Below are 57671 nucleotides of genomic sequence, written 5' to 3' on the forward strand. Positions count from 1 at the left end.
TATGTTTCAAAATGTCCCCATATGACTGGGCAGAAATGCCATTAGATGTTTATACAAAAAGCAATTATGATTTAGTAGTAGATGATAATAGATTATCTGTTACTGGATTAACTCAGACAAAGTTACATCAGTTTAAATATTTAACTGTCCATAACTTCCAACAATTCCAGTACGATTATGAAAATGAATAGAGGTGATAAAATGTATGAAGTCATCAAAGATAATAAAAACTTATGTGTCCAATACGATTTGGATTACATAGTAGACCACCTATTATGTAATTATGAGGTATCTCTTGATACCCTACAACAATATGTTGATTATGGCAAAAAATGAAAGACTTTTTATAAACAAGTGATTACTGCACTCAACAAAAGTAATAGTCAAAAAGCGTATATTAATGAAAAGACAAAGGATTACTACATTAGATCACCTAAAGATGACTTGCTAGTATATTTGTTAAATACACCGTATGAGGTAACATATGCATAATTACTTATTTAAAACAAACTGATGTTGATTATTTCATTAAGTTAACAAAAGATTTTGAAGACACCTATAAACCAATAAAAGAATTAGACCCTGAAACACTCAATGATTTACTTATAGAGTGTGGACATGAAAACTCTGTCTTCTATCAAGTGGATGATAAATAAGAAAAAAAAATAAGGACTACTACAGAATACAACAGTGTATCTTGCAGTAGTCCTTTTGTTATCCTTTTATTTTTATTTCTTTTTGTAAAACATCTTAAATTTACCAGTTTCAAAATTGTATACTTCTACTACATCATCATGTCTATTGTTAAATATATATCCTAAGTCATGACCTTTGTTATTATTTAATAAGTTTACTACTATTGTTGTCTGTTTATCCTTTACTGTATAACTTTCAATTTCATATAAGTACCCTTTCATGTAACCATCATTTATTCTTATTGTCTCGTTCCCGTTTATTTCTTGCCAGTCTCCATATAAGTTTGATATTGGTATGGCGTTAGTTGCTCCAACTGTTCCCCAAAGCAAAGACACAAATAGACAAAGGATTAATTTTTTCATCTTGATAAACTCCCCTTTCAACACCTAATATTGTTACTCTAAATTATACTATATGACCTTTGTTAGTGTCGATAGTAATACACACTGGTACAACCTCTTGGATTGAGTAAGTTGCTGTTATAGTCAGCCGTGGGGATTCTAAAGGGGAACGGCTTGGAGTGTCCCCTTTAGAAACTAATACGGGCTACTGTTGGTTATCTCCACGGTCACTCCTCAAGAGGTACGGAACGCCCTACATGGGCTTGTGGAGTACCACTGGTAGAACGTTAAGAGTTAACCACTGGACATAATTAGTTCCACTGGTTAAACACTGGGAACAAATACTTGTAGTCTTAACCTTTAGTATGCTGTAGGGATACTGTAGGAATGCCTATGGAGTGCTACTTGGTAGTCTTTTAGGGTATTCCGTGGTATTGACAAGTATTTACTGGGTCTTTTTCCGTCCCGACCTACCCCATAAATACAATAATAAGATAGAGTTGGAAACGATATGAATTGAGATGAACGGTTCGAGGGAGACCCCACGGGGGTATTCAGAGAATTTCAACTGATGTATATCGGCTCACAAATTTTTACCAATTTTTACCTTTTAGTCGTTCCAGTGGTTGTCCTGTAGTTTGATACTAGCAGTGCTAATTTTAGGTCAAGCAGCATTAACTAGCACATATGTTTAGTGTAATGTTGACTGTTATGTCATATTCATGAGATAGTCTTCTTTCTACTAGTTCTAAGTATATACTTAATCTTACCATTTCTAGTGACAAATGAAAACTTTTTTCCATAAATTTCACAAATTTGCCTAATTATTTTTTCTTAATCACCTTTAAATAAAAGTATCCCTTACAAATAAAAAACCGTATAGTGTCGCGACACTATACGGCCTCTTTATTGATTAATTTTTCTGTTGTCTGCCAACTGACAGTTCTTAAAAGTGTTTTTACCGCCGTGCGAAAGCGCTATCTACACTATAACGGCCTGGTCCGGCAATAAATAACATAATCGAACCAAACATCATTTGAGATGGATAATCCCACTTAAAGAACCCACCCCCAAAGGCTGCATACGTCGCAATTAGCAAAGTAAAAGCAATAAGCAATGCACCTAAACGAGTTAAAAATCCTAAAATGATTAAAAAACCACCTAATAATTCAGCAGCCGCAGCACCCATACCTAATAACAAAAAGCCATCAGGCACACCAAACTGAGCCATAGTATAGCCAATGTTATATAAGGTTTGCTCACCGCCAGCAAATTTAAAATAACCATGTGCCATCATAGATAGGCCGAATACTACACGATAAAATAGTAAGCCTAAATCTTGATAGCGAAATAAATTATGAAACAAAAAATTCATATATGATCGCCAATCTCCTCAATTAATATGAAATTATATAGTGCCCATTATTTAACAACTTTGGCAAATCCTTTTACCAAAGGCCACAACATATCATCATCAGCACTATTTAAAGCAATAATGCGTGCTGAAGGACCAAAATACACATTATCATACAATACAATGTGCAAGGTTTCAGAGTAAATAACATCGCCTACTGGATTATCAAAACGCAATGTACCAGTGTATGTGCCATTTTTTTGTTCTGTTAATGGTTCTACTACACGATACGCTTGCACTGTATTCATAGTGCCTGCATTAATGGCAGCAGCTAACTCAGGCAATGAAGAAGAGTCCTGTTCTTTTTTCTTCTTCAAAGAAATCACAGGCATTTTACTTTCAATTCCTAAATTACGTAACCCCTGTTCACCAAACCGTACATCCGCTACTAATCCATAAGAAAATACATTGTCTACCTTATAACGCAACTGATATACATCAGCACTTAATAAGCCTTTATCCAATAAGAATTGTTTAAAATCCTGACTATCTGTAAACAAGGCTTTTTGTGAACCAGCTAATATTGTTACATTATTTGGCACTTTAATATCTTTAATCGCTACCGTCGTAGGCGTAGCTGCACTTGCTAAACTAGTAACACTAACGGACAAAGCTAACGCCAAAGTAGCACACCAAGTGGTTGCTTTCATGGACATCTCCTCTATAAAAACTTAGCCTTTTTTCTGTGCTTTTGCCCAGCTATCACGAAGGCCTACAATACGATTCATTACAATATGATCAGCGGTACTATCCGTATCTGTTACGAAATACCCTTGACGAAGGAATTGGAAATGGTCACCCACTTGCGTCGTTTTAAAAGCAGGTTCCCCTTTGCCCTGACAAACTGTCAAGGAATCTGGATTCAACTGTTCTAAAAAATCTTTATCCGCTGTTGTTTCATCATCAGCTTTTAATAGATACTCATATAAACGAATTTCCATATCCACAGCCGTTGATGCTTCTACCCAATGAAGCGTCCCTTTAACTTTACGTTGACAACCACTGCCACTGCGACTTTCAGGGTCATATGTACAATGAATTTCTTTGATAGAACCATCTTCATTCTTAATCACTTCATCACACATAACAATATAAGCACCTTTTAAACGTACTTCTTTACCTGGTGTCATACGGAAGAATTTTTTCACTGGTACTTCCATGAAATCATCTTGCTCAATATAAATTTCACGACCAAATGGCACTTCACGAGTTCCCATAGCTTCATTTTCAGGATTATTTTCGATAGTTACCATTTCAGTTTGCCCTTCTAGGTAATTTGTAATCACTACCTTCACAGGCTTGATAACCGCCATTTGACGAGGAGCTTTCATTTTTAAATCTTCACGAATACAGAATTCCAATAAAGCAATGTCTACCACACTATCCGCTTTAGCTACGCCGATACGCTGACAGAAGTCACGAATTGCTTCTGGCGTATAACCACGACGACGTAAGCCTGAAATAGTTGGCATACGAGGATCATCCCAACCACTTACCAAATTCTTTTCCACCAATTGGCGCAATTTACGTTTACTCATTACCATGTTAGTAACATTCAAACGAGCAAATTCAATCTGTTTTGGCTTTTCTGTATCAGGCCATTCTTCAAGCACCCAATTATATAGTGGACGATGCACTTCAAATTCAAGGGTACAAACGGAGTGAGTAATACGTTCAATAGCATCTTCTACAGGATGCGCATAGTCATACATTGGATAAATGCACCATTTGCTCCCCGTACGATGATGATCCGCATGCAAAATACGATACAATACAGGATCACGCATAACAATATTAGGTGATGCCATATCAATCTTAGCACGCAATACTTTTTCACCATCTTTGTATTTGCCATCTTTCATTTCTTCAAAAAGACGTAAATTTTCTTCCACCGAACGATCACGGTATGGACTATTGGTACCTGGTGTTGCAAAATCGCCTCGTGTATTTTTAATTTCTTCAGGCGTTTGATCATCTACATAAGCACGGCCTTTTTTAATCAACTCTTTGGCATATTCATACATTTGATCAAAATAATCAGACGCAAAATACTCACGATCAGCCCAATCAAAACCTAACCATTTTACATCGGCTTCAATGGACTTAACATACTCAACATCTTCTTTTACAGGATTTGTATCATCAAAACGAAGATTAGTAAGCCCCTTATAGCTTTCGCCTAAACCAAAGTTTAAGCAAATGGACTTAGCATGACCAATATGTAAATACCCATTTGGCTCTGGTGGAAAACGAGTATGTACGCGTTTTCCATATGTCCCTTCTTCGTTATCTTTATTAATAATTGCTTCAATAAAATTTACTGCTTCCGTATTTGGCGTTTCCAACAATAACCATCCTCTCTACGTTGAACCAACATTCTAAGGTTCTTATGATATCTTTTTATTGTATCACAAATCCCCTCGTCCTGCCACGAATAGCTTATACTTAGGCATACTTTATTCGCTATAATTCACATCTTTATTGACACAAGTTTTTAAAGCCTTCCCTTGTACCCCACGAATTAAATTATCTGCTGTAAGCATAGCCATATCACGCCGTGTACGATCTGTAAAAGAAGCAATATGTGGCACCACTAACACTTTACCAGTTTTCAGCAATGGATGATCTCCTGGTAGTGGTTCTGGATCTGTTACATCAAGAGCCGCATAATCAATTTCACCTTCATTAAGAGCCCATACTAAAGCATCAGTATCAACAATTTTACCACGCCCCACATTAACAAATAAGGCATCTTTTTTCATCTTTTTAAATGCTTCTTTATCAATCATATGGTATGTTTCAGGAGTCAATGGAGTCACTACTAAAACCACATCACTTTCAGCATATAAAGCATCGCGGTCACGATATTCTACCATATATAACTTTTCATCCGGACGAGGTTTGCGATTATTATAGATAACCGTCATCCCAAATGCACGGGCCCGCCTTGAAATGGAAACGCCAATATTACCCATGCCAATAATCCCTAATGTGGCGCGACTTAAATCTTTACCCTTAATATTCGAAGGGCGCTGTTCCCACTGACCACTTTTTACAAAATCAGCATTTTCCATAACGCGACGACTCGCGGCCGCAACCAAAGTAAACGCTAATTCTGCCACAGACTCCGTTAACACATCAGGCGTATTGCCATACGGAATATGGCGAGCTGACAAATCATCAATAACAACATTATCATAGCCCACTGAAGCCTGCGCAATTACCTTCAAATTAGGGGCATCCGCAATTAAATCAGCATCAACTTTTACATTATTAATACTCCAAAGACCATCTGCCTCTTTAAGCCACTCTTTTAACGTTTCCCGTGGCATAGGTGTCTTTTCAGTCCATTGTTTAATTGTTACATGTTCGCCTAAATAAGCTAATGCATCCTTACGCACTAAGCCTGGTACTACTACAACAGGTTTACTCATACTATCAACCTCCTAGTAATCAATCTATCCATTAAATAATTACTGTATACTATAAACTACAATTACAAACTATCTTCCTTCTTTTCATTATATACAATTTGAGCCATTAGATAAAATAAAAACATTGAAAATTTCTGATATTTTAAACTTTTATTATTGCGAATGATTTTTACAACTCATATTTACTCTAAATATATCGTTAACGCTCATGTTTTCACTCATATTTCCACTCACACCTTATTAAATTACTTTATCAATTCATCGATATATGATATAGTTAAACATATAAATGAATCCAATCAGTTAGGGCTTATTAAAGCTCAATTTTAGAAACCATACTGATTATTTGTATATTTAATTTTTTATATGTTTGTATATGTATTATTACGTTCAATCCTTTATATGTTTCGGATGTATCAATTTGTTGTTTTCTGTTTATTTGAAAAGAGGAATTTCCCATGGCGTATATTGACTCATTAACTGACACGGAAGTAACACTACGTGACTTTAAAACAGTATTAAATCGACTCATGACCAATTACGATCCAAATCACCCCGTTACTATTACAATTGATGAAGCTGGTAAATCACGCACATTTTCATTAGTGCCTAAACGTACACGCCGTCGTTCTAACGGAGAAGCTTTCACCATTAAGGAAATCCCTTTTGAAACACTGGAAGCACCTAAAGAGCCTGGCACCTATATTGCCGTCGACACCTTTAATATTGCCGAAAATACACCAATCCCATTCGTCTATGGTCTTTATGTAGACTTTGATGGGGTACGAGATTTACGCTTTTTTAACGATCGTGAAAGTTGTGAAAAATGGCTCAACAAAAAAATTAAACTGCTTGAAAAATAATCCATTCAGGAGGTCCTATGAAAATAGCTACATTTATATCCCCTAGCGGAGTTCGCCAGTGGGGCGTTATTGACGAAGAACATCAAACTATTTTAGGTAGCGCTGATTTAGAAGATGCCTACTTCTCCTATTTACCAGAAACCATTGAAGATTTAATCAATTTAGGGAGTGAGGGGGTTTTAATATTAGCCACGGCTTTAGAAAAACATCGTGAAACCCCTATTGCTGTGCCTTATAATCTATCTGAAGTTGTATTAGAAGCCCCTTTCAGACCTCACCGCAATATTTTCTGTGTTGGTAAAAATTATCGTGAACACATTGCAGAATTTGATAAAACTGGTGGCGAACCAGAGCATCCTATTTTCTTTACTAAACTACCGAATACAATAACACCACCAAATGGTGTCATTCCACTACATCCGCAAGCTACGTCTGAAGTCGATTACGAAGGCGAACTAGCTATTATTATAGGAAAGCGTGGCACCAATATAACCGAAGACGAAGTGAATGATTATATCTTCGGTTATACCATTATCAATGATGTAACAGCCCGCGATTTGCAACGCCGTCATTCCCAATGGTTCTTAGGTAAAAGCCTTGATGGATTCTGCCCTATGGGACCTGCTATTTTAATCAATGATAAACAACCTAAAGACTTTGAAATTCGCACCTATGTAAATAGCGAACTTCGCCAGTCTGGCACGACAGAAGATCTAATCTTCTCCATTCCAACCTTAATCAGTACTTTAAGTCGTGGCCTTACATTAGAACCGGGCGATATTATCGCTACTGGCACACCTTCTGGTGTGGGCGTTGGCTTTAATCCACCACGCTTCCTTCAAGAAGATGATGTAGTATCCATTACCATCCCTGGTATCGGCACTTTGACTAACACCGTACAACCAGAAGCACCAAAATTAGAATACGAAGAGTACGAAGAAGAATATTAAAATATAGACCGTTCCCTATTTTTGCTTCCTACGAGTCAAGCTCTGAAGGAGAAAGCGACATAAAACGATAGGCACTCTACTTCTGATTTCCACAAATTATACGTTAAGTAGACTAATTAAAAGCCCGTTCCTTATTCTTGCTCGCTACGAGTCAAGCTCTGAAGGTCGCTTCAAATAAGGAACGGGCTTTTTATATACCGCGAACAATAGAATAATAGACAATGCATTACCCTAATGCGCATATTGTATTTTATGTACTAAGATCGTTTTATGTACTAAAAAAGAATAATATAAAAATTACTATTTAATTTACAAGTCTTTCAATACAACCCATGTACCAGCCTTGGTAGAGCCGGCTCGTTCAATAACGCCTTTCGCTTTTAAATTGGCAATATTATAGCGTACACCGGCCGCGGTAATGCTCCCTAAGGTATCCGCAATTTGAACGGCTGTAATTTGAGGATTTGATTTCATTAAATGTAATATCTCATCAACCACTGAAGATGTCTTTTTACGAGACATCTCTTTTTTTATAGGAATTGCTAATTTTTCATTCACTGTAGGCGTATGGCGTTTCACCTTTTTATATGCATATGCAATCTCTTCTAAAAACTCTGACTGGATACGCATTATCACATTAGTATAATTATCAACATCATTGTCTGGTAAAAAAAGAAGTTCTGGTGAACCATTATTTAACAACGCATCCTTGGCCCGCCGAATACCTGAACCATAAGACTCAATTAAATTCAATGAATAAAACATATCTTTAATTTGAGGGTTCACATATTGTCGTTTATCAAAGCGTCTACTCGTATTTAATGTTTCAATCGTGACCGGTGGCAAAGGTCGATTATGGTTAACAATCGAAATACAATCTTGGTACACATAAATACCTACATATTCAGGCGTATCATACTCTTTATGTAATATTGCATTAGTAGCTAGTTCTTCAAATGCAATTAAAGGGTAATTATAAATAACTTCATGCTCAATTTTATCATCTGTACGAATCGTATACGAAGTCATTACCATGTCTTGAAAATAACGACTCAACTGTTGTGCTTGAATCCAAATAGGACCGTCAAAACGTTTAGCTTCCATCCGATCGGTTCCCTTAATTTCCCTAATAACTTCAACATGCGCATTAGGAATAAATTGATTAGGACGATTAGCAAACATCAATACAGCAAAATTTTTAGCCCGATAGCCACCATATTCACTTTCACTAATTAATCCCATACTCTTAGCCATATCTAATTTAGATAAATTACGAATATCTTCTTTGGCACCAGTCTGAACCAAATACTCTTTCATATATTCGTAATTTAAATCATCTAACGTAGCCGTTTCATTAAGATTAGAACTGAAAGAAAAGTTCGCAAACTTTTTCAAAAGTTCAAACTCTTCAGTAAAATTAGGTAATTTACTGTCCCTCTGTATTCTAATATATCGCCCTGACTTAAGCTTAATTGCTGAACTACGCTCTGCCTTTTCACTAGTCTGATATGGTCCATTAGAGCCTGGCTCAATAGCAATAATTAAATAATTCGCATCATCAAGCCTATCTTGAATCAAATGATACGTAATCTTGGGGTGAATATGAGCTAATAACGATTTCAAATCATTCTCGGTGCTTTCTAGCAAAGACTCCTTAATGCCACAAATAGGCCGTTTAGGAATTGCTTTTTCCCCACTTGAAATATCATTTACTTCCTCCACGCCAATAAAAATTAACCCAATTTCATTATTCATATAATTATTAGCAAAAGCACAAGCCGTTTTTAAAATTTTATCCTTAAATTGCGCCGACTTTTTATATTCAATATAACTACTCTCTACACTCCGATTCGTTAAAATATCATATGCCATTCGCTTAATATCGGATATTTGCACGAGTGTCCCTCCCTTCAAACTAATTTTACTAATTTAAGTCATTTTCAGTAATACTTAAATTTATTTATCAGTTTCGACACTTTCTTTACTAGTACAAATACATTTCTTTACTAGAAAACAAATCCTCTTTTATTTATTCTATAAAAGAAATATAAAAAAATCAATCCTAAATATGAAATAACACACTCCCTGCAAACCCTTAAAAATATCCGTAAAACCCTATATTTCATTATTGATAAATACATTTCTTTACTAGTTACAAACTAACTTCTTTACTAGTTATAAATCATTTTCTTTGCTAGTATTGATTCAATTTCTTTATTAGTATCCTATTAATGTCTTTATTATTTTTAAACTTATTAAATATAAATCAGCCTTCTCCTATCTCGACAAAAAAAGACCGTTCCCTATTTGAAGCGACCTTCAGAGCTTGACTCGTAGAAATCAAGAATAGAGAGCAGCCTTTTATCATCTTCTCCCACCCTCGAAAAAAAAGACCGTTCCCTATTTGAAGCGACCTTCAGAGCTTGACTCGTAGGAAGCAAAAATAGGGAACGGTCTTTTTTATTTAATTATCCCACTCCGTATGGAAAATCCCTTCTTTGTCTACACGCTCATATGTATGAGCACCAAAGAAGTCACGTTGTGCTTGAATCATGTTAGCTGGCAAGCTTTCACGACGATAGCTGTCATAGTAATCTAAAGAGGCGGAGAACGCTGGTGTAGGAATACCAAAACGTTTTGCCTCAATGATTGCTTCACGCCATTTTGCTTGATGTTTTTCAATCGCTTCCATGAAGAATGGATCTAGCAACAAGTTATTCAACTGTGGATTGCGTTCAAAAGCTTTCTTAATGTCTTCTAAGAATACGGCACGAATAATGCAACCACCCCGCCATAGAAGCGCCATGTCACCAAAGTTAATATTCCAATTATATTCCTTTGCCGCCGCTTTAATCAACGCAAAACCTTGCGCATAGGAGCAAATTTTAGAAGCATATAAAGCGGAATGAATAGCATCGATAAAAGCTTTCTTATCACCTTTATATTCGCCTTCTGGCCCTTTAAGCTGTTTAGCCGCTTCTACACGTTCTGATTTATACGCGGACATACCACGAGCAAATACAGCTTCTGCAATAGTTGGAATTGGCACGCCCAATTCAAGACCTTCTTGACTTGTCCATTTACCAGTCCCTTTTTGGCCTGCTTTATCCAAAATTAATTCCAATAAAGGTTTACCAATTTCTTTATCGCTCACTTTTAAGATTTTAGAAGTAATTTCGATTAAATACGAATCTAATAGTCCTTTATTCCATTCAGCGAACACATCACCCATTTCATCATCGCTCATGTGAAGCAATTCTTTCATCATGAAATAAGCTTCAGAAATAAGCTGCATATCACCGTATTCAATACCATTATGTACCATTTTTACATAGTGACCTGCCCCATCGTCACCTACATAGCTACAGCAAGGACCATCTGCTACTTGTGCTGCAATAGCGGTAAAAATAGGAGCCACTTCTTTATACGATGCTTCATTGCCACCTGGCATCAAGCTAGGACCATTTAACGCCCCTTCTTCACCACCAGATACACCTACGCCCAAGAAGCGGAACCCTTTCGCTTCTAATTCTTTGCTACGACGGCGCGTATCGCTAAAATGAGAGTTACCTCCATCAATCAAGATATCTCCTTTATCAAGATATGGTAAAAAGGCCTCAATCATATCATCTACAGGCTGACCAGCTTTTACTAAGAACATAATTTTACGAGGCTTCACTAACATGTTCACTAATTCCTCAGGACTATGGGCACCCCCGATAGTGCCTTCATGACCAAATTTTGCCACAAATTCATCTGTCTTCTGTGGCGTACGATTATATACAGCAATGCTGAAACCTTTATGAGCCACATTACGAGCCAAGTTCTGTCCCATAACAGCCAAGCCAACTAAACCAAATTCATATGTTTTGTTTTCCATATTTCGTCTCCTCTTCCACAGCAAGCCACGCATCCTGTTGTTGCGCCAATTGCTGTGCTTTTTTTATAACTTTTACAAAGGCTGGCGGAATATCTTCCCGTTCCTTTATATTATACGCAATACATTTACCTATAGTAATACCTTTTTGAAAAAAAAGCCAGCTAAAATAATAAATTTCTAATAAATGAAGCTCTCGATTAGGAATAGAACTCAATTTTCGTTCCTGAAACGACCGATTCACTAGCCCTTGAAGAGATTCATTTTGAGATTTTGCATATTTTACTAGCTTATCTACTCCTTGTGTAATGGCCTTCTTACTGACTAACGAAGAACCACCTTCAAGATTGATGACCATGCGCACAATATCATCTAAAATAACACGGCGATTACGCCTAATCAAATGATTAACTAAATCAAACTCAAAACAAATCGTATCCGTAAAATACACTTGCTTTTTTGCTGCTTTTGCTTCGGTACGCACATCTCGATCATAAAGGGCAATGACAGGAATATCAAAGCGATTGAAAAGTTCAACCAAACGACTAATCGAGCCTTGACCACGTGCATTAATAAGGCCAATGCCATAGAAGTCAAAAGGAATGCCTAAAGTTTTAGCAAATTGTCTAAAACTACTGTACTCCGTCTCCCCTTCTACAATCATTACGCAACGTGTATACAGAGCTTCTTTCACTGCTGAAAAATAAGCAATTAAATGCTCCTCCGCCTCTGAGGAAACCTCAAAAGTAACACCACAAGCAATTTTAACCGAACCAGACGGTTGGCGGTAAAAACGAATAATTTGCCGATAATCATCGGCGAGAACTTCTGCGGAATGGGTGACAATAAAAAGCTGTCCTAATAGACCATCCACACCAAACACATCTTTTAAAATTCGCAAAAAGCCAATATTTTCATTAGCTAAAATCTCTTTGAAATAATCTACCATGGCCCGCTGCATCAAGGGATTTAAATGAGCCTCCACTTCATCAAGACTCACTATCAGCGGCAAATAACGCTTTCCTTTTTTCATAATCACGTGGGATTCAAACTTACCCCCTTCTACTAGGGCAAAGATTTGCTTCACAACGCGAAGCACTACCATCGTAATTAAACGCAACGCATCAGGCGTATAAAATCCTGCATATACACCTGAAGTAATGCCTGCCTTCAACGCCTTTTTATCCGTCATAGAGCCCCTGGCAAGTAATGGCCATTGTGTCAGCTGTGCTAACACAATAATCATATAATTCGGCAAATGAGGCATAACCATCTGAAATTGGCGAATACGCAACGCTATACGAGACATGGATTTAGGCGTACTACCATTTTCCTTAATCAATACAGTCTCTAATGCATGGCCTAAACGGTCACGAAGGGCTTCATAGGACTCAGCAACTACAGTAGAGACCTTCGTATTCGTCTGCTTAAAAGCGTCTACCCCTTTTGCATCCTTATCGGCCTCGCCAGACGTCAACTCAGTGAATGTATCAAATTTATATAAGCCAATGTCACGAAGCGCTAAATACGGAATATACCGAAGCACTCGCAACGGTACTTGGCGCCGTTTAGCTACCGCTAAGACCTCATATAACTGAGGTTTAGCCACAACAGATACTTGCTCCCACTCAAGCAAAATGCGCCCCTCATTGACAGCCCCTACAAAACGCTTAGGTAGCGTTTCATGGGGATCGACCGTCAATGTTAGACGCACTTTCACTGGTTTAGTCACATCAAAGAAATCAGACGCAGCCAACGCTTGGCCTGACGTAATAAGCGTAATGAGGGCTAACAAATTAGACTTCCCGATAGCATTTTCACCAATCAAATAATTACATTGTTCATGAAAAACCAACTGCATATGATTCAAATTGCGAAAATTTTCAATCTCTAAGGCGGCTAAATACATGCTAGCACCTACTTTCAAATAAATGAATACGTTATATCCCTACTGCATTAACTCAACGCTGCGCACTGTGCTGTTCTTTTAAACGAGCAATCATAACAGACGCTACAAACATGAGTAAACCGGCGCAAACCGTAAGCCATGACAAGGTTTCACCAAAGATAAGAAAGCCCCACATAGCATTAAAGAATACGCCAATATATTGTAAAAACTGGGCTACCACAGCATTGGTCGCTACAAAGGCTCCCGTTAAGAAAAACTGGGCAAAGACAGAAATACCGCCAATAATAGCAATAATCCCCCATTGACGTGCATCAGGCCATACAAAGTTTGGCCACATCAAAGCGCCCCCTACAATCATTGTGGTCACCAAGAAATAAAACATAATCTCATAATTACTATGATGCCCAACCTGGCTAATTTTACGAATTGTCGTATATGCTGCTGCGGCAAAGGCTGCCCCGCCTATAGCATATAAAGAATACCAATGAAACTCACTAAAGGACCAAGGCTTAATCATAATCATAACAGCCACAAAAATCAAAATTAGCCATTTGCCCGCCCCTTGTGGAATGGATTCGCGCAATACAAAGGTACTAAAAATAAACACAAAAATACCAGATAATTGGAATAAAATGGACGCATCCGCTAAATTCATATAGGCTAAGGCGATAAAATTCATCAACGTACCAACGCCACCAAAAATACCACGAATGGTCAACATACCTCTATTTTCGGTGGAAAAGGCAATGCCCTTAGCCCACATATATCCTAATACAGCCACAGTGCCAATGAGTCCACGGAAAAACGTAATTTCCGCAGCCGGCATGGCTTGACCTAACATTTTAACAAATAAATTCATTACACTAAATGCTAACGCCGATGCGATAGCATAGAAAAAGGCTTTTCTCACGCAGTCACTTCTTTCTAAATCATGTCCCTACTTATTTACCAAAGGTATCTACAAAACTTAAAATTTCCTTGCCCATCAACTCTTTGTCGATAACCTGAGTAAAACGAAGCTCTTTATGCTGTAATTCCGCTAATTCCTTAGGAAATGCTACACCCGTAACTGCACTAATATGCTCTAAACTTTCATATGGTGTACCACCTGGTTGAATTTCCAAAGCTTCACAAATTGGCGTTGGGAATTTAAACGGATGGGCGGTGGCTGCAATAACAGTATGACGGCTACCATCTTCCGGATGGGCCTGCAATTCCTTCATATATGCACCCATAGCTACTGCCGTATGAGGATCTAATACATATCCATACGAATTATATACCTGCGCAATAACAGCCTTTGTTTCTTCATCAGATACAAACTGACCACTGAAATCACGCTGTACACGACTTAACTCTTCCTCACTAACAGATAACTTTCCAGTCGCTTTCAAATCTTTCATGCGTGTATTAGTAAGTTCATAATCCTCACCACTTACATAATAAATAAAACGTTCAAAATTAGAGCTTTCTAAAATATCCATAGAAGGAGAAATCGTCGTATAGAAATCACGATTCATATCATATGTACCAGTTTTAAAGAAATCAGTAAGCACATTATTGCGATTGGAGGCACAAATTAACTTGCCAATAGGTACACCCATTTTCTTCGCATAATAAGCTGCTAAAATATTACCAAAGTTGCCGGTTGGCACTACCACATTAAATGCTTCATCACGATGAATGGCCCCTTGGTTTACAAGCTCAGCATAGGCTGCCACATAATATACTACCTGTGGTGCTAACCGACCAATGTTTATGGAGTTAGCACTTGAAAAGCGTACCCCTTTTGCAGCTACCTTATCCGCCATCTCTTTATCTACAAATAAACGTTTTAAAAACTGTTGTGCATCGTCAAAATTACCACGAATAGCGGTTACATTCACATTGTCGCCCGCTTGCTTTTGCATCTGCTCCTGTTGCATAGGACTAACGCCATCAGTAGGGTAAAAAATCTGAATATGTGTGCCCGCTACATCTTTAAAACCTTCCAAAGCGGCTTTGCCCGTATCACCAGACGTAGCTGTTAAAATAAGCACTTCATCTGTTTCCCCTTCAGCCTCTTTGGCCGCAACCAACAAATAAGGAAATAAAGATAATGCCATATCTTTAAAGGCTTGCGTCCGCCCATGAAATAATTCGAGTACAGATAACCGCTCTAACACGGAATGAAGCGGTGCAATATCAGCAGTGCTAAAATTAGCCTTACTGTAGGCCGCATTAATCATTTCCTTTAACGCAGCCTCACTAAATGTAGGGAAAAAGTGGGCTAATACAATATAAGCAATATCCTGATACGATTTGTCTGCTAGCATATCATAGGTAATCGTTCGTTCTGGAAATTTGGCTGGCACATAGAGGCCCCCATCACTGGCCAAGCCATGTAATAATGCATACATCTCATTTACTGTTTCTTCACTTCTCGTACTTCTGTATTTCATCTCTCTACCCTCATACTTCTGTTAATTTTTACATTTTTTATCTGAAACGAACTTGCATTCTCTAACTTTGATTGATTCGTCTCATTTAATAAACTATTACTGTATTTCAATTAATTATACCGAAAATACGTGATTTTTGCTACCCGTGAAACAGCAAAAGACTGAGGCCGTCTCATTTCTGAAACGGCCCCAGCCTTGGTTAGGAAGGTGTGTCACAAACAAACCGAAATATGCAATTATGTTGCTTAATTAGCTCATACAAAGTCATTCGCCCTTTGTACACCTTACATTTACACTTATTAAGCCTGTTGTGCTGTTTCAGTTTCAGCATCAGCTTGTGCCTGTGGCGCACTTACGATTGGCTGAATCTGTTGATTAGCACCAACTAAAGTATTAACCAATTGAGTTAATTGCTCAATCTTTTCGTTTTGTGTATTCACAACGTATTGTAAATCTTTAATCTGTTGTGCCATTACCTTACGAGCTGGATAATTTTCAGTTTCGCCATCACCAACACGTAATGTTACACCAGCGTTAACCATGTTTTCACCGCCACCTAAGGAGGTACCAATGCTAAACATAGTGTCACCATTTGGACGATAGAATGCACCAAGTGCTAAGGCATTTGCGCCTTTGTAGTTACCTACACCAGCAGACACTTCCCACTTAGCTTCTGGGCTGAATTCTAATGGATGTAAAGCAGCAAGAGCCGCAGCACCAGCACCAACACGGTCTACCCGACGATCCAATTTGCTAATGCGGTTAGACATATGATTCATGCCATTACCAATATCGTTAATTGTTTTATCAAATTGGCCTTTGTTGATAGCATCGCCAGGATTTACAGCTTCACCAACATTAGTTATTGGCTTGCCACCCATATCAATGCCTTCGCCAGAGATGTTAACGCCGTCTTTTCCATCTTTGCCTGGAATACTAATACCTTCACCATTAATGATAGTTTGGCTATCACCTTTGCCTACTGTAATAGTATCGCCTTCAATGGTCACATCACCAATATTAGCTTTTTCAGTAACAGTTAATTCTTTAGTCGTTACAGAGTTTAAGCCTTTAAGGTCTTTAGATAATTTAATATCTAAGCCATTAGTAGGATTACCCTTGTCATCTTTTTGTGTCACTACACCAATATTGCCATCTGATAAATTATCAACAGCAGCTCCACCATTGAGATGTAAAGTTTCACCACTCTTAACAGTTACTTTTTTACCTTCGCCTTCGTCGCCAGCAAATACACGGCTAGACTCTTTTACTGATGTATCAATATTATTGATCTTATCAGCAATATCTTTTAATTGACCTTCAGTAGCAGCACGGTCAGGAACATAGCCTTTAGTTTCAGGTTCCCAAGTTGTATTATCAAGACCTGTAATGAATTGACCATTTTCTTTTGTACCTAATTGATCACCGTTTGGTTTAATAGGGCTTACTTCTTGGTTGCCCATGATAATTTGGTCGCCAGCTTGACCAATCGTTACTTGGCCATTCGCACCATCAAGAGCGACTTGATTTTCACCCGCGCCAGCTTTAACAGATGCATCTTTACCATCAATTGCAACTTGGTTAGCACCGGAGCCAGCAGTAATCGTACCATCGGAACCTTTAATTTCTACTTGTTTAGTCTCATCTTTACCAAGCGTAATATCTTCTTTAAGAGATACTTTATTATTTTCTACAGAAATATTATCACCAGCAGTTACCTTTGCTGCTTCAACTTCTTTACCTACAAGTTGAAGGACATCATTAATATTGGCTACATTCGTGTTATTCTTATTATCTCCTTCAACAATACCAGATCCTACGTTGGTAATTTTCTTACCACCCATGTTGATACCACCATTATTGATTGTGATGCCACCAGTATAATTTCCGTCAGCCCCTTTTATACCACCTACATTGATGCTAGTAAGGCCAGTTAAATCTTTAGCTAATTTAACACTTAAATATGTTTTTCCATCTTTAGTTTCGCTAACAACACCAATATTATTATCACTTAATTTCTCAGTGTCAGCTCCACCTTTAATATCTAACTGTTCATTAAGCTTTTTAGGAATAGGTTTAGCATCATCACCAGCAAAGTTTAGACCATCATCCATAGTCGCTACTTGATGTGGTGTCTTATTTTCATCAGTGTAAACAATACGAGTTACGCCATCTTTACCATCAAGACCTTTGGCACCATCTTTTACAGAAATGTTAGCACTTGTATTGTTGCCTTCTGGAAGTTCATTGCCTTGAGCATCTTTACCATTTTCACCAATAATAGTGATACTACCTGGTTTACCAGCTTTACCTGGAGTTCCTGGTTGACCATCTTCACCATCTTTGCCTGGTTCACCCTTAGTACCAAGAACTAAATCTTTACTCATCTTAATGTCATAGGTAGTCTTACCGTTTACAATTTTAGCAGCAAGTTCCAAGTTATTATCTTGTACTGGAGCACCTAACTTATCGGTACCTGGTGTTACTTCTTTACCATTTAAAGTAATTGCTGTGTGAGCATCACCAACTTTATCGCCAAGATCTTCAATCGCCTTATCTAACTGACCTTTGTTAACAGCATCTGTCTTATCTGTGCCCTCACCAACATTAGTAATTTTATTACCACCGTTATCTAAGCCGTTTTCAGATAATTCAACAGAACCTTTTGTACTAGGTGTAACTGGTTGTAATGTATTACCATCCTTAGTATATGTATTAGTGTCTTTATCATATACAGCTCCAGTTAAATCGATGTACCATTTGCCATCTTCACCTTTAACTAAGGAATTGCCGTCAGCGTCTTTTACAGTTTCATTAAATTTGATACTACCATCAGCTAAATTAATATTCTTAGCCAATTTCACATGTAAACCAGTGGCATTACCTTGCGCATCAACATCAGCTACAACAGCAATATTATTTTCAGTGAAATCAGTTGCCCCACCCTTAATATCTAACTGTTCATTAAGCTTTTTAGATACAACCTTGGTAGTACCATCGTCACCGGCGAACTTGAGACCATCATCCATAGTTGCTACTTCATGTGGTGTCTTATTTTCATCAGTGTAAACAATACGAGTTACGCCATCTTTACCATCAAGACCTTTTGCTCCATCTTTTACGGAAATATTAGCACTTGTATTGTTGCCTTCTGGAAGCTCTTTACCTTCAGCATCTTTACCATTTTCACCAATAATAGTAATACTACCTACTTCACCCTTAGTGCCTGGCTGTCCATCTTTACCTGGTTCACCTTTAGTACCAATGGTAAGATTATCTTTTAACTTAATATCGTATGTGTTTTGCCCATCTTTATTTGTAACGTTAATCTGTAAATTGCCCTCTCCAACATACGTTGTATTTGTAGCTTTCTCGCCACCGTTAACACTTACCACTGTATGTTTACCAGCTGCTGTAGTAGCATTTTCTGCAATTTCCGCTACTGCCTGCAATTGTGCAACGTTAACTGCATCAGTAGCAGCTGTACCAGCAGCTACGCCTGTGATTTGACGAGTTTTACCAGTAGCCACATCACCAACAGATACAGCAGCTAATTTAGAAGTCCAAGTCGCAGTAGCCTTATCTGCATCTGTCAAATCTTTTCCTGCAGGAATGTAACCTAATTTACCAGCAGCAGTATTAGCAATAGAGCCAGAGCCAAGAGCTACGCCATCTTTTACTGTTACATTGGCATTATAACCAATTACAGTTGCATCAGTAACGTTTAATACAGTTTCTTTAGATGCTGCGCCCATTACAACACTATTATTAGCACCTGTTAACGTACGGTTATCACCAAATAGAATTGTGTTATCAGTGTCTGTAATTTTATTATTACTACCTGTAGCGGTTACATGGCTTACATTAGTCGCTGTATTTTCAAAGCCAGTAATAGCATTGAATTCACTGATATATTCTTTAGCACCAGATTTAGGATCCGCAGCTGTGCCAATTAGTGTATTATTAACACCAATGATAGCAGATTTTCGAGTATAATCTGCTACGTTGCCACCACCAAAAGCCATAGTAGCTCCACCGCTCTTACTATTTCTAATAGCAGTTTGTAAGCTGTCAACCATAGCGTCTACAGAAGCAGCACCAGTAGTTGGTGGATTAATTGATGTAATGGAGTTACTAATCTTATTACCAGCACCATAAATAAGAGATCCATTAGTATTTTCTGTAATATTAGCTACACCTGTAATAGTATTAGCAACCCCTTGAGAAGAAACCCCTACCGGAGTTTCTTTTCCGAAGAGTTCAATAAATTGAATCTCCTCATTTGAACGAATACTATTTAAAGAACCTACTACAGTGGCGCCAAAATTTTGACCGCCATAGGCCATGGTGTTTCCTCCACCAGAACCATCAGAGCCGCCTGTTGCAATGGAGTAAGAACCAAGCATCGTGGAGAACAAGCCTTTAGCATAGGTATTGGTGCCTAAGGCTGTTTGATTTACATGGAAACCAATAGCATCATTACCAGATACTTGTTTACCACCCATGAGACCATTGTAGGTACGCCCACCAATGTCGATGGAACCTGTACGAGCGTTTGAATTAACGCCCATAGCAATCCCCGTTGCTACACGGCTGAGGTCAGTTGGCTTATCATAACCGCCAACACCGCCCTTAGGCCAGATAGTTGGATCAAAACCAAGTTTTGCTTCCTGTTCACCACCACCAGCAAATACACGAGCATTCTTACCAATTGCAATATGACCATCTAATGTAATATTAGCAGTTACATGAGCACCATCACCAATGACAACTGTCCCAGCACCACTTGTTCTTACATTATTACCAATAGCTACACTACCTTCACCATTAGCCGTTGCATTAGGACCAATAGCAACAGCATTAGTGCCTGTAGCGCCTTTATTATCTTTATTACCTGTTGCAGTGGAATTTACGGAGAAATATTCAATCGGTTTTATTGCTGCTAAATCAGCTTTCGTTGCAATATTATTAACCGTTAAATCAGCACCAGCATTACGAGTTAAGGTTAAAGTACCATCTTCAAGAGTCACACCCGTTACATATGTATCTTGTAAGCCTTCAATAGTAATAGGGTTAGTTGTATCGCCAGAAGAATCAGTTACTGTAATAGTACCAGCACCGGTAGCTTGATTATATGTAGCTGTACCGCCTGTTACTTTTGTGTCTGTATCAGTATTAAGGCCACTAATTGTGTAAATTGTAGAGCCATCAGTGGCTGTACTTGAACTTACAGTTACAGAATTGGCATCACCTGTAGCTGCTTGCACTTTTACACGAGCCGCTTTTAACTGTGCCACGTTTACGGCATCAGTAGCATATGTACCAGCAGCTAAGTTTGTAATTTGGCGAGTTCCTGCTGGAATATTTCCATCCGCTGCATAACCTACTGCTACAGCACCCATTGTAGATTTCCAAGCAGGAATACTTTGACTACTTGTACTATTAGTACTAGGATCATATCCTGCATTACCAGCCGTTCTCGATGCTTTTGAATTAGAACCTAAGGCAACACCATCATTTTTTGTTACTCTTGAATTACTACCTAAAGCAATGCCATTTTCTGCACTAGCCGATGCACTCTTACCTAAAGCGACACCTGCTTTTTCTGAACTACTTGCTTGATGTCCCAACGCTAGGCCACTTTGTGCGAATACTTCAGCATTATAGCCAATAGCCGTACCATAACCAGATTTACCTGTTTTATAGTATTTTGGTCCCCCTTGGTCCATAGTCAATGGATCTAGTGCATAATTTGCTTTCACTTTTTCGTCGGTAATAGCATCATATTCCGCTTTAGTAAGAGCTACGCCTTTATCAGCATAAACAACTGCCTGGCTACCAATAGCAATAGACTGCTCAGAATATGTTGTTGCTTTATAGCCACTAGCCAAAGATTGTTTTTCGTACGCGCGAGCATGGCTACCAAAAGCAGCTGAATCCCCATTATAAGATTCAGACCGATAACCAAGCGCAGTTCCGTTATCGTTAGATACCGTATTATACCCAATAGATACACTGCCTTGTTTATTGGCCTTACTATATAAGCCCATAGCAACACTTGTAGAGGTATTACTATTTGCCTCACGCCCAATAGCAACACCATCCGTAGCATTTGCTTTATTGCCAATCGCTATACTATCATTATTCTTCGCTGTAGCCTCGCTACCAATAGCAATTTGATTGGAGCTATTAGAATCAATCTGGGCTTTATAACCTAGAGCTACTGAATATGCGCCTTTAGTCAGTGCATTAGGGCCAATAGCAATACTACCATAACCTGTTGCACCCTTATTATCTTTATTCGTGTCAGTATCATTAGCCGCTTTTATAGAAACATACTCAACACCACTACCAGCACTGTTGCTTATTAAGCTAGCTACTTTATTCAACTGTGCTAAGTTAACTGCATCAGTGTCTTGTGTACCAGCTGCTACATTTGTAATTTGGCGAGTGCCTGCAGAATCATTTCCAGTTGCAGCATACCCTACAGATACAGCGCCTAAGGTAGATGTCCAAGTAGAGTTTTTCTTATCAGCATCACTTACAGTAGTATTAGTTGGAGATGCGCCTATCTCGCCAGCTGCTACACTTGCTACAGAATTAGAGCCAATAGCTACACCATCAGCTGCAGTAGCATTTGCCTTATAACCAGCTACAACTACATTAGAAACATTATTAGCGCCTAATTTATTATCACTTTTTACACCGGAGCCTAAAATCACTGAATTAGTAACACCTGTTAAGATACGATTGTCACCAATTAGAGTATTACCAGTACCATTTGTTACTTCATTATCTGTACCAATTACATACGCATGATCAGTTGTAGTAACTTTATTTCTAGCGCCTGAAATAAAGTTGTAGTCACTAGTATCTAATGCACCTTTACCTTTTATCACATTTGATACGCCTGTAACAGAAGAGTACTTACCAAAATCAACACTGTTAGCCCCACCTATGACAAGCACTTGACCACCACTGTCTTTTACTGACCCAGCTAAATTAAACGGATCAACATCTTCTATATTTCCATATGAATTAGTTACTGTATTACCTGCACCAAAAATCAATGCTGCATTAGCATTTTCTGTTCTATTAACAGCCCCCACAATTGCATTAGCTACACCATCATATGCATTACTAGCATTCGTTCTAATTTCATTACCAGAGCCTGCAATAGTTGCCATAGCACCTAGATAAGTCCCTCCAGCATTAACAATTCGACTTCCGCCTGCAACAACAGTACCTATACCTAGAGCCCCTTGACCGTCAGCATTCCACTTAGCAAAAGGACCATATGGTGTTGGCATCGCGCTATAATATGGTACCAGTGTTGTTCCATCAGCTGCCTGAACCCCTACTGTCCCCCTGCACACAATGCCAACACAGATAGAGCCACACCTAATGTCCGGCCTGACTGAATATGAGTAGATGCTGCTTTACCACTATTTTTAGCCAATTCTGATACTACTACATAGCTATGCTTCACCTTACTCCAAATAACTTTATACTGTTTATTCATTAACCCATCCTCCCTTAACATCAACTAGTCAAATAACAGTAAATTTTATCATTTCACTAAATAAAAACTATATTCACAAATAAAGCTATTACAAATCTCCTATATCACCTCACACATTAATTCATATTAATAAAGCCGTAAGGCATATCCCCCTCCCAAAAAACAAATAGACTTCATTTGTGTTCATTCTAGCCTTATAATAATACTCTGTCAATTTCAAAATACGCATTCTGGCTGCATTAATTTCATTTTAACTTCATTTTAATTAAGTGTTTTTCAAGATTTTAATATATTTTTTATTCCATCAATTCTGCTAATTAAATTTTTCCATAACTGAACTTATTAACTCAATGCAAAATCCCTCTAATTCAGTCATAAGAAAAATCGATTTAATCTATATTTCACAACCTCATATAAATTTCATATAAATTTTATATGAATTTAAAATATCTTAAAGTCTATATTATACTAATTTAGATTGTAAGAATGAATAAATTTGCCGAAACAAAAAGAGACTAATTTTGTCAGTAATAATTAATTTAATATATTACTCCACTTTTAACCTATAGCTACAAATTATTTCTATCATTGTTCTATAAAATTAGATGTTGTCAAGAATCCCTATTCCATTCAGGAATAGATAAAAAAAACGACTGTATAGAAATTACTTCTATGCAGTCGTTTTTAAAACTCACTATTCAATTATTGAGCTACTTCTTCTTTTTTGATTTTACCACCAAAAATGTCGCGGTAATCACCTTTTTCTTCGTTATCTTTATTATTTACACGAACACGTTCGATTTTGTAACGATCATTATCTTCACCAGCAATGCGGTCAACACGACTGTGATCAAGACCTTCAAGGCGAGTTAATTCAGGGCCAAATTCATCGATAGCACGCGCCATGCCTGCATCGATTTCAGCACCATTCTTAAGCGCACGATATATAACAGCAGCAAACTCATATCGAGTAAGTGTACGATCGCCTTTGAATTCACCATCAGGATAACCAATTGTGAAGCCTTTCTTAGCAATAGTATCCACATATTCATAAGCCCAATGGTTCTTAGGCACATCTGGGAACTCCCGAGTAGAAATATCTGAGTAACCAGAAGCCATACCATTACCACCACGACGTAATTGTTCATTTTCAGCTACTAACTGTTGAACAATACGTTTCAAGGATTCTACGTCTTTAGCAAGAGCTACACGCGATGTAGATACACCATTGGATTGACCAAAGCGGATACTTACACCTGCATTAAACATTTCATCGCCATTACCTAAGGTGCTACCAATGCTGAAACGAGTGTCTTCATTTGGCTGATAGTAAGCACCAATCGCAAATGCATCGGCATTTTTGTAATTACCATAACCTACGGCAAAATTCCATTTGTCATCTGGATTAAAGTCTAATGGACTCAATGCAGCTAATGCAGCCGCACCAGCACCTACTTCGTTAACACGATTGTTCAATTTATTTACACGGCCATTTAAATTACCGAAATCACCAGCTAAACCATCTACACGATCGCTTACAGCATCTAACTGACCACGATTTACTGCATCAGTTGGAGCTTCGCCTGCGCCAACATTGTGAATCACATTGTCACCCATGCTAACATTATCGCCACTTACTACAACTGTATTTCCTTCAGCGCCTTTAACAGTTAAACCATCATTGTTAATAGTTGTGTTGCCAGTTGTTACGGAATTTAAGCCTGTTATATCTTTAGATAATTTAATATCTAAGCCTTGACCATTGGCCACTACGCCAATATTACCATCTGATAAGTTGCTTGCATCAGCGCCACCTTTAAGATTTAAGGTTTCACCATTCTTAACAGTTACTTTTACGCCATCATCACCAGCAAATACACGACTAGAATCTTTTACAGCTGTATCAATATTGCCAATTTTTTCAGCTAAATCATGTAATTGGCCTTCAGTCGCTGCTCGGTGCTCTACATAGCCATTAGTCTCTGGATCCCAAGTTGTATTATCAAGTCCTGTAATGAATTGACCATTTTCTTTTGTACCTAACGGAGTATCAGGGGCCTTAATAGGACTAACTTCTTGGTTACCCATGATAATTTGGTCTTCAGGATTACCATTATCTACACCAATAGTTACTTGACCTTTTGAACCATCAGCCACCACTTGGTTTTCACCTGTACCAGCAGTTACTTTAGCAGCTTCACCATTAATATTAACCTGCTTAGCCGTATCAGATTCATGTCCTAGAGTGATATTATCATTAAGATTTACTTTATTGCCAGCTGCTACAGTAATATTTTTTCCTTCTTGTACGTTTGAGCCATTTATTACAAGGTTCTTAACATCACCAATAGCTGATGCTACTGTTCTCAATTGTGCTACGTTAACTGCATCAGTATCAGCTGTACCAGCGGCTACATTTGTAATCTGACGCGTTTTACCGTTTGCACCAACAGATACAGCAGCTAGTGTAGATTTCCAAGTAGCATTAGTTTTTGTGGATGCTGTATCTGTAACTGGGTCATAACCAACAACACCTTTATCTACAGTGGCAATAGAATCAAAACCAAGAGCCACGCCACCTACTGTTTCCACATTTGCGTTATGACCAATTACAACCGCATCAGTTGCAGTTAGCTCAGTTTCTTCATCAACAGAACCTAGTACGATACTATTGTTAGCACCAGTTACTTTTCGATTATCACCAAATACAACGGCAGTCTTAGTATCTTTAACTGTATTATTAATACCTGCTAAAGTTACATCATCTACATTTTCTGCTTTATTGTTATAACCCATAATGGAGTTATATTGACTAATGTCTGCAGCTGTACCAGTTAGGGTGTTTTTTACACCAATGATAGAAGATGCACGAGTGTAATCAGCTTTGTTACTGCCACCAATAGCCAAAGTAGACCCGCCACTATCAGTATTACGTATAATGTCTAGCATTTTTACTTGCAATTCTTTAGCTGAATTTGCTGCTGAAGAACTAGCTAATAGGCCTGTACCAGGAATAGAAATACTTGTTACAGAGTTAGTAATTTCATTCCCTGCACCAAAGATTAAAGCCCCATTTGCATTGGCTACTTTATTGGCCAAACCTACAATACTACTAGCTACACCAGAACTAGAGTTTTCAGCAGTAGCTGACTCCATGCTATTCATGGAACCCATAATAACGGCACCAAAGTTTTTACCTGCATCAACAGAGTCACGACCACCGGCATAATTACTAGTAGCAATAGAGTAGGCACCAGTAATTGTAGAGAAAGTACCATGGTTAAAGCTATTAGTACCAATTGTAGTTGCATTAACCCCCACACCAGTAGCTCTTCGGCCTGCTTCAGTAGACGTATCTACCTTTACATCACCTAATTGGCCAATGTATTTATGAGTGCCCACCATTAAACTACCAGAACGAACATAAGAGTTTTCACCAATAGCTATGCCTGCTGCCAATTTGGATGGATCTGCAGGAATACGTGCCGTAGATAAGAAGTTACCGCTAAATGTAGTTTGACCAAGGGCAAAGATAGCTTCTTGTTTACCAGCCATGTTTTCTACGTAGGCATTTTGACCTAGAGAAATACCAGCACTTTGGTCGGCATAATTTTCAACTTTAGCACCATTACCAATAGCAATGTCGCCACTGCCTTTACCACCATTACTATCCAAAATCCAAGCTTTATGACCAATGGCAATACTATTGTGAGCTACTGCACTAGCCCCTACACCAGCAGCTAAGGCATTGTCACCTGTAGCACCATCATTGTTGTAGTTGCCACCTGGAGTTTGAGGGCCTTTTACACTGTAGTAATGTGTCTTATTATTGGTTACATCAGAAGTAGTAGCTATCCCACTTACAGCATAAGTAGAGTCATCATTACGCTTAAATGTTAGAGTGTCTCCTTCTAGAGTAACACTTGTTGTATCAAGATTTTTCAACCCAGCAATTTCAATAGTTTCAGCATTACTATCTGTTAAAATTAAAGTTCCTTCAGAACCATTATATGATACTTTACCTTCAACAATAGTCGTGTCAGTAGCATCAGCAGCCCAAACACTACCACTAATTCCTGCGCTTAACGCCAATACAGCCAAAGTCACACCAATACGCTGACCTGTCTGAGATTTTGTTGTTGCTGTTTTACCAGCTTGTTTAGCAAGTTCAGAAACAACTACATAGCTGTTCTTAACCTTGCTCCAAATAACTTTATAATGCTTATTCATTGACTCAACCTCCCATAATACTAGTTAGTCATTTTAACTGTAAAATATATGATTACACCAAACCAAAAACATATTCAATAAAAGTAAGGACGCTTAAACTATCTCATATCACCCCACACATTAATTCACATTAATAAAGTTGCTAGGCGCGTCACACCACGCAAACTATTATCTCTCTTTTGCTTAATTATTTTATCTTTTACGGCCTATATCTGTCAATAAATTTTAACAGTTTTCTCATCATATTTTTCACTAACCTTTCATTAAATTCTAACTTTTTCAAGTTTATCAATTACAGCAACATATATAAAAAGTTCTGATATATATTGTAAAAATCTAAATCTATATTTCTTATATAACATTTATCATTTAATACACACTTTATTGATAGGTTATTATGTTTTATCAACTTTCAAAACATTAATTCATAGTAAATTCATGATTATTGACATTATATTTTATATACCCCTCTTGATAGCCTAATATACACCTCGAGAAGCTTGTATTATTTCACTCCCTTTTTCAAATTAATAGTTTACATTTTAAATCAATGGGTATATAATATCTATGTTGTCATGGACCACTAGCTCAGCTGGCAGAGCACCTGACTCTTAATCAGGGTGTCCAGGGTTCGATCCCCTGGTGGTCCACCATACCAAGGTCTTGCTAATGCAAGACCTTTTTTACATACAAAAACGCCCTAATCCGATTTTCCAGATTAGGGCGTTTCAAGTATCATTACCTGTAAATAGACACTAAAATAATAATGTCGATTGTTGGATTCACAGCTCGAATACAGTGCAATAAAATTGGCATTGTAATTTTGCTAGGTACAAGCCTCATCGATAACGCAACTATACAATTTGATATTTAACCTTCAATTCTTGATACAATTGATAACCTAAAATATTGTCTTTCTGTAATCTGCCTAACACAATTCCTGGAGCTATATCCATTTTATACGCAAATTGGCAAATAGACTCTTTATCACCTGTGTATGTTTTTAAAAATGTTTCATACTCATTTTTAGGGATTAGCGTCTCTGCAGCAAAAGAATCAGCTTCAATTTCTTCACACTCAGTTGTCATTCGCTGATTATAAATATGACCTTCAATAATATGATACATTTCATGGAATAAACTAAACCAAAATATGTCCGCCGTTTTACCTCTAACCGTAAGGGCTAATACAATTTTTTTCCCATCAATAAATGATGCTCCATGTAAAAAAGATCCCTCTAAATGAGGTAAAAAAACTATAACAATTCCACACTCACTTAATAATTCTTTCAAAGTTTGACAAAATTCGTCAGGCTCTTGTGTCGTTAGCCTTCGTATTTTAGGAATACTTTCTTTTAATTTTTCAATGTTAATATCCGAAACTACACGTTGTCTTGCCAACAGTTTTGCTTGTTGCGCCCATACCGCAAGTGCATAATTACTTTTATTTGATTCCCCATTCACACGAAATGCAATTCCTGGTATTTTTAAAGAATCTATAATTTCTAATTTAGAAACTTCAAAAAAACGTCGTAAATTTTCAACTTTTTTTATCGCAACTCGTGTCTTCTCTACCCATCCAAGGCTAGCTATTTTAGCATAAGGAATTTTCCTAACTAATTCAATCTCTCGTTCCATTTCCAATTCAGCTTTTACTCTTGCCAAATCTTCTCTATACTCGGCCTCTAAACCCTGCCAAAACTTCATGGGCAAGCCCAGGACATTCTCTAACCGTAAAGCTACATCAGCACTAAGTTCTACTTTTCCATTAATCAAATTACTAATATGTTTTTCACTAAAGTTCATTCTTTGAGCAAATTCTTTTTGAGACATTCCTCTATATTCTAATTGTTCTTTTATGGTAGCACCTGGAGGAATTGCTATATAATTCTTACTGCTATACATCTGTAAACCCTCCTTTGATTATTTATGGTAATCTTCTATGCTAATAATTATTACTACATCTAATTTTTCTTCATGTTTTCTAAATACTAATCTATACGGGTGAATTAAATCCATTGCATAATGTCCTTCAAGCTGACCTTTTAATGAATGACATCTTCCCACGGAAAACTTTATTAAAGTTTCAACATTATCACTATGTTTTAACTCTTTAATACGCTGAAAGATTTTTGCGGACATTTCTTCCCCATATGTTTTCTTTGCCTCTTTACCTTCTGTACACACTTTTTCTAACTTCTTAGTTCTATAAGTAACATCCAGTTTTTTGCACCTTCTCCCACAAATAAATTAACCTATAAGGTTAATTTAATATTAACACTATTTAATCAGATTAGCAAGAAAATATGCTTATACTAAAATAACCTTAACGTCGAAGTAACGTCAAGGCCATTTCTCAAATACTTTGTTAAAGTTACGAGATGAGCCGAGCGTTGCAATACTTAGCTATCTCTCTTTCTATTATACCTACTCCACCGTCACTCGTCAAACACGGGTGACTTTTTAAATGCCAAAAATCCAAGATACACCTAAGCGAATAAAGCTAAGTGTCAATACCCAAAAGGCTAAAAAATGAAGTGTTCCTTCTAAGCCTTGTCCAAGGCGAGAAACGCCAGATTTATAAACAATATCGCACCAACACATACCAAAACCTCCAATCACACTGTATGATAAATAATTCTCTAATTTTTTCAGTTTTTCAAGATATAACTGTTATTATTCTACTAAATTCAGCTTCATTTCTCAACCTCAAAAGCATGCTATGTATACCAATTGTGCATATGATATAATGAAACCAATACCATATTCTATTATATGTATAGGAATAGACGCTAACGACGATTTCAGTCCTATACCTCTGAAAGGACTTTCCTATGACTGATATTTTACTATTTGAAATGATTAAGCGAATTAGCACGGCCATTGTGCTCGGTCTTGTCATTTCTCGTTTAAAACTCTTTGATCGGCTCATGGCTAATCGTTTATCTTGGTTCGATCGTTTTATTTTTATTCTTATTTTTTCAAGTATTGCTATTTTAGGTACTTATGGCGGTATTCCCATCAATGATGCCCTAGCAAATTCTCGCATGATTGGTATCATGGCGGCCGGTCTAGTAGGGGGCCCTTTTTTAGGCGGTGCCGTTGGTCTTGTTTCAGGCTTACATCGCTATTCATTAGGCGGTTTTACCGCTCTGGCCTGTGCCATTTCTTCTATTACCGAAGGCCTGTTAGCCGGTCTGTTTCAAAAGTTTTATAAACGCAAATTAATACCTTGGCCCATAGCCCTAGGTATCGGCTTCTTTGGCGAAATTATCCAAATGCTCATCATCTTATTAGTAGCCGAACCCTATCATATGGCAGCCGCTCTCGTCGGTGACATTGCCGTACCTATGACCATTGCTAACTCTCTTGGTCTTGCTCTTTTCATGAAAATCATCAAAGATGGCTTACACCAACGGGAAACGCAAAAGGCCAATCAAAGTCAAAATATTTTGTCTATTGCTCGTGAAACGGTTCGTTATTTCCGCAAAGGCTTAACGCCTGAATCTGCTAATGCAGTCGTACAAATTATCAAAAAGCACAGTTCTTATGATGCCGTTTCTATTACTGACACGACGCACGTACTAGCTTATATCGGAGCTGAAGCTAATCATCATGCCCCTGGGGTAGCTGACCATTTAACAAATGTAACCATTCATTCTCTCACGTCGGGCACTATCCATATTGCCTATTCACATGATGAAATTGGCTGTACAGATCCTCATTGCACCTTAAACAGTGCCATTGTCGTTCCTTTAAGTATTAACGGGCGTATCATCGGCTCGCTTAAAATGTACTATACGGACACAACTCATTATCCCGATTCATCCGATGTAGCCTTTGCTCAAGGGCTAGCCGATTTATTTTCTACCCAGCTAGAATTAACAGAGATTGATCAACAGCGTCAATTAACAGAGGCCGCTAAAATGCAAGCGCTCCACACGCAAATCAATCCCCATTTCTTATTTAATACTTTAAATACAATTTCGTCCTTAATACGAACTAACCCAGAATTAGCACGACGTTTACTCATCAAATTTTCCCAAATGTTTCGTTTCACCTTGCAATATACAGGGCGTGTTATTTCCTTTGCAAAGGAATGGGACCAAGTAAGTGGCTTTTTAGAAATTTCACTGGCCCGCCATGGAGATAAACTCTTTGTGACCCATAATATTGCTCCTGCCATTTTCAGCTTTGGCATTCCATCCCTTACCTTACAACCGATTATTGAAAATTCCATTAAGCATGGCTTACAGCCACGTGAAGTGGGGGGCTCTATTGCCATTGAAGGCACGATGACAGAAACAGATATTATTATAACTGTTACCGATGATGGTGTCGGCTTTCAGGGAGATCCTAATTATTATTTGGAGCAACCACCAGAAGGTCACATTGGTTTGAGCAATGTACATCATCGCCTTCAAGGGCTGTATGGCGCTCCATATGGTCTCACCATTTCTTCAATTCCTGAAGAAGGCACAACTGTAACTATTCGCCTTCCCAAAATTCAACCAGAACCTGAAAAGGAGGTCCTATGATTCGCACCATTCTAATTGATGACGAAGCACCAGCGCGCGACGAGCTACGCTATCTACTCACTACGAACCACAGTACCACCATTGATATCATTGGAGAAGCCGACAATGCCACTTCTGCAATTTCACTAATTACTCGTGAAAAACCACAATTAATCTTTTTAGATATTCACATGCGTGGTCTATCTGGCCTAGAATTGGCAGAGGTCATTCGTGATATTTCGCCAGACAGTCGTATTATCTTTGCCACGGCTTACGATGAATATGCCCTTAAAGCATTTGAGCTACAAGCCTTAGACTATGTAGTAAAACCCATTGAAGAAAATCGCTTATCCAAGGCTATCCAACATGTAATCAAAGCTTTATATCCGCAAGGTCTACCTAGTGAAAAAAATGCATCTATACAAGAGGATATTGCAATTACGGCCACGCCCCCTACCGCTTCCACTGATAACACGCCAACGGTACGTACTAATAAACTAGCGGTAGATGATGGTGCACACATTCTCTTGATTGACTTAGACAGTATCGCCTATATTACAGGAGAATCAGGACGATTAGAAGTCCATACGGATTCTGGGAAATATGGCTCTAACAAAACGTTGACAGAGTTACAAGAGCGCCTTCGTGGCACTTCACTTTACCGCGTGCACCGTAGCTATATTGTGAACCTTAACAAAGTGCGTGAAGTCGTACCATGGTTTAAAGGCACCTATTGGCTTCGCTTGCCACAGCAAACGGCTAAAGGACAAGAACTGGTAGACATTCCTGTAAGTAAAGCACAAGTGAAGTTGATAAAAGAGTTGCTAGGGATTAACTAAGTTTGGCTAAAAAAACTACATAAAGTATTGATAAAAGTAAAGCGAGAGGTCTCCCTCACGACCAGCTAGGAAAGATAGCAATGGTCGCTACGCGAGGCCTCTCGCTTTGCTTATCCTCTGTACTTTATGTAATTTCTATTCAAACCTATATCAGGTTAATCCCTAGCAAGCTCTTTTAGTGAGAGGTAGAAAGATAGCAAAAAAACGAGGAGACTCTAGTAGCCATCACGTTTCAGATTAGGCTAGAGGAGTCTCCTAATTTTATTGTAAGTAGTTGTAATGAGATTCTAATGTTAGATGAATGTTAGGCTACAGAAAATGGTATTGACTTATGCATTTTCTGTTTCCATATTAGTTACTTCTTCCGCTTCAATATCTGCTTCGGTTCTAAAGTCTTGTGGTTGTTTTGCCAAGCGAATCCAACTGCGAACGGCTTCAACCATAACGATAGCAACGAGGATAAGCATAAGAATACTTACACCGACAAGCATCCACTGACCTTCTGGAATATAGTTATAGACGATATTTTCATAGTCCGCCATAACTGTAATAACTGCGATAAAGATACAAGGAATCAATGTTACCCAAGCGTAACGTTTGTGACCAAGGTGCATAATAACAGTAGTACCGATGGCAAGCCCCATAGTAGCTAACAACTGATTAGATACACCAAATAATGGCCAAATGGTTCCGATATTGCCTTGTAATACGAGGTAACCCCAAGTGAAACATACAAGGAATGACGCAATATAAACGCCTGGTAACCAATGAGCATCTTTCATTTTAGGGAATGCCATACCTAATAATTCTTGTACCATATAACGGCTTACGCGTGTACCAGTATCGATTAATGTCAAGATGAACAAAGCTTCGAACATGATACAGAAATGGTACCAGTAACTCATAAGGTGAGCCATGCTTGGAATTTGAGAGAAGATATGAGCCATACCAACAGCCAAGGACACTGCACCACCTGGACGATGCATTAAGTCTTCCCCTACCATAGCGGATAAAGCTGGCAATTCATGAACTTGAAGTCCTAACGCATTAAATGTTTCAGTTGTAGAGTTAATTGCGAAATAGTCACTTGGATGTAAGCTAGTAGCTGCAATCAACGCCATCATAGCGATAAATGCTTCAGTAAGCATAGCGCCATAACCAATTGGTAACATTTCTTTTTCATTGGTAATCATTTTAGGGGTTGTACCTGTGGAAACGGTAGCATGGAACCCAGATAAGGCACCACAAGCAATCGTAATGAATACGAATGGAATAGCAGAGCCACTAAGTACAGGGCCACCACCATATACATAATCAGAGAAAGCTGGCATTTGAAGAACAGGCATTACGATAATAATACCAAGTGCTAATGCGCCGATAGTCCCTACTTTCATGTAAGTAGATAAATAACCACGAGGTGCTAATAACAACCAAACTGGCAATGCTGCTGCAAAGAAGCTATATACAGCTAACATAATTTGAATGGAATGACGATCCCAAGTGAAATAAGGTGCTAATGAGGAATGTGCAATGTCTGGCCCATAAATAACAGCGGCCATAATCAAAGCAACACCAATAACAGTGGCTTCACGAATTTTACCAGGGCGAATCCAACGAAGATACACACCAATGAATACAGCAATTGGAATCGTAGCACTCACTGTAAAAAAGCCCCAAGGAGAGTTTTCAAGAGAGTTAGCTACTACTGCTGCCATCCCTGCCATGGTAATAATAAGCAAGAATAGAGTCGCTAGTAAAGTGCCCATACCAGCTAAGCTAGAAATTTCAGATTTCGCAATATCCGCAATGGATTTACCATTATAACGTACGGAAGCAAATAATAACACGAAATCGTGAACAGCCCCAGCTAATACGGAACCAATCAAAATCCAAAGCACGCCTGGTAAATAACCAAATTGTGCTGCAATAACTGGTCCCACTAAAGGACCTGCCCCAGCAATGGCAGCAAAATGTTGACCAAAGGTTACCCATTTATTGGTAGGTACATAGTCAACCCCATCATTAATAGCTACCGCTGGTGTTGTCCGATATTGGTTAACCGTCAATACTTTGGCAGCTATGAAGGACCCGTACAAGCGATATGCGATCGCAAGCACTAGGGCCGATACAATAACTAAATAAAGCCCGTTCATTTCCATCTGTAGGAACCTCCTAAAATAAAATAAGTGCAATGGTAAGCTGAGATTCTCTTGTGATAGATTGTCCGCTCACAAGTTACCTTGTCATCTCATCTTCATCTGATAGCATTGTATGTTATTTTAAACATCTGGTAAACGAATTTTCTATGAATGGAACAAATCGGGCTATCAACGGAAATAAAGTTTGTCAAAAAGAAATGAAAAACTACTCATAAACTAAAAAGCCATAACAAAATGTAAGTTATAGTTCTTCATCTTGTTACGGCTTATTTTTATTTTTTGGAATCTAAGGGCACGATTGAAATAGTGTAGCCTAACGGCTTTAATACTTTAAATAAAATTACAATGCGCTCTTATAGATGTTCAAAATATCTTCTGTTGTAAAGTTTGTATATGATGTTGGGTAGCGGTTTGATTTTTCCGCAATGGCTGGTAAATCTTCTGCGGGAATCCCTACTTCAGTCAAGGTTGTTGGTGCACCAAGGCTCTTGAAATAAGCCCGTAATGCTTCAATGCCCGCTAAGGCTAATGCCTCATCACTGTCGTAGTCACTCCGCTTTAAGCCCCACACATTGGTAGCAAAGCGCACAAAGCGTGCCACATGATCTTTATAAATGTAGCGAAGTAGCATAGGGTGAACAATAGCAAGGCCAGCCCCATGAGCAATATCATGGAACGCAGATAAGGAATGTTCAATCTGATGGGCCATCCAGTCCTGTTTTTTACCTAAGCCCATAATACCATTAAGAGCAATCGTAGCCCCCCACATCAAATTGGAACGAGCTTCATAATCTGTTGGATTCTTAACTGCAATATCAGCATTTTCCATAATATTCTTAAAGGCTGCTTCAATCATAGCGTCACTTAAATTATTCGTTTCAGGCAAGGAGAAATACTGCTCCATCAAATGGGATAACATATCACAAATACCATTTACTAGCTGTTCTTGTGGCATTGTATATGTATATGTAGGATCTAGATAAGAAAATTGTGGGAATAGAGCATCGCCAAAACCGCCCATTTTCTTCTGTAGCTCCCAATTAGTAACTACACCACGGTTATTCATTTCACTGCCTGTAGCCGACATCGTTAAAACAACCCCAATAGGCAAAGCTTCTGTTACGTTTTCACGTTTCATAAACATATGCTCCCACCAATCAAAATCAGGCGCTGTTTTCGCTACACCAGCAATAAATTTAGAGCAGTCAATAACGGAACCACCACCAACAGCCAAGACAAAGTCAACATTATGTTTACGGCACAAATCAGCACCTTCCTGCACTTTTTCCATGCGAGGATTAGACATAATACCGCTTAATTCAACGACAGTTTTACCAGCAGCTTGTAATTGAGCCTTAACGGCATCATAAATACCGTTCTTTTTAATGCTACCACCGCCATAGGTGAGTAACACCGTTTTGCCATAGCGAGCTAATTCCTCACTAAGTTGACTTACACAATCTTTGCCAAATACAATCTTCGTTGGGTTATAAAAAGTAAATGCGTCCATAGGGACCTCCTTTATATTCATATCCATATGCAGTAAACCGGTCATGCGTGGCACAACCGGTTCCTGTTTTATTATCTTAATTGTAACGTAAATTAGCTATAGATACAACGAAACATTTTATTATTTTTCTCAATATTTCTTTCGCTGCATGTCTATTTCAATAGCTGTATGTCTATTCCAATATATGATTTATCTTAATGAAGTTCCACAGCATATGTAATACGTCGTTCGTACATTTCATTGGCTTTTGTCAACGATTCCTGAAACGTCGCCATATTCACATCATTAGGTGCGAATTGTGGTTCAATACAAATTCCACTGTATTGTTCATAGACTTCACCTTGACGACCTTCATCAGCTAGCCAGTTACCTGTATATAGTTGGAAGCCCGGTGCATCTGATAAAACATGTAATGTCAAATCCGCTACCCGAAACGAACCGCAACGTTGTACTTCCACCGGCGAATGACTCATCATACCATTATCAGACAACGCCAATGTATTGGGCGCTCGCAACACATAATGATGATCGTAGCCACGATAAGCCGCTAATGGTGCTTGATACTGACGCAAGGCGTCACCTATAGATTGCCATGCACGAAAATCAAAAGGACTTCCTTCCACGGAAACAATCTCACCAGTTGGAATTTGATTATCGCCAAATGGTAAATATTGGGATGCATTCAATTGAACTTCATGGTTTGTTATTAAGCCTTGATCAGCGGCAACCATAGCCCCATTGACATGAGGTAGAGCGGCTGTACCATTCAAGTTAAAATAACTATGACCTGTAATATTGACTACTGAATTTTCTGAAGTCATGTATTGATACGTTAATCGTAACTCAGCTCCATCTACTTCCACCAATAGCTGAACCCGCAAATCGCCAGAAAATCCATCATCTTGACCTCGTAAGGTAGTAGCGAGCACTATTTTTTCATAATTGACTTCTTTGCGTTCACTATTAGGTACCAATTGCCAAAGAGCAAAACTTAAACTACATTCACCGCTATGCAATAAATTAGGCCCATTATTAGGTGTCCACGAATAGGTTTTATCATCAATTTCACAGCGAGCACCGCCAATGCGATTAGCTACGCGCCCTACAGTAGCGCCTAAGTAGGCATCACCTTGTTCATAGCCACGAAACGTATCATAACCTAGCACAATGTTTCGTTTCAAAGGTTTTACAATAAAATCTACAATAGTGGCGCCACGATTTAAAATCCGAACTATTAATTGTTCCGTTTCTAATTCATATAGCTTGACAGCCTCACCTTTTTTTGTCTTACCCCAATCATACCGCTTCATTGTGTCACCTCATCAACCGCCGATGCGCCACATAGCACGTTTAGGTACATCCATATCAGCGCCATCATGTTGCTCTTTACGCAATTGTAAAACTTCAACAATATACTGTGCCAATTCTTGCGCTGTTTTACCTTGACGAACTAAACCTACTAAATCAGCTTCATCATCACGAAGCAAACAAAGGCGTAAACGACCATCAGACGTTAAACGCACTCGATTACATGAGTCACAATAACTATGGCTCATAGGGAAAATAAAGCCCACTAAATTACCTTGTGGCAGACGATAATACGTGGCCGGGCCAAAGCCTGTCACGTCCTGCGTCTTAGGCGCTGGTCCTACAGGAACTAGTTTACCACCACATAATCGTTCCAGCTGTTGCTGCCACATATCAAACGTAGGTCCTCTAAATTTCTCGCCTTGAAATGGCATGTATTCGATAAATCGCCAGATTACAGGCCATTTTTTCATATAGGCTAATAAAGAGCGCACCATATCATCGGACAATGTTTCCATCAATACAGTATTAATTTTTACTGTTTTAAACCCTGCCTGCAAGGAGGCTTCAATTCCATCAATAACGGCTTGTAACTGCCCTGTACGGCCAGTACGCTCATCAAATGTTTTTTCATCGACAGCATCTAAGCTAATATTGACCCGCTGTAAACCAAGTTTGCATAGACTATCCGCTCGGTTAGCCAACAAACTGCCGTTCGTAGTCATCGATATATCCTCAAACCATTGACGTTCTTGCAACTTAGCTAACAAGGTATCAAGTTGCGGATATAGTAATGGCTCACCCCCTGTCAAACGCAACGCGCGTATCCCCAATTCATGAAAGGCTTCTAAAATAACAAGCCACTCATCAGGTGTTAGCAAATTGGTTTGACTCTCTGGGGTAATGGCTTCTGGCCGGCAGTAAGGACAGCAAAAATTGCAGGCTTCCGTTAGTGATACACGCACATATTCAATTGTTCGTTGCCAACTATCTTGTACCATCCGAACGCTCCTATGGGCTATTTAATTAGCCACTTCTTCTACCACAACAGTATCGCCAACTTTAATCGTGCCACCGCTTAACACTTTAGCAAAAATTCCCTGGGTTGGCATAATACAAGAACCCACTTGCTTTTGGATTTCACAGCCAGAATGACATTCCTTGCCAATCTGAGTCACTTCTAACAGTACATCGTCACCTACAAATAAACGCGTACCGACAGGTAATTCATATAAAACAACGCCTTCAATTGTAATGTTTTCAGCAAAATCACCAGGGTTTACATCCGCCCCCTTAGCTCGCATTAAATCAATACTTTGAATGCCTAACAAACTAATTTGGCGATGCCATTTACCAGCATGTGCATCCCCTTCCATGCCAAAGTCAGTAATTAACTTGGCTTCTGGAATATTATGTTTCTTCTGTCCTTTTTTTTCGCTAATGGAGATCGCAATAACCTTTGCCATAATATATATTAGTTCCTTTCTATGACCTACTAAGTCTTAGCTGTACATAGCCCTAAATACTCCGATGATACAAATACCTAGCAAATTTACGGCTGCATGCTACTACGCTTAGTATGCCACTGTATCAATCACTTTGTATGTTGCTCTGGCAACACTGTATAGATTGATTTCTATATAATAGCTATTATAACACGATATAGGTAACTTAAACATGTTTACTTGTTAATTTTACAAAAAAATCTGACATGACCTAAATTCTAAGTCATGCCAGATTTAATATAGTGCAGCGTATGTAATTACACATAATGCAACGTATTTAATTACACATAATGTAGTGCTTCACTATTTTACTATTCATACCCTTACTTTTTAATCAAACTTTATGCTAATTAATTATTCTTTATGCTAATTAATTATTCGCATAATAATTAATTAAGCAACCGGCTGCAATAATATCCTTTTCATCCTGCTCAATATCACCAAGTGTTAAGGTAATCTTTTGTACACCACTTTCACCAATTACATAACCAGTAAATGTAGTATCATCACTCAATAGGATATCACGTACTTTTGGTACCCAAACAAGATCATGCACTGTAATTTTCTTAGCATCATCTTCATTAATTAAAAATGGTAACATACCCCAGTTCATTACATTACTACGATAGCGTTTAGTCGCATATTCTTGTGCAATATTAGCGGCCCCACCAAGTACACGTTGACAAGATGCTGCTTGTTCACGAGCCGAACCATCACCTGGTTTATTAGCATAAATAACACTACCAATTGACGTACTATTCACAAACTCAGCTACATCTCCAGTGTATGAAACAGCGTCTTTAACCACTTCATATAATTTAACTAATTCTGGACTATTTTCTCCATCTTGACGAGCTTTTTCAATATCTCTAACAGCTTTTGCACGACCCACGTATTCAGGTACTTTTCTACTTAAAGCAAATTCAGATAAGGCATATGGATCTGAACGGTAGGAAGATGTTTCCCCTGATGGAATTAATTCGTCAGTCGTTGTCACTGGATCATCAATATATGCTGCTACTTTAAGAAGTAAATTTTCCTGTAGTGGCTCAATTTTTGGCCAAGCTTTAATGGATGGTGCATAAATTAACTGTTCTTCTTTGTTGCCTTCACCAAATCCTGCATACACTTTATTTTCATATGGCTTAGCATCATAATGGAATTCTGGCACAGAATCATCATAATCAATTTCAGTAGCCGGTGTTAATGCGCCTCCATGAATTGCGGTAGCGGCTACCGAGCGAGCATCCATAAGGGCCACAGATGAAATCTGACCATTACCAGGTTTCGAACCTTCACGACTAGGGAAGTTACGAGTTGCATGGCGCACGCTAAAACCTTCATTATTTGGCGTATCCCCTGCACCAAAGCAAGGCCCACAGAATGCAGTACGTACAATAGCCCCTGCTTCCACTAAATCAACCAAGGCCCCGTTTTTCATAAGTTCTAGATAAATTGGCTGACTGGAAGGATATACGCTAAATGCGAAGCGGCCATTACCTACACTTTTACCACCAACAATATTAGCCGCTGCCACCAAGTTTTCATATAAACCACCAGAGCAACCTACAATAATCCCTTGGTCGGAATGTAATTTACCATCATAGTATTTATTAGTAAGACCTAAAGACAATGATTTATTATCTAATTGAGCAATCGCATTCTCTTCGATAGTGCGTAATAAGTCAATACCGCCTTCATTAATCTCTTTAATCGTATACACATTACTAGGGTGGAACGGCATAGCAATCATAGATTCAATCGCATCTAAGTCAACCATAACAACACCATCATAATACGTTACATCGGCTGGTTTCATTTCACGATATGCTTCTGGACGTCCATGGATTGTTAAGAAGTCTTTCACTACAGTGTCAGTCTGCCAAATTGTGGACAAGCAGGTAGTTTCCGTACTCATAACGTCAATGCCATTTCTAAAGTCCATAGACAAGGATGCTACCCCAGGTCCGATAAATTCCATAACTTTATTTTTAACTAAGCCCGTAGCAAATACAGCTTTTTCAATTGCTAAGGCAACGTCTTGTGGCCCTATACCATGTTTTGGTTTGCCTTTTAAATAAATAGCAATAACTTCAGGTCGTTTAATATCATAAGTACGCCCTAACAATTGTTTTACTAATTCAGGACCGCCTTCGCCAATAGCCATGGTTCCTAAGGCTCCATAACGAGTGTGGCTATCTGAACCTAAAATCATTTTGCCACCACCGGCCATCATTTCACGCATATATTGATGAATAACAGCTAAATGAGGTGGTACATAAATGCCACCAAACCGTTTAACTGCGGATAGACCAAATACATGATCATCTTCATTAATCGTGCCACCTACAGCGGCTAAACTATTATGACAGTTAGTTAATACATACGGAATTGGAAATTTATCTAAGCCACTGGCAATCGCCGTTTGAATAATACCCACATAGGTAATATCATGAGATGCTAATGCATCAAATTTAATGCGTAAATCATTCATGCCTTCCGCCTGCTGATGGGATTCCAAAATTGAATACGCTATGGTACCACGACGAGCATCTTCCTTATTCACTGAAAGGCCCTGCTGCTGTACCATCTCTTCGGTCATTAGTTGACCATTAATTAAATACATACCATTTTGTAACGAAACCATGTTTATCCCTCCATTTTACAATGTAACTCATTTTATAATTCACTAAAACCAATTTACAACTATACCTATATCACCTATTATCTATCCCTTAGATATATGTTATACTTATACTTAACTACTTATATCAATAGGAGAAAACTATGGATGATAAAGATTTATTATTACTAAAAACCTTATATGAAGAAAAAAATATTACCCATACAGCTCGGCGAATGTTCCTATCGCAACCAGCCTTAAGTGATAGGCTACGACGTTTAGAAAAGGAATTTAACTGCACTATTTTAATCCGTCGTCCTCGCGGAATCGAGTTTACTACCGAAGGCGAATATTTATATCATTATTTTATGAAAGCCCTTAACTCCTATGAAGCTACCAAGGAGTTCTTAGCTTCCAAAGATCATATTGCCAAAGGTCTCATTCGCATAGGTTGTTCCAATGTTTTTTCTAAATACCATATGCCCAAATTACTTCACGAATTCAAGCAAACATATCCAGCCATAGATATTCAAATGAAAAGTGGCTACAGTCACAATCGCTATCGTGACTTTCTTGAAGGAGATCTTCACGTTTGCATCGTCCGTGGTGATCACAATTGGACAGAACATAAAAAACTGCTTTGGCAAGAACCACTATGTGTCTTTAATAAAACACCTATTTCTATCGAGGATTTGCCCAAGCTACCTTATATTCATTATCAAACGGACTCCCTCTTACAATCCGTCCTAGATGATTGGTGGTATGCTCATTTTCAAAAACCCCCTAAAACGGCCATTGAAGTAGATGCTATGGATACAGCTTTAAAATTAGTGCAACAAAATCTAGGCTATACCTTCCTATCCCAAAGCTGTGGTCAGGATACCCCTGACGTTATAGCGGAACCATTAATTGATCTTGAAGGAAACTTTTTGTTAAGAAAAACGTGGATGTACTATCGCCATTCCTATGAACAATTATCAGCCGTAAAAACATTTGTAGATTTTGTAATTAACTACACACAGCCCCTTTCACCCAAGCTATAATTCCTCTTTATGCATACATGATATCCCTAAACAAGATATAAGACAAACAGTTAATTATTTCAATCTACTATAAGCAAAATCTATTTCTAAAATCTTCAATGCATCCCTATATACTTAGATATATCCAAATAAACTACAATCAAAAATAAAAGGCCACTCTCGCCTGTTAACTAAAACAGTTAGAGAGCGGCCTTAAAAGTAACCAATTTTATTATGTTAATCGTCTTCTTCAACAGGCTCCTCTTTACCGAAACCATTGAAGATTAAATTAAGCACAACTGCGGTCAAACTACCAAGTGTAATGCCACTATGTAAAATAACAGAAGTCCAGCTTGGGAAATTATGATAGAAATTAGGCTCTGTTAAGGTAACCATACTCATCCCAATACTTACAGCAACTAACATTAGATTGTAGTTACCTTCAAAATTAACCTTAGATAAAGCGCGAATACCACTAGCAATAATCATACCAAACATAGCAATACCTGCCCCACCTAATACAGAGTTTGGAATGCACGCTACAATGGCCGCCATTTTAGGTACAAGACCTAATACTACAAGAATTAAACCAGACATAGCGACTACAAAACGACTTTTTACACGAGTTACCGCTAACAAACCTACGTTTTGCGCAAATGCAGTGTATGGGAAGCTATTAAAAATACCGCCCAACATAGTGGATAAACCATCGGCACGCAAACATTTAGCCAGACCTTTACGACCCATTGGCTTACCTACAATTTCACCAATCGCTACACAGTCGCCCGTAGTTTCCACCATAACTACAATCATTACAATAATCATAGAAATAATGGCCCCTACATCGAAGGTAGGATAGCCAAAAGAGAATGGTGTAATGAAACCAATCCAATCAGCCGTCGCCACTTCACTAAAATCAGCTACCCCTAGAAGAGTGGCAACAATAGTACCACCAATTAGGCCTACTAATACAGAAATATTACTTAAAAAGCCTTTACAGAATCGATATACCAGAATAACCATAGTCAAAGTTAAAAATGCTAAAAACAAACTCATGGGACTTGCAAATTCAGGTGATGTAGGCTTCGCATAGCCGGTAATCCAACGAACAGAAACTGGCAATAAGGTAATCCCTATAATGGTAATAATAGTACCAGTTACCACTGGTGGGAATAAGCGTATCAATCGACTAAAATACGGAGCTACTAAAAAGGTAAACAACCCCGCCACTATAATGGCACCATAAATGGCGGTCATCCCTCCTTGAGAGCCAATAACTATCATAGGTGTTACCGAAGCAAAGGTGACCCCTTGGATCATAGGAATTCTAGCCCCTACTTTCCAAAAACCTAGGGTTTGAATTAATGTAGCAATACCACAAGTAAATAAATCTGCATTAATCAAATGAATTAGCTGCTCTGCAGACAAATGCATAGCCTGTGCTACGATGATTGGCACGGCCACCGCCCCTGCATACATGGCTAATACATGTTGCAAGCCATAGGCAAACAACTGCGATGTAGGCAACATTTCATCGACGGGATGAACAGCCTTTTTAACGTCTTCGCTCATGAGAACCCCCTCATACAAAATACCATTATACCTATTTATACATAGTTGCTACTTTAGAAATATTTATAGAAATTCTAACAATATAAATCAACCTGTGAACCCTTCTACTACACCTACAAAGATATCAGTTTTATAGGTCCTATAATTTATAAATTACACTTGCTTTTTAATAAATATTTCTAATTTAACACCAACTATATATTCCTTATATTTATTAAACAACGATTTTTCCCCTTTGTCAAAACCTATTTTCTCATAATAAGACTAAATTTTAAGAATACATGCTTCACATCTTTTTACAAAGTCGCAAAAGTATGATATAAAGAATTGTATTCATTTTTATTGTTTTCAAATAACTAAGGAGTTTTCGACTATGAAGTCTATGATTAATTGGGTCAATATTATTTTAAAAGACTATAGCCGTCACAATATTTCACGGTTATCAGCTGAAACAACGTATTATATTATTTTATCGATAGTACCATTTCTAATCATTGTCTTAACTGGTATTACCGTATTTCTCAACCATAACACGGATGTACTCAATCAATTAGTAGATTTATTGCCACCGGATTCTCAACATACCTTAACAGAATTAATTGATGATTTGACACAGAATCAAAGTACCACCCTCTTTTCAGTGGGTATTATCACTGCCTTTTGGACTTTATCAGCCAGTACACGATCTTTAATTAATGCCCTTAACACAATGCTGGGACTGGATCATATTGAAGAAGGCATTGTTAAAATGTATAGCAAAGCCTTATTCTTTACCTTGATTGGGGCTATTACAGGTTTCTTAGGCCTTATTCTCTCCGTGTACGGCCAATCCTTCCTACAATTATTTGGCAATTTCTTCGGCATCTCCAAAGACGTAATCAATTTGGCAGCTGCCTTTACAACCTTATTGCCACTAGTATCTTTTACTCTGTCCTTAACCTTATTTTATCACTATGCACCACGCCATAAAAAAGGAAATGTTATCAGCTGGAAACGTTCCTTTGCAGGAGGCTTATTAGCTACGGTTTTATGGCTACTATTAACAGTAGGCTATCGTTTTTACATCACAAATTTCGCGGGTGGCTCTGCCACTTACGGGCCTCTCGTAGGCATTATGATCCTCTTTATTTGGATTAACTTATCGGTTCAAACCATTCTTATTAGTGCTGAAATTATTCGCAATAGAGATTTAGACAGCGACCTAAAAAAAGAAGCTATTGACCATCAATTAGATGAGCTACTCCAAGATGAAGAAAAGAAAGAACAAGAAAATCGCGATAAAGAGAAAGTAGCCAACGAAACAGCAAAAGCTAACGATAACACATAATTATATAAATAAAAAGACAAGCTAGAAACTACTAAATAATTTTCTATAGCTTGTCTTTTTTATTATCTTATTTAATTTATTTTATTAAATTGCTTTTTAACTTTTTACTTATCGGCTAACTTTATTTATTTTCTTTCAACCACTGCAAAGCGTACTGAGCATACATAGCCGCCCCCATTGGCAAAGCGGACTCATCAATTTTGAAGAAATTACTATGGTGAGAATGAACCGCATCAAGGTCAGGGTTAGCAATACCAAAGAAGGCAAAACAACCCGGTTTTTCTTCTAAATAATAAGCAAAATCTTCGCCACCCATAGTTTTTTCCATAAGAACTACATTCTCTTCACCGAATAAATCAGCGCCCACTCGATGAGCCAATTCAGAACAAGCAGGTTCATTAATAGTAGGAGGTACCATCTGACGGAATGAAGCTTTGGCCGTCGCTCCATACGCTTTTGCGGTTTCTTCAGCCATTTGTCCCATGGCTTTCTTTAACTCTTCACCTATGGCCGGTTTGAAATAACGAGCAGTTCCTTCCAACTTAGCACGGCCTGAAATGACATTATAACGATCACCACTTGTCATTTTACCAATTGTAACAACTACAGAGTCTAATGGACTAAAATGACGAGAAACAATAGTCTGCAAATTCATAACAATGGCAGAGGCTACTACCGTTGCATCCACAGTTAAATGAGGTTGTGCACCATGGCCGGCTTTCCCTTCTACTTCAATATTAATCTCAAGTGCTGCTGCCATGCGCTCACCAGCTTCTACAGATACTTTGCCAGCTGGCAAATCAATCCAAATATGCCCGCCAAATACGCTGTCTGTTTCAGCAAACCAGGTACCAAATTTCTTCATAAATTCAGCCCCTTCAGCGCTTTCTTCTGCAGGTTGGAATACAAGATATACCTTGCCTTCAATTTCATGTTGCAATGTTTTAAGCATTTTAGCCGCACCTAATAAAATCGCCATATGACCATCGTGGCCACAAGCATGCATTTTACCAGCATGCTGTGATGTAAAATCACAACCAGTTTCTTCCGTTACATTAAGTGCGTCAATATCAGCACGCAACATAATTGTTTTACCTGGCTTAGGTCCTTCAATCCAAGCTACTAACCCTGTATTTTTTTCAGGGTTAATTTCATACGGAATGCCTAATTTATCCAATTCACCAGCTAAGTATTTTGTCGTCTCTTGCTCTTCAAAACTCACTTCTGGATATTGATGCAAATAGCGACGCCAAGCAATAATATCTTTTTCATATTCTTTTTGTAATTCTTTAACAGCTGCTACCGTACTGGTAGCGTCTGTAATTTTAGTATTTATCATTGATTCCATATATTCTCCTCCAATCTCTTTGGCTTTCATAGTAGAATAATTGAGCCTTCTTGTCAAGTTTTCCTACTCAAATACTATGATTTATTTTCAGCCTTCCTTTTATTTTTGTGTTATACTTGGTAATATATGTATTAACAAGCATCAAAGGAGTTTTTTATGGATTTTACTTTATTTCCTTATTTTCTAATCTCTTCCATTCTTCTGACCTTGGCACCAGGGCCTGACAATTTATATTTGCTAGCTAAAAGTATAGCTGATGGTGCTAAAGCTGGCATTATCTTAGCAGGCGGTCTTGCATCGGGCATTATATTTCATACAACATTAGTCATTCTAGGTGTAGCTGCCTTAGTAAAAAGTTCACCTATCGCCTTTTCTCTGTTAAAATATGTAGGCGCGGCTTATTTATTTTATCTTGCTTGGGGTGCTTTTACAGCAAACGTATCTGAAACCACCCCAACAGAAATAGAAACAACTGAAGCGACTACAGCAGAAATAGCAACAACTGAAACAGCTACCGCAGAAATAGCAACAACTGAAACGGCTACAGCAACCCAAAATACAACAGAACTTACTACACACAAAAAGGAAACTGCAGCAATAGAGCGGTCTGAAACGGGATTTGCTATTTACCGTAAGGGTTTGATTATGAACATCTTAAATCCAAAGGTCTTATTATTTTTCTTAGCCTTTTTACCACAATTTGTAAGCCCTAATAGTGAAAATCCTAGTTTATCCATTGCTTTTTTAGGTGCCACCTTTAGTTTACAAGCCTTTGTCCTGTTCAGCCTTATCGCCCTATGTGCCGGCAAGTTACGCGGCTTTTTACATCAAGGCCCTAGTTCACAACGCCTATTAAATCGCATACAAGGTATCGTCTTATTATGCATTGGTGGCTTATTGCTATTCTTTTAAAAACGTTATTCTTTAAAAACTAGATGTTACAGTTGCATATTATAATACTATTATAATTTAATAAAAAAGGATGTAACCTTACATGAATCACTCTCATGTAATAGTTACATCCTTTTAATTATTTAACCCAAGTTACAATATCTTCAATCGCTTGGCGTGTCTTTTCACGATGAGGTTCTTCATCACGATAGCCAAAGCCCGCCATAACGGATACACCAAAATGATTAGTATCCACGATACCTTCTGTGGCGAGTAATTCTTCTACCGCTTTAATATTAAAGCCTTCAATCGGACAAGAATCAATGCCAAGCATTGCCGCAGCAGTCATCATATTGGCCAACGCAATATACGTTTGTTTGCTCGCCCAATCATAAATAGCCCGATCACTTTCTAACAAGTTAAAATCATTCTGCTGAAAATTGCCATATGCTTGACGCATCATATCCATAACTTCATCAGGCATATGTTTGATGTCCTTCATAATATGTGTAATGTAGGGAGCATCAACGACAGTATCGACTTTTTTACGAGCCAATAAAATCACAAAATGACTAGCTCCCTTTAAACTATTTTGACCGCCCCAAGAAATAGGTAGTAATTTCTCCTTTAACGCTTGATTTTCAATCACTAAAAATTTCCATGGTTCAAAACCAAAAGAGCTTGGTGATAAACGGGCTACTTCTAAAATTGTATTAAAATCTGCCTCTGGTATTCTTTTGTTTTCATCAAACTTCTTGCAAGCATATCTAAAATTAAATGCCTCTAAAATATCTTTAGATGTAATATTCATATATATCTTCCTTTCAAATGTAGTAATACATAAGCTACACAATATACATAGTAGCACCTCGCTAAATAGCCTGATAATTTAATTACTAAATCATCAAACAACTATATCGATATATTTAGTATACCATACTACATTAAACACTTGAAGGAAATAAAAATATCTATTAAACATAAAACTTTAGAACTCTACTATGACTATAAATTCGAATGAAATAATTATTTAAATATCAATAATTAAATTTTTTACTTGCCGATTAACTCAGCAAAACTTTGACTCAAAATGATTTCTTGAGTAGCTTTATCAGGGACAAGCTCACTCAAAACATGCCAAGCCTTATCATACGTAATTGAAGTTTCAAACTGTGTATGTGGCCAATCACTGCCCCATAACAAACGACTTGGCCCAAATGCTTCTAATAATTTAGGTATTAATGTTTTAGCAATTGCTACATTATCCTCTAACGTTTTTTCCTTCTTCAAACGATACGAAGCTGAGATTTTAACCCACACTTGTCCTGTTTTACCAACTGACAATAAATATTTAAACCCTTCATCTTCTGCAGCTATATCTGCTGTCGGTTTTCCAAAATGATCAACAACTACTTTCACACCCGCCTCTAATAATGCATCAATTAACGGCTGTAACTGTATTGCATCAATGTGAAGCTCTACATGCCAACCTAACTGTTTTACATAATTTAGAATACGTGGCCATTCTCCTTCACGTAAGTTAGGAATTTCTCGAGCGTACAAATTAAGGCGAATCCCAACAATATTATACTTAGCTAATTCTTCTAGCTCTTTTAAAGTAATATCCGTATTTACAACGGCCACCCCATATAGCTTATTTGGATACTTTTTAATAGCCTCTACCATATAACTATTATCAAATCCTAAAAAGCTTGGCTGAATCAACATACCAGCTTGTAGCCCTTTAGATTCAAAGTTTGCAATAAAATCTTCAATACTTGCTTCATAGGATGGAGCATAACGCCGATCATTAGCTAACTGCAAATCTGGTGAAAAGACATGTGCATGTGTATCAACTTTCATAATAATACCTCCCTAACGAATAATCAGATTAATAACAAACGCATAAATAATAGCAGCGCCTAAACAGATAGGCACACCTCTGAAAATAAGTTTACTAAACATATCTACGCGTTCTTCCTCTTTTACTGTACTTAAAACTAAGCTACCACCTGATGAGAAAGGCGAAATTGCAGTAGCTTGCGCCCCAATAACAATGGCAGAAAATAAAACTATTGCATCTATCCCTGTTGCTTCTGCCAAACTTGGTACTAATGGGAATAATGCAGGCGTTACAACCCCCATAGTGCTAGAGAAGAATGACATAAAGCCACCTATAACAGCCATAACAATTGGTACAATCGGTTCTGGAATTGTATTGCTAACAAAGCTAGCAATCATTTTTACAGTACCAGCCTTAATTGCCACTGAAATCAACATTCCTACACCACAAATCATGATCAATGTTCCCCAAGGAACCATTTTTATAACTTCCTTTTCATCGCCTAATTTGAGCAGTAAAGCAAGAAGCGCAAACACAATGGCTACTAAACCTACATCAATAGACTTTTCTAACGTTTTCAAAATTTCTACTTGTGGGAAGAAAATTAGTAAAATAGGAAAAATTAACACAACAAAAATCATCGCAATTACTAAATATAAGGTTCTCCGCTGTTTATCATCAAAAGCTTCTGGTAGTGTTATATCCACTAAGTCTGTACTTCCCTCTCTACGGGTATTCAAAAGTATCATAATCCCTAGAACAATTAAAGGTACTAAGAAAGAAGCAAGAAATATTTGAAATTCATATCCATAAGCTGCTGCTTCATAACCAGCATTCTGCATTAAACCAATAAATACCACGCCACCAGGACTAATCATAAAGTTATTGCCACACAAAGCACCATAATTAACGGCTAAAGCACCAATTAATGGACTAAGGCCAGTCTTTTTACATAGCAACATTGTAATCGGTGTAAAAAAAGCCATAACAGCAAAAAATCCTGCCCCTAATGCAGCTAAAATTGTTGCTGCTACAAAAATTGCAAATGGTAACAACTTAGGAATACGCCGAGTCCGATATAACATATGTTGAGCTAGTTTTTCAAGCGTTCCATTAGTCATGGCAAAATTATAAAATAAAGAAATCGCTAAAATAACAAAGAAAATACTCATGGGCCACATTTTAATGACATCACCGGGTTTAATACCTAAGTAAAATGTGCCAATGATGTATGCAAAAGCAATCCCAAAAAATCCTGTATTAATTTTTGTTCTATAGCCTAAAGCTATCGCCACAACAATGGCACATAAAATTAAAACATTAACCATCAGTTAACCCCCTAACTACTTCTAATACCTAATAAATTACAGTAATTACAATTTCACATACAGTATATAACTATAAATCATGCGTAACAAATATCAATTACTTTACATCAGGAATAAAAAAAATCTATATCAGCCAGAAACATAATAAGCAAATATTAAAACAAAAAGGTCCGTCTAAGACTCGACGGACCTTTATTTTATAAGCTAATAATTTGTAAGCGTAAACCTAGAGGCTGCATAATTTTTAATAAGGTATCAACTTTTGGCATTGTTTTAAATGATTCTATGCGTGCTACTGAAGATTGAGGAATTCCACATTGTTCTGCCAATGCACGCTGACTTAATCCTAATTCATTACGCCTCTTAATAATTGTCGTTACTAAAGCGCTTAATTCCTCTATTTCTTCAATATCAAAGCGATTTTTTCATCAATAGACTTAACATAATTTTTATAATCTTCCCAAGTTTTCATTTATATTCCCCCTTTTCGTTGTAAATAATCCCATATTTCTGAGTCCCCATTACCTTTCTCATAAAATTCAATATTATACACTTACATCACCTTACATTCCCTAGTCCAATGATAGCATATACGCTATCATTTTACAAACACTATTAAATACCTAATCTCCAGTACGCCTTATCCCTTTCTCTTATTTACTAGCTAGTTGCTGCAACTTAGCCACCCGTTTATATAGTGGCGGATGGTCACTAAATAGCTGATTAATAAATCCATGCGTATCTCCATAACGGCTTAATTTAGCTAGGGCCGATGCCAACTCTGTGCCTAGCCCCAATTCATAGGCGTAGCGATCAGCACGGTATTCAGCAATACGAGAGCCAAAAGGACTCAATAACACAAAAGCTGTATTAACAGCAGAATTCATGATTTTAACTATAAAATTCAAAATTAATATAATTAGCGTAAAGAACAAGGATAAAATATTAATAAACGGTATAAATCTGATGATGTTATGCACAAATACAATGAACCAAATAATGATGCTAAATAAACGAAGTACTAAGTTATACGCCGAAGCAATAGCGAACGAAGTCATTCCATATGTTGTATCACGATGAACTAAATGACTCAGCTCATGAGCTAACACGCCTTTTAATTCGGCGGGCTCCATTTCAGCTAATAAGCCAGCATAAACAACTACACGATCATGGCCCATAGCAAAAGCATTTATCTCGCCGCTTTGTCCCACATATAAACGGTATCGCTGCGGATTAACGCCCGCCCGTTGACACACATCCTCCCAACAGGCTATCAAATAGTCTCCCAAGTCCCCTTTTGGTTTTGTTATACCCTTAAAAGAAAGATGTAAACTCTGAATTGGTGGTAATTGATACAAAATAATAAAGGCTACAAATAACAAACCAATCCAAACACACGATATAGCAAAGCTATGTTCTGGCAAGTTAAAAGCCCGTAAAATTTCAAGAATAAAAGGTTGCTCCAATAAATTTTGAACACCAAATACCGCTAAAATACTATTTATAAAATGTAATACAACAGCGGCCACTATCCCATAAGCAAAAGCCGTTAAAATAACAAGTAAAATTCCCATAGCCACGCCTTTCTTAATACTTTCTCGGTATCTTATTATCTTCTATTTTTTCTATTATTTTTATTATTTTTTCTTTTCTTATCATTCACTTATTATATACTATAAAAGCTGCAATGAGCCCAACCAATGGTTGTACTCATTACAGCTTATGATATGTGTTAAAATTTACCTTTAATTTGTTCTGTTTTATCTTTCAACTTTTCCGTGCCTTTAATCGCTAATTCTTTAATAGCTTCTGTATTCGCACCACTGAAAGCATTAAATTCAGTTTCATTATTAAGATCAAAATAAGGTGCTTCTTTAAACCCTAATACAGAAGCCACAAACACCATTGGAATCTGTGCGATTTCACTATTATAACCCTTTACAACGCTATTATAAGCTTCTCGCTTTTCAGTCAAAATAGATTCATTCTGTGCAATATTCTGTAAAAATGTATTATAATTAGTGCTTGCTTTTAATTCAGGATATGTATTAGCCAATGCTTGAATAGAAGTAACTGCTTCTGAAGATGCTTTTGCCATTTCTACGTAGTTGCCAGACACTTTAAGTTGCATTAGCTTTTCATATTCCCCATAACTATTCACAAGCTCAGTGAACTGATTAACAATAGCTACCTTGCGTTCTACCACAACTTTAATATTAGATCTTGCTTCTTTAATTTCCTGATTTAAATTCTGAAGTCGATTGTATTTTTTAATAAAAAATACAATAAGTACAATTAAAATTACAGTTAATAAAAAACTCATTATAAAACTCCTCTCCTTACTTTTATTCATTATAGCAAAAACTTTACTATTTACAAAATTTTATTTATACACCCTTATAAAGTTCAGGAATATTTTCTAAAACTTAGAATCTATGTACAAAAAAGCTCATTTCAGCGTCAACTGAAATGAGCAACAAGATTTCTTTTAGTAAGTTCTTTTTCTAATGAATTAACTCGTTTTTGAAGTGTATTAACTAAATTAGGTATTTTACGTTCAAGAATATCAGCAACATTCGGTCTATCTTTCGGTATTACATGGTGATTTAAAAACTTATTTAAATAAAAGTCAACACCTTTGTGATGCCCAACCATATTAACTGGTGCATGATGTTTATCTAATACCTCATCAACATTAGCCCACATTTCATACTTATAAAAATGAAATTTAACAGTAGGTATATCTTTATGCATTAGCAAAAACGTTTTGCCTTTAAATTTATCTTGTTGATTACTCACTTTATATCACCTCTTTCATTCGCAATCTTATAATCTTATAGTACAAAGCCCTACTAAAAAAAGTCAATTGTAGGACTTTTTTAGCCAATACATAATTATATGTTATGGTTAATTGTGCAATGAAATTTAAAATTTAATTTAATAACAAAAAGGTAGAAAATGAAAGCTCATTTTCTACCTTTTCTTTAAAAACTGGCATACAAATTGGCTTACTCGCCAATATTTTTTATTCTACTTTTTCTAAAAAGTCAGTAAACATCGGTGGTGCGCCTAGCAGGATTCGAACCTGCGCACTCGGTTCCGGAGACCGATGCTCTATCCCCTGAGCTATAGGCGCATATATGGGCACCTCTGCACACAAAATATGTACAAAGGCTACCCAATCATTATAGCAGTGCTAATTATAGCATGTCAAATAGCTAACACCATCCGAACACGGTTAACTGCTAATTACTTTTTCTTTTTCCTTCTATTTCTTAATCATGTTTCAACTGTTTATTACCAAGTCCTGTTTTACGGAAAATTGTAAAACAAATACTAAGTACAATAGCAACAACTGTAGCAAGGCCCATACCTTGAAGCACAACTGGTCCCAAAGATACTTGCGCGCCACTTAAGCCAGTAATCATAACAACAGATGTTAAAATCAAATTATCAGGGCGCGTATAATCTACTTTACGTTCTACCAACATACGTAGACCAGACGCGGCAATAATACCAAATAACAAAATACTTACACCACCCATAACTGGTACAGGAATAGCATGAATCAAGGCTGCAATTTTTCCAATGAAGGAGAAAATAATCGCCAACACAGCAGCCCCACCAATAACATAAACACTGAATACGCGAGTAATCGCTAATACGCCAATGTTTTCACCATATGTTGTATTTGGCGTAGCCCCAAAGAAACCAGAAAGCACATTAGCAATCCCATCCCCTAACAAAGAGCGTTCAAGACCTGGATCCTTCATAAGATCACGACCTACGATATTACTTGTTACTACCAAGTGCCCTACATGCTCAGCAAATACAACAAATAATGCTGGCATAATCATTAAAATAGCATTCATATTGAATACAGGCGCACTCATATGAGGTAAGGAGAACCAAGCTGCTTCTGATACTTTTGAAAAGTCCACTACCCCCATGAACGCAGCCAAAATATAACCGGATACAACACCAATTAATACAGGAATAACCGCAAAGAAACCGCGAAATACAACAGTCCCTAAAATCGTTACTATTAAAGAGAATAAAGATATAGTCAGTACTTGTGCATGCGTCATGCCCAAAGACTGCCAACTGTCACCCGTAATACCGGCCATGCCCATCGCTACCGGCCCTAACTCCAGACCAATAACGGCAATAATAGCGCCCATAGCCGCTGGTGGGAATAATACGTCAATCCAACCAATGCCCACTGCACGAACAATGAAAGACAATACGATAAAAGCTAAACCAAAGGCAATAAAGCCCCCTTGAGCCGCTTCATAAGACATCCCTGCTGCCATAACAGATAACACAGGGGCAATAAATGCAAAACTGGAACCTAAATAAGAAGGAATTTTTCCCTTACAAATAAATAAGTACAAAATAGTTCCAATCCCATTCATAAAAAGCGCCGTGGCCGGGTCTGCTTTTAACAAATACGGTACTAGTACCGTCGACCCAAACATGGCAAATAAATGTTGAAAACTTAATGGCAACATGGCCGCATTAGACGGCCGTTCAGACACATCAATAAAATCTTTCATGTCCTCTAAATCCTTTCTAACTCCACACTAAATATAATTTGTCGCTTACCCATTAGACGGTCTGAAACGACTCCGCGTTTCTTCACGTAGAGAAGGCATAATGCCTTGGCTACCGATTTTACGATTAGCCTCTTCATTAACCCGTGAAATGCTGAGCAAAATAGCAACCGCTACTACATTCATTAATAAAGACGACCCACCATAGGATACAAAAGGCAGTGGCACCCCTGTAACTGGCAACATACCACATACCATAAGCATATTAAATACAGCTTGACCGCCAATAATACAAGTAATGCCTAAGGCCATTAATTTGCCAAAGAAATCTCGTGCACCAATAGCTACACGAAACCCAAAATACACAAATGCCAACACTACAAAACTTAAAATAGCCGCTCCCAAAAGGCCTGTTTCCTGTGCCCACACAGCAAAAGCAAAGTCCGTATGTGCCTCTGGTAAGTAAAAATATTTAGCAGTACCTTGTCCCAAGCCTTGTCCTAATATACCACCAGAACCAATGGCTAACATACTCTGTACGCTCTGATAACTCAAGGTTTGTGCATGTCCCCAAGGATCTAGCCAAGCTAAAATACGTTCTAGACGGTACGGAGAATGCCAAATCATAGCCGCAAAACCTATAGCTCCGGCAATCATAACCAATCCCAGCTGCCGCAAACTACGCTGATTTAAACGAGCCATTACCATTAAAATGAGCGGAAAGGCCACAATTAATACGGCCGTCCCTGTATCTGGCTGAACTAGCGTGATAATGCCAAATACCAGCGGTGCCCATAAAACTTTCGATGGCACAGGATATTTACGCAACTGCCCACTCGCATCTTTTGCTTCAAACAAAGATACTGTAGGAAATCGTTTACGCCACTCTTCAATGCATTGGGCCGCCCAAATTATGCCTGCTAACTTAGCGAACTCCGAAGGTTGTACCGATAAGCCAAAAGGCAAACTAATCCAACGACGCGCCCCATTAACAACAGTACCAAATAAACCAACCCAGGCTAGAGATAAAAAAACACCGACCATAATCCACATCATGAATTTAGGTTCTTTAAGACGGCGATAATCCAGCTGGTAAAAATAACTGCCTGCCAACAGACTGCCTATTAAAAATCCTATATGTTTTACAATATTACTTTTTAAAATCGTTCCTTGTTGTGCCATTTCAACAGACGTAGCACTATAAATATTAACACTACCAATGAAAATCCAAATAGCTACTACCAAAATAATGCCCTGTGCATCATTTCGTACGAGCCGCTGCAACCAAGTATCTTCAGCTCGTTTTGCTTCCTTCGCCATGATTACGCCTCCTCAGGTTTAATCGCTTCTAGGCGGAAAATCGGCTGTCCTTTTTTACTAAACTTCTCTTCATATTCAGTCATTACATTAGGCATATCCGTACTATGTAAATCATAGGTTACATTTTTTAATATCCAACCACACTCTTTAAACTCTTCTAAAGAGAATAAAAATAAACCTTCATTATCCGTTTTGAAGTGAATTTCACCTTGTGGTTTCAATAAGCGTGCATAACGGTCTAAAAAAGTACGATAAGTCAAACGACGTTTAGCATGACGTGCCTTTGGCCAAGGATCACAGAAATTAATATAAAAACGATCCACTTCACCA

Annotated in this window: 42 protein-coding genes and 2 tRNA genes (2 of these 44 cut by a window edge); 9 read left to right on the top strand and 35 right to left on the bottom strand. The window is 37.8% G+C overall.

Annotation, left to right across the window (positions count from 1 at the left end; all coding sequences use genetic code 11):
- Positions 1-191, top strand: partial view of a hypothetical protein gene (locus NFR27_RS07120; RefSeq protein ID WP_251454925.1) — the 3' end only. It extends 682 nt beyond the left edge of the window; 191 of the gene's 873 nt are visible here — the last part of the coding sequence; the start codon falls outside the window, past its left edge; the stop codon is at positions 189-191.
- Positions 192-728: 537 nt separating this feature from the next.
- Here NFR27_RS07120 and NFR27_RS07125 read toward each other — a convergent pair.
- From NFR27_RS07125 to NFR27_RS07145, 5 genes are all read right to left on the bottom strand, one after another.
- Complete coding sequence (locus NFR27_RS07125; RefSeq protein ID WP_251454929.1) at positions 729-1058, bottom strand: hypothetical protein; 330 nt, start codon at positions 1056-1058, stop codon at positions 729-731.
- 937 nt (positions 1059-1995) lie between these two features.
- Entirely contained in the window at positions 1996-2412 is a 417-nt protein-coding gene (locus tag NFR27_RS07130) for a DoxX family protein (protein ID WP_251443628.1), read from the bottom strand.
- A 47-nt stretch (positions 2413-2459) separates the two neighbouring features.
- Entirely contained in the window at positions 2460-3101 is a 642-nt protein-coding gene (locus tag NFR27_RS07135; protein ID WP_251443630.1) for a hypothetical protein, read from the bottom strand.
- A 21-nt stretch (positions 3102-3122) separates the two neighbouring features.
- Positions 3123-4796, bottom strand: a complete 1674-nt coding sequence (locus NFR27_RS07140; RefSeq protein ID WP_251443633.1) for a glutamine--tRNA ligase/YqeY domain fusion protein — start codon at positions 4794-4796, stop codon at positions 3123-3125.
- Positions 4797-4907: 111 nt separating this feature from the next.
- Positions 4908-5885: a 2-hydroxyacid dehydrogenase gene (locus NFR27_RS07145; RefSeq protein ID WP_251443635.1), complete on the bottom strand. Its 978-nt coding sequence runs from the start codon at positions 5883-5885 to the stop codon at positions 4908-4910.
- Positions 5886-6343: 458 nt separating this feature from the next.
- Between NFR27_RS07145 and NFR27_RS07150 the strand changes: the two genes are divergently transcribed.
- Both NFR27_RS07150 and NFR27_RS07155 read left to right on the top strand, forming a co-directional pair.
- A complete protein-coding gene (locus NFR27_RS07150) occupies positions 6344-6748 on the top strand; it encodes a hypothetical protein (protein WP_251443638.1) in 405 nt (134 codons plus the stop codon).
- Positions 6749-6765: 17 nt separating this feature from the next.
- Positions 6766-7698: a fumarylacetoacetate hydrolase family protein gene (locus NFR27_RS07155; protein WP_251443641.1), complete on the top strand. Its 933-nt coding sequence runs from the start codon at positions 6766-6768 to the stop codon at positions 7696-7698.
- Positions 7699-8007: 309 nt separating this feature from the next.
- Here NFR27_RS07155 and NFR27_RS07160 read toward each other — a convergent pair whose 3' ends face one another.
- The 8 genes from NFR27_RS07160 to NFR27_RS07195 all read right to left on the bottom strand — a co-directional run bounded on the left by NFR27_RS07160 (position 8008) and on the right by NFR27_RS07195 (position 27677).
- Positions 8008-9594 carry an AlbA family DNA-binding domain-containing protein gene (locus NFR27_RS07160; RefSeq protein ID WP_251443656.1) on the bottom strand — a complete coding sequence of 529 codons (1587 nt, stop codon included), beginning with the start codon at positions 9592-9594 and terminating at the stop codon, positions 8008-8010.
- Between the two features lie 568 nt (positions 9595-10162).
- Positions 10163-11578 carry a decarboxylating NADP(+)-dependent phosphogluconate dehydrogenase gene (gene gnd / locus NFR27_RS07165; RefSeq protein WP_251443659.1) on the bottom strand — a complete coding sequence of 472 codons (1416 nt, stop codon included), beginning with the start codon at positions 11576-11578 and terminating at the stop codon, positions 10163-10165.
- Positions 11559-13484, bottom strand: a complete 1926-nt coding sequence (locus tag NFR27_RS07170; protein WP_251454932.1) for an ATP-dependent nuclease — start codon at positions 13482-13484, stop codon at positions 11559-11561. Before NFR27_RS07170 ends, gnd begins: the two co-directional genes overlap by 20 nt.
- Positions 13485-13536: 52 nt before the next feature.
- Positions 13537-14394: a DMT family transporter gene (locus tag NFR27_RS07175; RefSeq protein ID WP_251443664.1), complete on the bottom strand. Its 858-nt coding sequence runs from the start codon at positions 14392-14394 to the stop codon at positions 13537-13539.
- A gap of 31 nt (positions 14395-14425) precedes the next feature.
- Entirely contained in the window at positions 14426-15925 is a 1500-nt protein-coding gene (gene thrC, locus NFR27_RS07180) for a threonine synthase (protein WP_251443667.1), read from the bottom strand.
- A gap of 299 nt (positions 15926-16224) precedes the next feature.
- Positions 16225-23235, bottom strand: coding sequence for a YadA-like family protein (locus NFR27_RS07185; RefSeq protein WP_251454934.1), 7011 nt, complete (start codon positions 23233-23235; stop codon positions 16225-16227).
- A 47-nt stretch (positions 23236-23282) separates the two neighbouring features.
- The gene (locus tag NFR27_RS07190; protein WP_251443689.1) at positions 23283-23447 is read right to left on the bottom strand and encodes an ESPR domain-containing protein; all 165 of its coding nucleotides are present in this window, start codon (positions 23445-23447) and stop codon (positions 23283-23285) included.
- 702 nt (positions 23448-24149) lie between these two features.
- Positions 24150-27677, bottom strand: coding sequence for an ESPR-type extended signal peptide-containing protein (locus tag NFR27_RS07195; protein WP_251443692.1), 3528 nt, complete (start codon positions 27675-27677; stop codon positions 24150-24152).
- Between the two features lie 577 nt (positions 27678-28254).
- On the opposite strand from NFR27_RS07195, the gene NFR27_RS07200 reads away from it, so the two are divergent.
- Positions 28255-28330 (top strand) — tRNA-Lys (locus NFR27_RS07200).
- 201 nt (positions 28331-28531) lie between these two features.
- Here the strand turns inward: NFR27_RS07200 and NFR27_RS07205 are convergent.
- The 3 genes from NFR27_RS07205 to NFR27_RS07215 form a co-directional block, all read right to left on the bottom strand.
- Positions 28532-29581, bottom strand: coding sequence for a HigA family addiction module antitoxin (locus NFR27_RS07205; protein WP_251443709.1), 1050 nt, complete (start codon positions 29579-29581; stop codon positions 28532-28534).
- 18 nt (positions 29582-29599) lie between these two features.
- A complete protein-coding gene (locus tag NFR27_RS07210; protein WP_251443729.1) occupies positions 29600-29863 on the bottom strand; it encodes a type II toxin-antitoxin system RelE/ParE family toxin in 264 nt (87 codons plus the stop codon).
- A gap of 276 nt (positions 29864-30139) precedes the next feature.
- The gene (locus tag NFR27_RS07215; RefSeq protein ID WP_172460559.1) at positions 30140-30280 is read right to left on the bottom strand and encodes a hypothetical protein; all 141 of its coding nucleotides are present in this window, start codon (positions 30278-30280) and stop codon (positions 30140-30142) included.
- A gap of 230 nt (positions 30281-30510) precedes the next feature.
- On the opposite strand from NFR27_RS07215, the gene NFR27_RS07220 reads away from it, so the two are divergent.
- A complete protein-coding gene (locus NFR27_RS07220; protein ID WP_251454936.1) occupies positions 30511-32214 on the top strand; it encodes a sensor histidine kinase in 1704 nt (567 codons plus the stop codon).
- Positions 32211-33032, top strand: a complete 822-nt coding sequence (locus NFR27_RS07225; protein ID WP_251454938.1) for a LytR/AlgR family response regulator transcription factor — start codon at positions 32211-32213, stop codon at positions 33030-33032. The genes NFR27_RS07220 and NFR27_RS07225 overlap by 4 nt, the downstream gene beginning before the upstream one ends.
- Positions 33033-33361: 329 nt before the next feature.
- Here NFR27_RS07225 and NFR27_RS07230 read toward each other — a convergent pair whose 3' ends face one another.
- From NFR27_RS07230 to NFR27_RS07255, 6 genes are all read right to left on the bottom strand, one after another.
- A complete protein-coding gene (locus NFR27_RS07230) occupies positions 33362-35191 on the bottom strand; it encodes a carbon starvation CstA family protein (RefSeq protein WP_277612545.1) in 1830 nt (609 codons plus the stop codon).
- Positions 35192-35531: 340 nt separating this feature from the next.
- Positions 35532-36701, bottom strand: coding sequence for an iron-containing alcohol dehydrogenase (locus NFR27_RS07235; protein WP_251443738.1), 1170 nt, complete (start codon positions 36699-36701; stop codon positions 35532-35534).
- A 194-nt stretch (positions 36702-36895) separates the two neighbouring features.
- Positions 36896-38011 carry an aldose epimerase family protein gene (locus NFR27_RS07240; RefSeq protein WP_251443741.1) on the bottom strand — a complete coding sequence of 372 codons (1116 nt, stop codon included), beginning with the start codon at positions 38009-38011 and terminating at the stop codon, positions 36896-36898.
- A gap of 12 nt (positions 38012-38023) precedes the next feature.
- Complete coding sequence (gene moaA, locus NFR27_RS07245) at positions 38024-39010, bottom strand: GTP 3',8-cyclase MoaA (RefSeq protein ID WP_251443744.1); 987 nt, start codon at positions 39008-39010, stop codon at positions 38024-38026.
- A 21-nt stretch (positions 39011-39031) separates the two neighbouring features.
- Complete coding sequence (locus tag NFR27_RS07250; RefSeq protein ID WP_251443747.1) at positions 39032-39475, bottom strand: MOSC domain-containing protein; 444 nt, start codon at positions 39473-39475, stop codon at positions 39032-39034.
- A gap of 409 nt (positions 39476-39884) precedes the next feature.
- Entirely contained in the window at positions 39885-42161 is a 2277-nt protein-coding gene (locus NFR27_RS07255) for a hydratase (protein WP_251443750.1), read from the bottom strand.
- 140 nt (positions 42162-42301) lie between these two features.
- On the opposite strand from NFR27_RS07255, the gene NFR27_RS07260 reads away from it, so the two are divergent.
- Positions 42302-43180 (top strand): LysR family transcriptional regulator, encoded by an 879-nt coding sequence (locus NFR27_RS07260; protein WP_251443754.1) that lies wholly within the window; start codon positions 42302-42304, stop codon positions 43178-43180.
- A 216-nt stretch (positions 43181-43396) separates the two neighbouring features.
- Here the strand turns inward: NFR27_RS07260 and NFR27_RS07265 are convergent, their stop codons facing one another.
- On the bottom strand, positions 43397-44731 hold the full coding sequence (locus NFR27_RS07265; protein ID WP_251443757.1) for a nucleobase:cation symporter-2 family protein: 1335 nt from the start codon (positions 44729-44731) through the stop codon (positions 43397-43399).
- A 373-nt stretch (positions 44732-45104) separates the two neighbouring features.
- Between NFR27_RS07265 and NFR27_RS07270 the strand changes: the two genes are divergently transcribed.
- Entirely contained in the window at positions 45105-46058 is a 954-nt protein-coding gene (locus tag NFR27_RS07270) for a YihY/virulence factor BrkB family protein (protein WP_251443760.1), read from the top strand.
- Positions 46059-46179: 121 nt separating this feature from the next.
- Here the strand turns inward: NFR27_RS07270 and NFR27_RS07275 are convergent, their stop codons facing one another.
- Positions 46180-47406 (bottom strand): M20 metallopeptidase family protein, encoded by a 1227-nt coding sequence (locus tag NFR27_RS07275; protein WP_251443764.1) that lies wholly within the window; start codon positions 47404-47406, stop codon positions 46180-46182.
- Positions 47407-47562: 156 nt separating this feature from the next.
- On the opposite strand from NFR27_RS07275, the gene NFR27_RS07280 reads away from it, so the two are divergent.
- A complete protein-coding gene (locus NFR27_RS07280) occupies positions 47563-48318 on the top strand; it encodes a LysE family translocator (protein WP_251443767.1) in 756 nt (251 codons plus the stop codon).
- Positions 48319-48436: 118 nt separating this feature from the next.
- Here NFR27_RS07280 and NFR27_RS07285 read toward each other — a convergent pair whose 3' ends face one another.
- The 11 genes from NFR27_RS07285 to trmB all read right to left on the bottom strand — a co-directional run.
- Positions 48437-49108, bottom strand: a complete 672-nt coding sequence (locus NFR27_RS07285; protein ID WP_251443770.1) for an NAD(P)H-dependent oxidoreductase — start codon at positions 49106-49108, stop codon at positions 48437-48439.
- 242 nt (positions 49109-49350) lie between these two features.
- The gene (locus NFR27_RS07290; protein ID WP_251443773.1) at positions 49351-50160 is read right to left on the bottom strand and encodes an amidohydrolase family protein; all 810 of its coding nucleotides are present in this window, start codon (positions 50158-50160) and stop codon (positions 49351-49353) included.
- Positions 50161-50172: 12 nt separating this feature from the next.
- Positions 50173-51468 carry an SLC13 family permease gene (locus tag NFR27_RS07295; protein WP_251443775.1) on the bottom strand — a complete coding sequence of 432 codons (1296 nt, stop codon included), beginning with the start codon at positions 51466-51468 and terminating at the stop codon, positions 50173-50175.
- A gap of 197 nt (positions 51469-51665) precedes the next feature.
- A complete protein-coding gene (locus NFR27_RS07300; RefSeq protein WP_308795476.1) occupies positions 51666-51878 on the bottom strand; it encodes a helix-turn-helix domain-containing protein in 213 nt (70 codons plus the stop codon).
- A 243-nt stretch (positions 51879-52121) separates the two neighbouring features.
- Positions 52122-53042: a M48 family metalloprotease gene (locus tag NFR27_RS07305; RefSeq protein WP_251443795.1), complete on the bottom strand. Its 921-nt coding sequence runs from the start codon at positions 53040-53042 to the stop codon at positions 52122-52124.
- A gap of 158 nt (positions 53043-53200) precedes the next feature.
- Positions 53201-53791 (bottom strand): LemA family protein, encoded by a 591-nt coding sequence (locus NFR27_RS07310; RefSeq protein WP_251443800.1) that lies wholly within the window; start codon positions 53789-53791, stop codon positions 53201-53203.
- A 137-nt stretch (positions 53792-53928) separates the two neighbouring features.
- Positions 53929-54267: a hypothetical protein gene (locus tag NFR27_RS07315; RefSeq protein ID WP_251443803.1), complete on the bottom strand. Its 339-nt coding sequence runs from the start codon at positions 54265-54267 to the stop codon at positions 53929-53931.
- A gap of 262 nt (positions 54268-54529) precedes the next feature.
- Positions 54530-54604, bottom strand: a tRNA-Arg gene (locus NFR27_RS07320).
- Between the two features lie 139 nt (positions 54605-54743).
- Entirely contained in the window at positions 54744-56024 is a 1281-nt protein-coding gene (uraA, locus tag NFR27_RS07325) for a uracil permease (RefSeq protein WP_251443806.1), read from the bottom strand.
- A 45-nt stretch (positions 56025-56069) separates the two neighbouring features.
- The gene (locus NFR27_RS07330) at positions 56070-57341 is read right to left on the bottom strand and encodes an FtsW/RodA/SpoVE family cell cycle protein (RefSeq protein WP_251443809.1); all 1272 of its coding nucleotides are present in this window, start codon (positions 57339-57341) and stop codon (positions 56070-56072) included.
- Between the two features lie 2 nt (positions 57342-57343).
- Positions 57344-57671 carry the 3' portion of a tRNA (guanosine(46)-N7)-methyltransferase TrmB gene (gene trmB / locus NFR27_RS07335; RefSeq protein WP_251443812.1) on the bottom strand. The gene runs 323 nt beyond the window's last position, so the window shows 328 of its 651 coding nt (coding positions 324-651); the start codon falls outside the window, past its right edge; the stop codon is at positions 57344-57346.

It is taken from the genome of Veillonella intestinalis (assembly GCF_943192895.1).
Taxonomy (GTDB): domain Bacteria; phylum Bacillota; class Negativicutes; order Veillonellales; family Veillonellaceae; genus Veillonella_A; species Veillonella_A intestinalis.

Coding starts and splice junctions, on each gene's coding strand:
- NFR27_RS07130 (WP_251443628.1), bottom strand. CDS start 2,412: ATGAATTTTTTGTTTCATAATTTATTTCGCTATCAAGATTTAGGCTTA.
- thrC (WP_251443667.1), bottom strand. CDS start 15,925: ATGAAATACAGAAGTACGAGAAGTGAAGAAACAGTAAATGAGATGTAT.
- NFR27_RS07250 (WP_251443747.1), bottom strand. CDS start 39,475: ATGGCAAAGGTTATTGCGATCTCCATTAGCGAAAAAAAAGGACAGAAG.
- NFR27_RS07135 (WP_251443630.1), bottom strand. CDS start 3,101: ATGAAAGCAACCACTTGGTGTGCTACTTTGGCGTTAGCTTTGTCCGTT.
- NFR27_RS07330 (WP_251443809.1), bottom strand. CDS start 57,341: ATGGCGAAGGAAGCAAAACGAGCTGAAGATACTTGGTTGCAGCGGCTC.
- gnd (WP_251443659.1), bottom strand. CDS start 11,578: ATGGAAAACAAAACATATGAATTTGGTTTAGTTGGCTTGGCTGTTATG.
- NFR27_RS07240 (WP_251443741.1), bottom strand. CDS start 38,011: ATGAAGCGGTATGATTGGGGTAAGACAAAAAAAGGTGAGGCTGTCAAG.
- NFR27_RS07205 (WP_251443709.1), bottom strand. CDS start 29,581: ATGTATAGCAGTAAGAATTATATAGCAATTCCTCCAGGTGCTACCATA.
- NFR27_RS07235 (WP_251443738.1), bottom strand. CDS start 36,701: ATGGACGCATTTACTTTTTATAACCCAACGAAGATTGTATTTGGCAAA.
- NFR27_RS07215 (WP_172460559.1), bottom strand. CDS start 30,280: ATGTGTTGGTGCGATATTGTTTATAAATCTGGCGTTTCTCGCCTTGGA.
- NFR27_RS07185 (WP_251454934.1), bottom strand. CDS start 23,235: ATGCCAACACCATATGGTCCTTTTGCTAAGTGGAATGCTGACGGTCAA.
- NFR27_RS07125 (WP_251454929.1), bottom strand. CDS start 1,058: ATGAAAAAATTAATCCTTTGTCTATTTGTGTCTTTGCTTTGGGGAACA.
- uraA (WP_251443806.1), bottom strand. CDS start 56,024: ATGAAAGATTTTATTGATGTGTCTGAACGGCCGTCTAATGCGGCCATG.
- NFR27_RS07265 (WP_251443757.1), bottom strand. CDS start 44,731: ATGAGCGAAGACGTTAAAAAGGCTGTTCATCCCGTCGATGAAATGTTG.
- NFR27_RS07225 (WP_251454938.1), top strand. CDS start 32,211: ATGATTCGCACCATTCTAATTGATGACGAAGCACCAGCGCGCGACGAG.
- NFR27_RS07310 (WP_251443800.1), bottom strand. CDS start 53,791: ATGAGTTTTTTATTAACTGTAATTTTAATTGTACTTATTGTATTTTTT.
- NFR27_RS07255 (WP_251443750.1), bottom strand. CDS start 42,161: ATGGTTTCGTTACAAAATGGTATGTATTTAATTAATGGTCAACTAATG.
- NFR27_RS07155 (WP_251443641.1), top strand. CDS start 6,766: ATGAAAATAGCTACATTTATATCCCCTAGCGGAGTTCGCCAGTGGGGC.
- NFR27_RS07270 (WP_251443760.1), top strand. CDS start 45,105: ATGAAGTCTATGATTAATTGGGTCAATATTATTTTAAAAGACTATAGC.
- NFR27_RS07295 (WP_251443775.1), bottom strand. CDS start 51,468: ATGGTTAATGTTTTAATTTTATGTGCCATTGTTGTGGCGATAGCTTTA.
- NFR27_RS07145 (WP_251443635.1), bottom strand. CDS start 5,885: ATGAGTAAACCTGTTGTAGTAGTACCAGGCTTAGTGCGTAAGGATGCA.
- NFR27_RS07195 (WP_251443692.1), bottom strand. CDS start 27,677: ATGAATAAGCATTATAAAGTTATTTGGAGCAAGGTTAAGAACAGCTAT.
- NFR27_RS07220 (WP_251454936.1), top strand. CDS start 30,511: ATGACTGATATTTTACTATTTGAAATGATTAAGCGAATTAGCACGGCC.
- NFR27_RS07280 (WP_251443767.1), top strand. CDS start 47,563: ATGGATTTTACTTTATTTCCTTATTTTCTAATCTCTTCCATTCTTCTG.
- NFR27_RS07150 (WP_251443638.1), top strand. CDS start 6,344: ATGGCGTATATTGACTCATTAACTGACACGGAAGTAACACTACGTGAC.
- NFR27_RS07190 (WP_251443689.1), bottom strand. CDS start 23,447: ATGAATAAACAGTATAAAGTTATTTGGAGTAAGGTGAAGCATAGCTAT.
- NFR27_RS07305 (WP_251443795.1), bottom strand. CDS start 53,042: ATGGGAATTTTACTTGTTATTTTAACGGCTTTTGCTTATGGGATAGTG.
- NFR27_RS07285 (WP_251443770.1), bottom strand. CDS start 49,108: ATGAATATTACATCTAAAGATATTTTAGAGGCATTTAATTTTAGATAT.
- NFR27_RS07275 (WP_251443764.1), bottom strand. CDS start 47,406: ATGGAATCAATGATAAATACTAAAATTACAGACGCTACCAGTACGGTA.
- NFR27_RS07260 (WP_251443754.1), top strand. CDS start 42,302: ATGGATGATAAAGATTTATTATTACTAAAAACCTTATATGAAGAAAAA.
- NFR27_RS07290 (WP_251443773.1), bottom strand. CDS start 50,160: ATGAAAGTTGATACACATGCACATGTCTTTTCACCAGATTTGCAGTTA.
- moaA (WP_251443744.1), bottom strand. CDS start 39,010: ATGGTACAAGATAGTTGGCAACGAACAATTGAATATGTGCGTGTATCA.
- NFR27_RS07170 (WP_251454932.1), bottom strand. CDS start 13,484: ATGTATTTAGCCGCCTTAGAGATTGAAAATTTTCGCAATTTGAATCAT.
- NFR27_RS07230 (WP_277612545.1), bottom strand. CDS start 35,191: ATGGAAATGAACGGGCTTTATTTAGTTATTGTATCGGCCCTAGTGCTT.